Origin of the sequence: Sphingomonas pseudosanguinis, from assembly GCF_014196255.1 — a bacterium.
In the GTDB taxonomy this organism is placed as follows: Bacteria; Pseudomonadota; Alphaproteobacteria; order Sphingomonadales; family Sphingomonadaceae; genus Sphingomonas; species Sphingomonas pseudosanguinis.
The window spans coordinates 1-57,671 of sequence record NZ_JACIDH010000015.1 but is presented as its reverse complement, the minus strand read 5'-3'; the positions used below and the strand labels follow the sequence as shown (position 1 = coordinate 57,671).

Annotated in this window: 44 protein-coding genes and 2 tRNA genes (1 of these 46 running past the window's edge); 21 read left to right on the top strand and 25 right to left on the bottom strand. The window is 64.4% G+C overall.

Annotation, left to right across the window (positions count from 1 at the left end; genetic code table 11):
- Positions 1 to 575, bottom strand: partial view of a LacI family DNA-binding transcriptional regulator gene (locus GGR48_RS14060; protein WP_183952475.1) — the 5' portion only. 457 nt of this gene lie to the left of the window's left edge; 575 of the gene's 1,032 nt are visible here — the first part of the coding sequence; the start codon lies at positions 573 to 575; its stop codon lies beyond the left edge, outside the window.
- Positions 576 to 667: 92 nt separating this feature from the next.
- On the opposite strand from GGR48_RS14060, the gene GGR48_RS14055 reads away from it, so the two are divergent.
- Together GGR48_RS14055 and GGR48_RS14050 are read left to right on the top strand one after the other, a co-directional pair.
- Positions 668 to 1,957 carry an MFS transporter gene (locus tag GGR48_RS14055; protein ID WP_240455925.1) on the top strand — a complete coding sequence of 430 codons (1,290 nt, stop codon included), beginning with the start codon at positions 668 to 670 and terminating at the stop codon, positions 1,955 to 1,957.
- Positions 1,954 to 3,564 (top strand): glycoside hydrolase family 43 protein, encoded by a 1,611-nt coding sequence (locus GGR48_RS14050; protein ID WP_183952474.1) that lies wholly within the window; start codon positions 1,954 to 1,956, stop codon positions 3,562 to 3,564. Before GGR48_RS14055 ends, GGR48_RS14050 begins: the two co-directional genes overlap by 4 nt.
- 39 nt (positions 3,565 to 3,603) lie before the next feature.
- On the opposite strand, the gene GGR48_RS14045 is transcribed toward GGR48_RS14050, so the two are convergent.
- The 3 genes from GGR48_RS14045 to GGR48_RS14035 form a co-directional block, all read right to left on the bottom strand.
- A complete protein-coding gene (locus tag GGR48_RS14045; protein ID WP_183952473.1) occupies positions 3,604 to 5,481 on the bottom strand; it encodes a calcium-binding protein in 1,878 nt (625 codons plus the stop codon).
- Between the two features lie 316 nt (positions 5,482 to 5,797).
- On the bottom strand, positions 5,798 to 8,926 hold the full coding sequence (locus GGR48_RS14040) for a TonB-dependent receptor (RefSeq protein WP_206362437.1): 3,129 nt from the start codon (positions 8,924 to 8,926) through the stop codon (positions 5,798 to 5,800).
- Positions 8,927 to 9,348: 422 nt separating this feature from the next.
- Complete coding sequence (locus GGR48_RS14035) at positions 9,349 to 11,391, bottom strand: alpha-glucuronidase family glycosyl hydrolase (RefSeq protein ID WP_240455926.1); 2,043 nt, start codon at positions 11,389 to 11,391, stop codon at positions 9,349 to 9,351.
- 167 nt (positions 11,392 to 11,558) lie between these two features.
- Here GGR48_RS14035 and GGR48_RS17955 point away from each other — a divergent pair, with 167 nt between their 5' ends.
- The 7 genes from GGR48_RS17955 (at position 11,559) to GGR48_RS14005 (ending at position 21,945) form a co-directional block, all read left to right on the top strand.
- Complete coding sequence (locus GGR48_RS17955; RefSeq protein ID WP_206362438.1) at positions 11,559 to 11,708, top strand: hypothetical protein; 150 nt, start codon at positions 11,559 to 11,561, stop codon at positions 11,706 to 11,708.
- A 13-nt stretch (positions 11,709 to 11,721) separates the two neighbouring features.
- Positions 11,722 to 12,933 (top strand): D-mannonate dehydratase ManD, encoded by a 1,212-nt coding sequence (gene manD, locus GGR48_RS14030; RefSeq protein WP_183952471.1) that lies wholly within the window; start codon positions 11,722 to 11,724, stop codon positions 12,931 to 12,933.
- Position 12,934: 1 nt separating this feature from the next.
- The gene (locus tag GGR48_RS14025) at positions 12,935 to 14,254 is read left to right on the top strand and encodes an MFS transporter (protein WP_183952470.1); all 1,320 of its coding nucleotides are present in this window, start codon (positions 12,935 to 12,937) and stop codon (positions 14,252 to 14,254) included.
- A gap of 650 nt (positions 14,255 to 14,904) precedes the next feature.
- A complete protein-coding gene (gene hsdR, locus GGR48_RS14020; RefSeq protein WP_183952469.1) occupies positions 14,905 to 18,282 on the top strand; it encodes a type I restriction-modification system endonuclease in 3,378 nt (1,125 codons plus the stop codon).
- On the top strand, positions 18,283 to 19,749 hold the full coding sequence (locus tag GGR48_RS14015; protein ID WP_183952468.1) for a class I SAM-dependent DNA methyltransferase: 1,467 nt from the start codon (positions 18,283 to 18,285) through the stop codon (positions 19,747 to 19,749).
- Positions 19,746 to 21,014, top strand: a complete 1,269-nt coding sequence (locus GGR48_RS14010) for a restriction endonuclease subunit S (RefSeq protein WP_183952467.1) — start codon at positions 19,746 to 19,748, stop codon at positions 21,012 to 21,014. Before GGR48_RS14015 ends, GGR48_RS14010 begins: the two co-directional genes overlap by 4 nt.
- Before the next feature lie 4 nt (positions 21,015 to 21,018).
- Positions 21,019 to 21,945 carry a restriction endonuclease gene (locus GGR48_RS14005; protein ID WP_183952466.1) on the top strand — a complete coding sequence of 309 codons (927 nt, stop codon included), beginning with the start codon at positions 21,019 to 21,021 and terminating at the stop codon, positions 21,943 to 21,945.
- A gap of 414 nt (positions 21,946 to 22,359) precedes the next feature.
- Here GGR48_RS14005 and GGR48_RS14000 read toward each other — a convergent pair whose 3' ends face one another.
- The 4 genes from GGR48_RS14000 to GGR48_RS13985 all read right to left on the bottom strand — a co-directional run bounded on the left by GGR48_RS14000 (position 22,360) and on the right by GGR48_RS13985 (position 26,818).
- A complete protein-coding gene (locus tag GGR48_RS14000; protein WP_183952465.1) occupies positions 22,360 to 24,288 on the bottom strand; it encodes an ATP-binding protein in 1,929 nt (642 codons plus the stop codon).
- Between the two features lie 383 nt (positions 24,289 to 24,671).
- Positions 24,672 to 25,232: an alpha-ketoglutarate-dependent dioxygenase AlkB gene (locus GGR48_RS13995; protein WP_183952464.1), complete on the bottom strand. Its 561-nt coding sequence runs from the start codon at positions 25,230 to 25,232 to the stop codon at positions 24,672 to 24,674.
- A complete protein-coding gene (gene dinB, locus GGR48_RS13990; RefSeq protein WP_183952463.1) occupies positions 25,232 to 26,314 on the bottom strand; it encodes a DNA polymerase IV in 1,083 nt (360 codons plus the stop codon). Before dinB ends, GGR48_RS13995 begins: the two co-directional genes overlap by 1 nt.
- 156 nt (positions 26,315 to 26,470) lie before the next feature.
- Positions 26,471 to 26,818: a winged helix-turn-helix transcriptional regulator gene (locus GGR48_RS13985; protein ID WP_183952462.1), complete on the bottom strand. Its 348-nt coding sequence runs from the start codon at positions 26,816 to 26,818 to the stop codon at positions 26,471 to 26,473.
- Between the two features lie 100 nt (positions 26,819 to 26,918).
- On the opposite strand from GGR48_RS13985, the gene GGR48_RS13980 reads away from it, so the two are divergent.
- Entirely contained in the window at positions 26,919 to 27,950 is a 1,032-nt protein-coding gene (locus tag GGR48_RS13980; RefSeq protein WP_183952461.1) for a zinc-binding alcohol dehydrogenase family protein, read from the top strand.
- A gap of 39 nt (positions 27,951 to 27,989) precedes the next feature.
- Here GGR48_RS13980 and GGR48_RS13975 read toward each other — a convergent pair whose 3' ends face one another.
- The gene (locus GGR48_RS13975) at positions 27,990 to 28,595 is read right to left on the bottom strand and encodes a DJ-1/PfpI family protein (protein ID WP_183952460.1); all 606 of its coding nucleotides are present in this window, start codon (positions 28,593 to 28,595) and stop codon (positions 27,990 to 27,992) included.
- Positions 28,595 to 29,437: a PhzF family phenazine biosynthesis isomerase gene (locus tag GGR48_RS13970; RefSeq protein WP_183952459.1), complete on the bottom strand. Its 843-nt coding sequence runs from the start codon at positions 29,435 to 29,437 to the stop codon at positions 28,595 to 28,597. The genes GGR48_RS13975 and GGR48_RS13970 overlap by 1 nt, the downstream gene beginning before the upstream one ends.
- Positions 29,438 to 29,543: 106 nt before the next feature.
- Between GGR48_RS13970 and GGR48_RS13965 the strand changes: the two genes are divergently transcribed.
- From GGR48_RS13965 to GGR48_RS13955, 3 genes are all read left to right on the top strand, one after another.
- Entirely contained in the window at positions 29,544 to 30,929 is a 1,386-nt protein-coding gene (locus GGR48_RS13965; RefSeq protein ID WP_183952458.1) for an aminotransferase-like domain-containing protein, read from the top strand.
- 280 nt (positions 30,930 to 31,209) lie between these two features.
- The gene (locus GGR48_RS13960) at positions 31,210 to 33,741 is read left to right on the top strand and encodes a MobA/MobL family protein (protein ID WP_183952457.1); all 2,532 of its coding nucleotides are present in this window, start codon (positions 31,210 to 31,212) and stop codon (positions 33,739 to 33,741) included.
- Positions 33,742 to 33,876: 135 nt separating this feature from the next.
- Complete coding sequence (locus GGR48_RS13955; RefSeq protein WP_183952456.1) at positions 33,877 to 34,512, top strand: hypothetical protein; 636 nt, start codon at positions 33,877 to 33,879, stop codon at positions 34,510 to 34,512.
- 39 nt (positions 34,513 to 34,551) lie between these two features.
- Here GGR48_RS13955 and GGR48_RS13950 read toward each other — a convergent pair whose 3' ends face one another.
- Positions 34,552 to 35,217, bottom strand: coding sequence for an N-acetylmuramoyl-L-alanine amidase (locus GGR48_RS13950; protein WP_183952455.1), 666 nt, complete (start codon positions 35,215 to 35,217; stop codon positions 34,552 to 34,554).
- Between the two features lie 26 nt (positions 35,218 to 35,243).
- Complete coding sequence (locus GGR48_RS13945) at positions 35,244 to 37,265, bottom strand: S8 family serine peptidase (protein WP_183952454.1); 2,022 nt, start codon at positions 37,263 to 37,265, stop codon at positions 35,244 to 35,246.
- Positions 37,266 to 37,943: 678 nt separating this feature from the next.
- On the opposite strand from GGR48_RS13945, the gene GGR48_RS13940 reads away from it, so the two are divergent.
- From GGR48_RS13940 to GGR48_RS13930, 3 genes are all read left to right on the top strand, one after another.
- The gene (locus tag GGR48_RS13940) at positions 37,944 to 38,210 is read left to right on the top strand and encodes a hypothetical protein (RefSeq protein WP_206362439.1); all 267 of its coding nucleotides are present in this window, start codon (positions 37,944 to 37,946) and stop codon (positions 38,208 to 38,210) included.
- Positions 38,211 to 38,273: 63 nt separating this feature from the next.
- Positions 38,274 to 38,792: a hypothetical protein gene (locus GGR48_RS13935; protein ID WP_183952452.1), complete on the top strand. Its 519-nt coding sequence runs from the start codon at positions 38,274 to 38,276 to the stop codon at positions 38,790 to 38,792.
- 59 nt (positions 38,793 to 38,851) lie between these two features.
- The gene (locus tag GGR48_RS13930; protein ID WP_206362440.1) at positions 38,852 to 39,340 is read left to right on the top strand and encodes a hypothetical protein; all 489 of its coding nucleotides are present in this window, start codon (positions 38,852 to 38,854) and stop codon (positions 39,338 to 39,340) included.
- A gap of 113 nt (positions 39,341 to 39,453) precedes the next feature.
- On the opposite strand, the gene GGR48_RS13925 is transcribed toward GGR48_RS13930, so the two are convergent.
- The 4 genes from GGR48_RS13925 to GGR48_RS13910 form a co-directional block, all read right to left on the bottom strand.
- Complete coding sequence (locus GGR48_RS13925) at positions 39,454 to 41,316, bottom strand: site-specific integrase (RefSeq protein ID WP_183952450.1); 1,863 nt, start codon at positions 41,314 to 41,316, stop codon at positions 39,454 to 39,456.
- A 224-nt stretch (positions 41,317 to 41,540) separates the two neighbouring features.
- Positions 41,541 to 41,617 (bottom strand) — tRNA-Pro (locus tag GGR48_RS13920).
- 84 nt (positions 41,618 to 41,701) lie between these two features.
- Positions 41,702 to 41,872: a (2Fe-2S)-binding protein gene (locus GGR48_RS13915; protein ID WP_183952493.1), complete on the bottom strand. Its 171-nt coding sequence runs from the start codon at positions 41,870 to 41,872 to the stop codon at positions 41,702 to 41,704.
- Between the two features lie 76 nt (positions 41,873 to 41,948).
- Positions 41,949 to 43,193 (bottom strand): DUF418 domain-containing protein, encoded by a 1,245-nt coding sequence (locus tag GGR48_RS13910; RefSeq protein ID WP_338110485.1) that lies wholly within the window; start codon positions 43,191 to 43,193, stop codon positions 41,949 to 41,951.
- An 82-nt stretch (positions 43,194 to 43,275) separates the two neighbouring features.
- On the opposite strand from GGR48_RS13910, the gene nhaA reads away from it, so the two are divergent.
- On the top strand, positions 43,276 to 44,682 hold the full coding sequence (nhaA, locus tag GGR48_RS13905) for a Na+/H+ antiporter NhaA (protein ID WP_183952449.1): 1,407 nt from the start codon (positions 43,276 to 43,278) through the stop codon (positions 44,680 to 44,682).
- Here nhaA and purL read toward each other — a convergent pair.
- From purL to map, 3 genes are read right to left on the bottom strand one after another with little or no spacing between them, the layout of a single operon-like run.
- Positions 44,679 to 46,904, bottom strand: coding sequence for a phosphoribosylformylglycinamidine synthase subunit PurL (purL, locus tag GGR48_RS13900; protein ID WP_183952448.1), 2,226 nt, complete (start codon positions 46,902 to 46,904; stop codon positions 44,679 to 44,681). The genes nhaA and purL overlap by 4 nt on opposite strands.
- 57 nt (positions 46,905 to 46,961) lie before the next feature.
- On the bottom strand, positions 46,962 to 48,473 hold the full coding sequence (locus tag GGR48_RS13895; protein WP_183952447.1) for an ABC1 kinase family protein: 1,512 nt from the start codon (positions 48,471 to 48,473) through the stop codon (positions 46,962 to 46,964).
- 7 nt (positions 48,474 to 48,480) lie between these two features.
- Positions 48,481 to 49,308, bottom strand: coding sequence for a type I methionyl aminopeptidase (map, locus tag GGR48_RS13890; protein ID WP_183952446.1), 828 nt, complete (start codon positions 49,306 to 49,308; stop codon positions 48,481 to 48,483).
- A 50-nt stretch (positions 49,309 to 49,358) separates the two neighbouring features.
- Here map and GGR48_RS13885 point away from each other — a divergent pair, with 50 nt between their 5' ends.
- From GGR48_RS13885 to GGR48_RS13875, 3 genes are all read left to right on the top strand, one after another.
- Positions 49,359 to 50,129, top strand: a complete 771-nt coding sequence (locus GGR48_RS13885; protein ID WP_183952445.1) for a competence/damage-inducible protein A — start codon at positions 49,359 to 49,361, stop codon at positions 50,127 to 50,129.
- Positions 50,130 to 50,226: 97 nt separating this feature from the next.
- Positions 50,227 to 51,204 (top strand): NAD-dependent epimerase/dehydratase family protein, encoded by a 978-nt coding sequence (locus GGR48_RS13880; protein WP_183952444.1) that lies wholly within the window; start codon positions 50,227 to 50,229, stop codon positions 51,202 to 51,204.
- A 169-nt stretch (positions 51,205 to 51,373) separates the two neighbouring features.
- A tRNA-Gly gene (locus GGR48_RS13875) sits at positions 51,374 to 51,447 on the top strand.
- 33 nt (positions 51,448 to 51,480) lie between these two features.
- Here GGR48_RS13875 and GGR48_RS13870 read toward each other — a convergent pair.
- From GGR48_RS13870 to GGR48_RS13860, 3 genes are all read right to left on the bottom strand, one after another.
- Complete coding sequence (locus GGR48_RS13870) at positions 51,481 to 52,485, bottom strand: hypothetical protein (protein ID WP_183952443.1); 1,005 nt, start codon at positions 52,483 to 52,485, stop codon at positions 51,481 to 51,483.
- A gap of 89 nt (positions 52,486 to 52,574) precedes the next feature.
- Positions 52,575 to 52,886 (bottom strand): hypothetical protein, encoded by a 312-nt coding sequence (locus tag GGR48_RS13865; RefSeq protein ID WP_183952442.1) that lies wholly within the window; start codon positions 52,884 to 52,886, stop codon positions 52,575 to 52,577.
- Complete coding sequence (locus tag GGR48_RS13860) at positions 52,886 to 53,980, bottom strand: replication initiation factor domain-containing protein (RefSeq protein WP_183952441.1); 1,095 nt, start codon at positions 53,978 to 53,980, stop codon at positions 52,886 to 52,888. The genes GGR48_RS13865 and GGR48_RS13860 overlap by 1 nt, the downstream gene beginning before the upstream one ends.
- A gap of 819 nt (positions 53,981 to 54,799) precedes the next feature.
- Between GGR48_RS13860 and GGR48_RS13855 the strand changes: the two genes are divergently transcribed.
- Positions 54,800 to 55,960 carry a plasmid recombination protein gene (locus tag GGR48_RS13855; RefSeq protein WP_183952440.1) on the top strand — a complete coding sequence of 387 codons (1,161 nt, stop codon included), beginning with the start codon at positions 54,800 to 54,802 and terminating at the stop codon, positions 55,958 to 55,960.
- A gap of 25 nt (positions 55,961 to 55,985) precedes the next feature.
- Here the strand turns inward: GGR48_RS13855 and GGR48_RS13850 are convergent, their stop codons facing one another.
- From GGR48_RS13850 to GGR48_RS13840, 3 genes are all read right to left on the bottom strand, one after another.
- Positions 55,986 to 56,402: a hypothetical protein gene (locus tag GGR48_RS13850; RefSeq protein WP_183952439.1), complete on the bottom strand. Its 417-nt coding sequence runs from the start codon at positions 56,400 to 56,402 to the stop codon at positions 55,986 to 55,988.
- A gap of 273 nt (positions 56,403 to 56,675) precedes the next feature.
- Entirely contained in the window at positions 56,676 to 56,897 is a 222-nt protein-coding gene (locus tag GGR48_RS13845) for a hypothetical protein (protein ID WP_183952438.1), read from the bottom strand.
- A complete protein-coding gene (locus tag GGR48_RS13840; protein WP_183952437.1) occupies positions 56,894 to 57,574 on the bottom strand; it encodes a ParB N-terminal domain-containing protein in 681 nt (226 codons plus the stop codon). The genes GGR48_RS13845 and GGR48_RS13840 overlap by 4 nt, the downstream gene beginning before the upstream one ends.
- Positions 57,575 to 57,671: the final 97 nt, after the last annotated feature.

The window sequence follows — 57,671 nt, the reverse complement described above, 5'->3', positions numbered from 1 at the left end:
CCCAGCACGAAGCCCAGCCGCCGGTGGCCCAGCGCGATCAGGTGCCGGGTCATGTCGAAGGCGGCACGCTCATTGTCGATGCCGACGCACACCGCATCGGGTACGACGCCGCCGATCACCGCGACGGGCAGCCCCGCCTCCTGCAATATCGCGCGCACCGCTTTCGCCTCGCCCAGGGGCGGGGCGAGCAGCACGCCCGCGATCCGCTGCGCGATCAGCCCTTCGATGGCGTCGCGCGTCGGCGGGCGGCCTTGTTCGCCCTTCAGCAGGAACAGCTGAGCCGCGCGGGTCGAGGCTTCCTCGAACACGCCGACCAGCAGCTCGCTCATGAAGGCCGCGCTGGGATTGGAGTAGATGACGCCGATCCGGATCTCGCGCGAGGTCACCAGGCTGCGCGCCATCATGTTGGGGGTGTAGTTCAGCGTCGCGATCACCTCGCGGACATGCGCGCGCACCTCGTCGCGAACGCCGGCATCGCCGTTGATGACGCGCGACACGGTCATCGGCGACACGCCCGCCTGCTTGGCGACATCGATGATCGTGACGCCGCGCGGGCGTCTCTGTCTGCCGGTCAATCCCGTTCCGTCCTGTCGTCGGGCATCGGCCCGGTGGTCGCTTTACGCCCTGCCTCGCTCCGGCGGGGGGCGTCAATGCCGGTCGGCCAATCATGAAGGGAGACGCGGTGCGTCACGACGCAATCGACGGGGGCGGGCGGGGACGGCCGTTCCCCTATATCCGCTGGACCATCATCGCCTTGTTCGTCGTCGCGATGGTCATCAACTATCTGACGCGCAGCATCCTGGGCGTCGCGGCTCCGGCGATCATGGCCGAGCAGCATATCTCGTCTGCGCAATATAGCTGGATCACCGGTGCCTTTCAGTTCGGCATCATGTTCCAGCCGGTGGCGGGCTATCTGCTCGACCTGATCGGCTTGAAGATCGGGTTCAGCCTGTTCGTCGCGGTGTGGTCGCTGATCACACTGGGGCATGGTTTTGCCAATGGCTGGCTGGGTTTCGCCGGCTTGCGCGGCGCGCTGGGGCTGGTCGAGGGATCGGCACAGCCGGCGGGGATGAAGGTCGTCGCCGAATGGTTTCCGGCGCGCGAGCGCGGGGTGGCCGGCGGCATCTATCAGATCGGCGCATCCTTCGGCGCCGTCTTCGCGCCGCCGCTCGTCGCCTGGGCGGTCTTCTATCACAGCTGGCGGGCGGCGTTTTTCGTGGCAGGTGGTTTGGGGCTGCTCTGGGTGGTCGCCTGGCTGTTCTGGTATGCGACCCCGGCGCGCCACCCCAGACTATCGGCCCGCGAGCGCGCGCTGATCGTCGAGGGGCAGGAGGCGAGTCTCGCCAAGCACCGCCGCCGCCCACCGCTGGGCGAACTGCTGCGCCGGCGCAACCTCTGGGCGATCGCGGCCGCACGCTTCCTGGCCGATCCGGTCTGGGGCATGTTGTCGCTCTGGATGCCGCTCTATCTCGTCCAGGCGCGGCATTTCGACCTGACCCAGATCGCGCTGTTCGCCTGGTTGCCGTTCCTGGCCGCCGATCTGGGTTGCCTGTTCGGGCCGGCCGTGGTCGCCTTTCTCCAGCGGCGCGGGGTCAAACTGATCGATGCGCGGCGCGGCGCCTTCACGCTGGGCGCGGTGCTGATGACGAGCATGATGTTCGTCGGCAGCGTCGACAGCCCGGTCGCGGCGGTCGCGCTGCTTTGCCTCGGCGGGTTCGCGCATCAGACGCTGTCGGTGACCGTCATCACCCTGTGTTCGGACCTGTTCCCACAGGATCAGGTCGCGACCGCGACGGGCGTGTCGGGCACCGCCGCCAATCTGGGCGTGCTGCTGTTCACGCTGACCCTGGGATCGCTGGTCGATCAGGTCGGCTACCAACCCTTCTTCATCCTGCTCGGCCTGCTCGATCTGGCCGGTGCCATTCTCCTCTGGACCCTGGTGCGCAAACCCGCATGACCTCTGCCCCTATCAACCCGGTCAATCCTATCCTGCGCGGGTTCAATCCCGACCCCTCGATCGTGCGGGTCGGCGAGGATTATTACATCGCGACCTCGACCTTCGAATGGTATCCCGGCGTCCAGATCCACCATAGCCGGGACCTCACCAACTGGACGCTCGTCGCCCGGCCGCTGGCGCGGGCAGGCCAGCTGGACATGCGCGGCAATCCCGACTCTTGCGGGGTCTGGGCGCCTGACCTGAGCTATAAGGACGCGCGCTTCCATCTGATCTTCACCGATGTGAAGCGGTACGGCCGCACGACGGTGGACGGCGCGAAGGGCGCATCGCTGCGCGACTTCCACAATTACTGGGTATCGAGCGAGCGGATCGACGGCGACTGGTCCGACCCGGTGCATCTGAACAGCAGCGGCTTCGACCCTGCGCTGTTCCATGACGATGACGGGCGCAGCTGGCTGCTCAACATGCTATGGGACCATCGTCCCGACCGGCGGCGCTTCGCGGGTATCATCGCGCAGGAGATCGACCTGCGCAGCGGCCGGCTGCTGGGCCAGCGCCGGACGATCTTCGAGGGCACGGCGCTCGGCTTCACCGAGGGGCCGCATCTCTACAAGCGCGACGGCTGGTATCATCTGCTGGTCGCCGAAGGGGGGACCGAGCGCGGCCATGCCGTCGTCATGGCACGGTCGCGCAGCCTGTTCGGTCCCTATGAGCCGCATCCCGACGGCCCGGTGCTGACCGCGCGCCAATCCCCCGACGCCCCGCTGCAGCGGACCGGGCATGGCGATCTGGTCGAAACGCCCGAAGGCGAGACATGGATGGCCTATCTGTGCGGTCGTCCCTTGCCCGGCAGCGATCGCTGCGCGCTGGGCCGTGAGACGGCGATCCGGCGGATGCAATGGGGTGCGGACGGCTGGTTGCGCTGTGCCGAGGAACCGCCGGTCACCGACGATGCGACGCCGCCGGTCGTCGCACGCGATCTGTTCGACGGCCCGACCCTGCCGGACGCCTTCCAGTGGCTGCGCACGCCATACCCCGAACAGATATTCAGCCTGACCGCGCGGCCCGGTCATCTCCGCCTGTTCGGGCGGGAGACGATCGGCAGCCATTTCACGCAAGCGCTCGTCGCCCGTCGCCAGACCGGGTTCCGCTATGACGTGCAGACGCTCGTCGACTTCGCGCCCGAGCATTTCCAGCAGGCGGCCGGCCTGGTCTGCTATTACAACAGCAGCAAATATCTCTTCCTCCACCTGACGGCGGCGGATGACGGCACGCGCCAGATCCAGGTGCTATCGGTCCTGCCGATCGGCGAAGGGCAGAGCCTGTTGACCCCGGCCATACCCGTGCCGGAGGGGCCGATCGCGATGCGGGTGCAGGTCGATCACGAGGCGCTGCGCTTCGCCTTTCGCGGTGAGAGGGAAAGCGATTGGACCTGGCTGCCCGAGCGGTTCGACGCCAGCCTGTTGTCCGATGAGGCGACGTTGCCCGGGCTGCCCAACTTCACCGGCAGCTTCGTCGGCATCGCGTGTCAGGACATGGCGGGCACCGGCCGGGCGGCCGATTTCCGTCATTTCGATTATGTCGAGACGGGGGACGTCGTCGCCTGACCATGAGGATCGGCCGGCCGCCGATCCCCATGGCCCGCATCAGCCGAGGAACAGCCCATCGGCCGGCAGGCTCTCCCAGGTCGCATGTTCGATCAGCAGATCGGTCGCGCCCAGATGCAGCAACAGGCCATCGGCGGTCTGCTCGCCATGGGCGCGTAGCTCCGCCATGGTACGAATGCCACTGTTGGTGATCCGGATCGTATCGCGCTCGACATCGCTCAGGCGGAAATCCTCGATAGTGACATGGCCGGGCAGGCTGGCGTCGACGACGAACAGATCGTCACCCAGCCCGCCATTGAGGAGGTCGCGACCGCCACCACCGGTCAGCCGGTCGTCGCCTTCGCCGCCATAGATCCGGTCATTGCCGCCGCGCCCGTCGAGCCGGTCGTCCCCGCTGCCCCCATAGAGAAGATCGCTGCCGCTCGTGCCGGTCAGCGTGTCGTTGCCGCCCAGGCCGAACACCCGCGATCCGCTGAGCGTATCGGCACCGGCCGTGCCCTGCTTGGCGCCGGTATAGGCGATGTCCTGATCGAAGCGCTCGAACAGACCGCTGAAGGTCTGATCCTCCAGCCGATCGGCCTCGATCGTGTAGTGACGGCCGCCCCACAGGCCGGTGTCGAGGAAGGTCACTTTCTCGACGCCCGAGACGATGTTCAAGCCGAAGCTCTGCGAGAAGAAGGCGATGGTCCCGTCGGTCAGGCGCGTCACGCTCCAGTCGCGCATCGACCCGGACAACTCCAGCGTATCGCTGCCCAATCCGCCTTCGATGCGGTTCTGGCCCGTGCCGGGGCGGATGATGTCGTCGCCCGCCATGCCGTCGATATAGTCGTTGCCGACATTGCCGCGCAGCCGGTCGCCATATTGCGATCCGATCAGAAAGGCTGAGTCGCCGACATGGCCATGCCGGTCGGACGGGCGGTCGAGGTCCTCGACCCACACGGCATCGCGGGTCGCCCCGCTGAGGTTGGAGACGATCACCAGGCTGTCGCGCGAGGTCAGCTCGTAAAAGGCCGATTGGGTGATCCGCGTCACCGCGTCCGAACTCACGCCGGCGACATGCGCAGCCCAGCCTCCGGGGATGTTGTAGAGCGCGAAGGGGCCATAGGGCCAGGCGGGATTGGCATAGTCGTCGCCGAACAGGATGAGGTTGTCGGTCGACGACCCCAGCGCATAGTCCTGCCCGATCAGGCCGGGCGCGGCGGCCACCGCCTCACCGAGCGAGTCGAAATTGCCGGCCGCCTGGTGGACGACGTCGTTCTCGAACCCGATGTTCAGAACCCGGTCGTCGCCTTCATAGGTATAGGGGACCGCATGTGCGACATAGCTGCTGTCGGCGAAGAAACCGCCGGCCAGCGTGTCGGCATATTTGGCCATGATATTGGTATAGGCCGCCCCCAGCGAATAGCCGGTGACGATGACGTCGTCGGCACCCAGGCCGTGGCGGAGCGCATAGTCGCGGACCGCCGAGAGCAGCTGGTCCATCGCAGGGGCGATCTCGCCGCTGTTGAGCTGGGTGTAATCGGGGAGGTCGGCGGGCGAGTTGGTGCCGGCGAAGGTAACCGACAGTCGGGTGACATGGCCCCCGGCATCGCGCTCCTCATAGATCTTGGCCTGCGGCCCCGAATAGGTCCGCCCGGTCAGCGGGCTGGGAATGATGTTATAGCCGTCGCTGTCGACCGATTCCGGACCCAGCCCCAGCGCCGCCGGTCCGACATCGGACCAGCCGGGGGGCAAGGCGACGTGGATGCGATTGGCGGTGGCGCCGGGCGGCAGGATGTCGCCGAACGCATTGGCCAGCCGCGCGACCGGCAAACCGAAAATCCGGTCGAGCTGTCCATAGGTCGCCAGCTGCAACGAGGTGTTGGCCAATTCCGCGGATTCCGTAACGGAATATCGACGATAATCGAACATGCCCATCGCGATCTCTCCCTAGAGAATCAGTATAGTTTTGAAAAAACTATCATCATCGTTTGAAGGCGGCAAACATACGGATGTGAACGTATCTGAGGATGGCTTCGACGTTGCGCCAATAGGGCGTTTTTACTTATCGTGGTGAGCGCTATCCATGGGATCGTCGTGCCATTACCTTGCCGTCGCTCGACGGGGTGTCGGATTTGCGATAAAGTATTGAGGAGCATGGTGAAATGCCGGGGGTGCGCGCACCCTATCGCCGGCATAAAAAAAGGCCCCAGCTTGCGCCGGGGCCGGAGGGGGGAACGTTGAGGGAAGGGGCTTAGAAGGTGCCGCGCAGACCGATCAGGAACTGGCGACCCGGCTTGTACTGGGTGAAGGTCGCATTCTCGAACTGGAAGTAGGAGCGCAGCGTCGAATTGGTGAAGTTCGCGACGTTGATGGTCAGCTGCGGCGCGCCCGCGATTCCGAAGATCTTGTCGAGGTCGAAGGCCGACGAGAAGTCGTAGGTGGTATAGTCGGTGCCGAACAGCGCCGCCGCCGGGATGCCGTTCTGCGCCGCGCCGCTGTTCTGCGCGCCCTGACGCGAGGTGGTGGCGACACGCAGCATCACGCCGTTCTTTTCGTAATAGGCGGTGATGTTGTACGTGAATGGCGCCACGCCGAACGCGATGGCGGGGCCGTCGCTGCGCTGGTCGACGATCGTGGCGTTGGCATTGAAGCCGAAGCCGGTGATGCCGAGCGACCGGGTCAGGAAGTCGAGCGGCTGAACCCACTGGAATTCCAGGCCGTTGATGGTCAGCTTGTTGGGCACGTTGACCTGCGACGTCACCTGCACCTGCGCCGAGCCCGGACCGCCGCGTGCGTTGATCGCGATCTGCTGCGTCGGGTTCAGCGTGTCATAGGTGATGCCATATTGCGCCAGGTTCGAAAAGGGCACCGTCGAGATCGCGGTGGTGGTGAACCCTTCCAGCGACTTGCGGAACGCGTTGAAGCTGATCACGCCCTCGCGGCCGGTATAATATTCGAAACCGAGGTCGAGATTGGTCGACAGATAGGGTGCGAGCGCCGGATTGCCGATCGAGGCCTGGTCGGCCGATGGCGCGCCGAAGTTGATGCCCGGCAGCTGCGCCGAGGGGTCGGGTCGGGTCATGGTGCGCGAACCCGCGACGCGGACCACCGCATGTTCGCCGATGTCATAGGCGAAGGTCGCGGCGGGCAGCCATTCCGAATAGACGTTGCGCGTCTCGGCGATGTTGATGATGCTCGGATAGCGGCTGCCATCGGGCAGCGTTCCGCCGTTGGCGGTCGTGTTGCGCGGATCGGGAAGCGAGACGCGGCCCGAGATCGTCTGGATCGTGTTGACGTAACGCAGGCCGACATTGAAGCGCAGCGTGTTGCCGCCCAGTTCCTGCGCGCCGTTGACGGTCGCAAAGGCCGACTTCACGACCTCGCGGATGAAGCCCGCGCTGGCACCGGTGTTCGCGCCGCCATTCTCGGGCGCGTTGTCGTGGAAGAACTGGTAGTTGCTGGCCTTGGCAAAGGCGGGCCAGTTGACCGTCACGAAGCCGGCCGGCCCCGGCGACAAATAGCTCGGGGCCGCACTGTTGGGGATCAGCGAGCCGCCATAGCTGACCGGGCCGCTCATGCCCGAGCTGAAGCCGGTGCCATAGCCCGGATAGGTCGGATAGCCCGCAGGCGCCGCGCCCGGCGCGTTCCGGCCCTCGCAGGGCGGCTGCGAGTTGGGTGAGGGGACGGCGACGTTGGGATTGTTGCCGCAGACCGCATTCTGCCAATACTGGCTGTTGTCGAAGCCGCGAATACGGCGCGATGTGTCGTCATAGGCGCCGCCGACCTTCAGGTTCAGCGCGGTGTCGCCCCAGGTCAGGTCGCCGCGCAGGCCCTTGTTGATGTTCAGGCGACGCTCGTCCTGCAGGTTGACGCGGCTGCCGGCATACCAGCCGAAATTCTTCGGATCGTTCAGGTCCAGCGCGCTCTTGATCGTCGGGATGCCGCCATTGGTCGAGAAGGTGACGGTATTGCCGACGCCCAGCGGCGTGGTCATGCCGACGGTCGGGCTTTCGCGGTGGAAGGTCGACCGGGCGTAATTGCCCTGGAAGTTGAACTTCAGCTTGTCGTTGATCTCCCACTCGCCGCCGGGATTGACGCTCCAGAGGTGCGTCGTCTCGGTATAGGGGCGGAATTCGTTGAAGAACTGCGCGTTGGCGAAGGTGCCGCCGGTGACCGTGCAGCCCGCGCTGCAATCCGACTTGTCGAAGGTCAGGTTGGTCGGGATGATCGCGCCGTTGCGCACGATCCACGCCATGTTCTCACGCGTCAGCTCGTTCTGCTTATAGCCGTACAGGCCATCGACATAGAAATGCAGCGTGTCGGTCGGGCGATACTCGGCGCTGACGATCGCGTTCACGCGGTCGCGGGGGCCACGAATGCTGGTGACGCGGCCCAGGCGCGGCAACAGGCCGTTGTCGATCTGCTGGATGCTCGCGCCCGGATTGTTGGCGAGCAGGAAGGCGCGGTCGATCACCGTGCCCGGGACCAGCCCGCCGCCCGCGCCGACCGGCACCGTCGACGGAATCGTCCAATTGCCGCCGCCGGTGCTGTTGCAGCCGCTGGTCGCACCGCACTGGGCCGCAGTCAGCGCCGGATTGGTATAGCCGATCGTCTCGAAACCGCGCGTGTCGGTGAACAGGCGCTGCGCCGACACGCCGGCGAGGATGCCGACCGTATCGTTGCGCCAGCTGCCGATCAGCGAGCCGCGTGCGCCGATCCGGTCTTCGGGCGTCTGTCTGGACCCCTGGATATTATAGGCGAGGAACGGTCCGGTGCGATCGAAGGGCCGCGCCGAACGCAGGTCGATATTGCCGGCCGCGCCGCCCTCCAACAGGTCGGCAGTATAGCTCTTGTTGACGGTCAGCTTGGTGAACAGGTCGGTCGGGAAGAAGCTGAGATCGACCGAGCGGTCGGTGCCCTGCGCGTCGGTCGCACCCGAGGAGGCGACCGCGATCGGCGCGCCGTTCAGCGTGACGTTGGTGAAGTTCGACCCCAGGCCGCGAATGGCGACGTTGGTGCCTTCGCCGGTCACGTCGCGGGTGATGGTGACGCCCGGAATACGGTTGAACGACTCCGCGATGTTGGTGTCCGGGAACTTGCCGATGTCCTCGGCGAAGATCGAGTCGGTGAAGCCGGTCGACGCGCGCTTGGCGTTGGTCGACTTGGCCAGGCTCGAGCGATAGCCGGTGACGACGATGTCCTCGCTCGACGTGCCCTGGGTCGCATCGACCTGCGGGGCGGGGGGCGTCGCGGGGCCATTGTCCTGACCATCGGCGGGGACCTGCTCCTGCGGCGGCGGTACCGCCTGCGCCATGACGGTCGAGGCGCTCATCGCCCCGGCGGCCGTGGCACAGAGCAGGGCGATACGGCGGAGGCGCATATGGGGAAGGCGCGCAGGGGGCAGGGGCTTCATCTCAGGTCCTCTCTGTCGGTCCGCTGCCGTTCGTCGCGACATGCGGGAATATTCTTTTGACGGTAGAATCGGGTGGCCGGGTCGGATCAGGGCCGGATAGGGCAGGGGCCATGCACGCACGACGCGACTGTCGAAGCCATTCCGCTACCCCCCTTACCATGACCGCCTGACGCGGATCGTTGATAGCGGTATCGTTACGCTTATTGGTCAGGCGGTCAATAAAAATTGGTTAGGCCAACGTGAAAAACTGTATTGACTGGCTGTCGGGGCGGCATGTGTCTGAAATACCGGGCATCGATTTTAAGGTGACAGAAAGAATTGCAATCGATCCGTAAGCGAAGGGGGCGCGTCGGCGGCCCCGATCGGCCTCGACTCGCCCCCGTCATTGGTCAGTGCGCCTGCCCCGGCGCGTAAGGGAAATGCTGGGCCTTGTACCACGCCAGATCGTGCTCGGGCGGCCGAACGCCAGCGGGGAGCGGCCGGTGGTTCACCGACATCCAATAGGCCAGGCTGGCATCGCGCCACCAGCGCGCTTCGCGCTCCTGGATCGCGAGATAGGTCGCGGTCTTCTGCCAGATTTCGGCATCCACCTTGCCCTTCAGGCTGTCCCATTGCTGGCGCATCCGCCCGACATAGGCGACGCCGCGATCATAATGGCCGACCAGATCCTCCCACAGCGTCCGCCCATCCGCCATGCGGCGATCCCAGGGCAGGTGGTGGAACCATAGCAGCATCGACTCAGGCGTCGTCTCCGGCTTGGCGAAGGCCCGGGCAACCGGCCCGGCATATTGGCCGACCGCGTTGCTGCCGCTCGTGGTCCGGTCGAAACCGATCCCGGCGGCATCGGCGCGATGGTAATAGACGGGATTCCATTCGGGCCGGGCCAGATCGGCGACCCAGGGACCGGGTCCATAATGATGCCCCGTCGCCATCAGGTGCGCGAGGCCTAGCGCGCCGGTATAGTCCACCACCGCCTCGCGCGAGCCCATCATCATCGCGGTGACGGTATCGACGACCTGGCGGTCATTGCCGAACGTCTCCGCCGCCCAGGCCCGCGCGATCGCCTCGGCCGACAGGTCGGGGTCCCAGGCCAACCGGCCGAAGGCGTACCAATTGGCCTGGTTGAAGGTCGATCCGCTCCAGTCGCGGTCACGCCCGATATTGGCGACGCCCGCCATGCCCGACAATTTATGCCCCTCGGCTTGGCCATCGACGACGTCGGCGACGGTCTCGCCCCGCTTCTGTCCCGTTTTGGCGTCCAGCACCTCGGTGAAAAGTGGACCGAGATAGGCGAGGTGGGTCGCGAAGTCGAGATACTCCTTGGTGATCTGGAACTCGATCATCAGCGGCGTGCGTGGCATGGCGCCGAACAACGGGTGGAAAGGCTCGCGCGGCTGGAAATCGATCGCGCCGTTCTTCACCTGCACCAGCACATTGTCGGCGAATTTGCCGTCGAGCGGCTTGAACTCGGTATAGGCCTGCTTCGCGCGATCCTCGGGGTCCGTCTCGGCATAGACGAAGGCGCGCCACATCACGATGCCGTCATGGGGCTTGACCGCGGCGGCCAGCATGTTGGCGCCATCGGCATGGCTGGCGCCATAGTCGCGAGGGCCGGGCTGGCCCTCGCTGTTCGCCTTGACCAGAAAGCCACCGAAATCGGGGATGGCGCGGTAAATTTCGTCCGCCTTTGCCTTCCACCAGGCCGCCACCGCCGGATCGCGCGGATCGGCGGTCTTCAGCCCGCCCAACTCGATCGGCGCGGAGAAGCGGACCGAGAGATAGACCTTGATGCCCCAGGGACGGAACACGTCCGCCAGTGCCGCCGCCTTGGCGATATAGGGCGCGGTCAGGCTGTCTGCCTTGGCGTTGACGTTGTTGAGGACGGTGCCGTTGATTCCGATCGAGGCATTGGCGCGCGCATAATCGGTGTAGCGCGGATCGCGAAAATCGGGGAGCGTCCACCAGTCCCACAGCGACTGGCCGGCATAGCCACGCTCGATCGAGCCATCGAGATTGTCCCAATGGTTCAGCACACGCAACTTGACCCTGGGTGCCGAGCTCAGCGAGAGGGTGTCGGCGAACGGCGTGGTGGCCAAATGGCGGATCAGGGCGAACGCTCCGTACAGCGCGCCCTTGTCGCCATTGCCCGCGATCAGCAGCGTGGGCCGACCATTCAAGGTCACCGTTCGGACCAGATACCCTTCGGGCCCCAGTCCCTCGAACGGCAGGCGCAGTGCGGCGACGGACGGAGTCGCGGCCGTCGCCAGCAGGATCGGCGGCAGACCGGCCGGCAGCGCACGCTCCAATTCCGTCTGCGCCAGCACTAGGGTTGAAGAGTCTCCTGACCGAGAAATAGCGATCTGCCTGACCGATTTTTTAGGCGCCTTGAGCCAAAGGCCATAGCCATCGTCGGCAAATGCAGAAATAGGCATAAAAAACAGTGATATGGCCAAGCTGCTGGCCAATGATCGCCAAGCCTTCATTCCGCGCTCTCCCAAGGGGCCGGCGATTGACAAGCCGACATTCGCACATAATGGTAATGCTGTCAGACCAATTGGCAAGCCGGTTGAACGCCGCTGTCGCAACAGGAGGGGCCGGAATGTCCGTGCAGGCTGATCGCCTTGACCGCGCCGTGTCGCGGCCCGCCGCTCCCGTGCCATCTCCGTTTCCGAGCGCGGTATCGTCGCGGATCGTGTCCGACCGTCGGGTCGCGCGCGCCGTTGCGGGGCGCATCCCCGTCATCGTCTGAAGGACGTCCTTCCATGCCCAAGATCATCGCCGCCCGCCTGATCGTCACATCGCCGGGGCGCAACTTCGTCACGCTGAAGATCGAATGCGACGACGGCACCACCGGCCTGGGCGATGCGACGCTCAACGGCCGCGAACTGGCGGTCGCCAGCTATCTCCAGGATCATGTCATTCCGTGCCTGATCGGTCGCGATGCGCACCGGATCGAGGACATATGGCAATATCTCTACAAGGGTGCCTATTGGCGACGCGGGCCGGTGACGATGACTGCGATCGCGGCAGTCGACATGGCGCTGTGGGACATCAAGGGCAAGGTCGCCGGGCTGCCCATTTATCAGCTGCTGGGCGGCGCGGCGCGTGAGGGGTGCCTGGTCTATTGCCACGCCAATGGTACGATCATTGAGGATACGATCGAGACCGCGATCCGTCACCGCGACGAAGGCTATCGCGCGATCCGCCTGCAATGCGGCGTGCCGGGGCTGGCCTCCACCTATGGCGTAGCGAAGGCGGGCCAGCGTTACGAACCCGCCGATGCCGACCTGCCGAGCGAGAGCGTCTGGTCGACCGAGAAATATCTGCGCGTCGTCCCCGAACTGTTCGCGGCGGCGCGCGAGGCATTGGGCTGGGACGTCCACCTGCTCCACGACGTCCACCACCGCCTGACCCCGATCGAAGCGGCGCGGCTGGGCAAGGATCTGGAGCCCTATCGTCCTTTCTGGATCGAGGATGCGACGCCGGCGGAAAATCAGGACAGCTTCCGCCTGATCCGTCAGCACAGCACGACGCCGATCGCGGTGGGTGAGGTGTTCAACTCGATCTGGGATGCCAAGCATCTGATCGAGAACCAGCTGATCGACTATATCCGCGCGACCGTCGTCCATGCCGGTGGCTTGACCCATTTGCGGCGGATCGCCGCGCTCGCCGACCTGTATCAGGTGCGCACGGGCTGCCACGGCGCGACCGACCTGTCGCCGGTGACGATGGCGGCGGCGCTGCATTTCGGGCTGTCGGTCCCCAATTTCGGCATTCAGGAGCATATGCCGCATACCGAGGAGACCGACGCCGTCTTCCCGCATCATTACCGGTTCGAGGACGGGATGATGCACCCCGGCGACGCCCCCGGTCTGGGCGTGTCGATCGACGAGGAGCGCGCAGCGGCCCACCCCTATAAGCGCGCCTATCTGCCGGTGAACCGTCTGGAGGACGGCACTCTGTGGAGCTGGTGAGATGAGCGATTTGCAACAGGCCGCCGCCACCGGACCCGATACCGCCGTCCAGGCCGTGCCCGCGCCGCGCGGGCGGGTGCGATGGGTGATCTGCGGTCTGCTGTTCGCGGCGGTCGTGCTCAGCTATATCGACCGGCTGGTGCTGGGCGTTCTCAAGCCGCAGCTGACCGCACTCTACGGCTGGACCAATAGCGGCTATGGCGACATCACCGGCTATTTCCAGGTCGCCTACGGGGTCGGTTTCCTGCTGTTCGGGTGGCTGATCGACCGGATCGGGCCGCGTGCCGGCTATCTGCTGGCGATGGGCAGCTGGACCGTCGGGCATTTCGCCCAGACGCTGGTCACCTCGACCACCGGCTTCGTGATCGCGCGCATCCCGCTGGCCTTTGGTGAGGCGGGGACCTACCCCTCCGCACTTGCCGCCGCGTCGCAATGGTTTCCGAAGAAGGAGCGGGCACTCGCCATCGGCATCTTCAACGCCGGCGCCAATGTCGGCGCGGTGGTGACCCCGCTCCTGATCGGTTTCATCGTCGCCGATCTGGTGCTCGACTGGCGCTGGGCGTTCATCATCACCGGGTTGTTCAACCTGGTCTGGCTGGGCGCGTGGTGGCGGCTCTATCACCCGCCGCACGCGCATCCGCGCATCACGCCCGAGGAACGCGCCTGGATCGAGGCGGAGCCGGTCGCGACGACGGGCCGCGCGGGTTTCCGTACCGTGCTGCGTCACCGGGAAACCTGGTCCTATATGACCGGGCGCTTTCTGATCGATCCGGTCTGGTGGACCTTCCTGTTCTGGCTGCCGGATTTCTTCCATAGCCGTTATGGCTATGACCTGAAGAGCTTCGGCCCGCCGCTGGTCGCCATCTATATCATGGCCGATGTCGGCGCGATCCTGGGCGGCTGGTATTCGTCACGGCTTTTGAAGACCGGGGTCGAGACGGGCCGCGCCCGCAAGCGCGCGATGTTCGCCTGCGCGCTGTTCGCCCTGCCGGTGATGTTCGCCGCACAGGCGAGCAGTATCTGGATCGCGGTCGCGATGATCGGCCTGGCCTGCGCCGCGCATCAGGGTTTTTCGACCAACCTCTTCGCTTTGCCGGGCGACCAGTTCCCTCGCTATGCCCAAGGAACGCTGATCGGTCTGGGCGGCTTTGCAGGTGCGACGGGCGGGTTCATCGCCTCCAAGGCGCTGGGCGTGCTGCTCGACCGGGTGGGCAGCTACCAGCCCTTCTTCATCGCCTGCGGCATGGCCTATCTGGTCGCGCTGCTGGTCTTTCACATCCTCAACCCGCGCTATCGCGATGTGCGGATTGGTGCCGGCTGACCAGGTGGGCGGATGATGATGTGCGGATGGTCGGGGAGACAGGATTCCTGACCTATTTTTGCCGCGCGCTAAGTCATTGTTTTTACGTCGCCGCGCAACCCGTCTGCCAGCGAGTTGCACACTGAGGGGTACAAGAAGGGGTACAAAGAGGCAAGGACATTGAACGAGGTTTGGCACGTTGGCGATACGCCGCCACCGCGGCGCTTCCCAATCGCCGTGGATGCTGCGCGTCCTTCAGCCGCACAATATGTCCGAACGCGTCATGCCAGCTACCATGCTCGAGCAAACCGGCCGGAGGTCTCGACCATCGTGTCTATGCTGGCGGACCGACCCGCAACGCCGGGGCATTACGAAAGCCGTGCGCCGATGTTTTTCCGTGCTGGCGTAGATATGTCTGACGCTGGAACAATTCTGCCGTTCACCGGCGACGTGGCTAACGGCAGATCTTATCGGATGCCGACGTTCAGCCTTTGCTTACCTGTTCTCACAGACACAGGCAACTTAGATTCAGCGGATTTCAGACTGTCCGCATATATAGGGCGCGTAAAGCTGATATGCTGCCGGTCTGAGATATGATTTGATCTGATTGCCATATTTTGCGATCCCCGCCGGAAGCTAAGCCACCGGAGCATTGGTGAACAGGGGGAGCGATGGACTCGCTGAATTTCGGCTTTTTGGAAGCCCATGATGAACAGCTGGTAACGTTAGGAGGGCTGGCGGAACGCTATTTCTCAAGCGATCCTTCCACTGCCATCGTTAAGCTTCGCCAGTTTGCTGAATTGATGGCGAAGATGGTCGCTGCGCATCACGCCGTTTATCGTGATGAGCGCGAGACATTCGAAGAAACGCTGCGTCGCCTGTCATATGATCGCCTGATTCCCAAGGAAGCAGCCGATATTTTTCATGCTCTGCGGAAAGCAGGCAACAGCGCCGTGCATGAAGCAAAGGGCAATCATTCCACTGCTCTGACGGCGCTGAAATTCGCTTGGTCGCTGGGCATCTGGTTTCATCGGACCTATGGCCGCGCTGCCAATTTTCAGTCTGGTGCATTCGTGCCGCCGCGCCAGCCTGTTGATGCGACCGTTGCCTTGCGCGAAGAGATTGAAAAGCTCAGGCAGAAGGTGGCGGAAACAGAAGGCGATGCGGCTCGCGCTCGCCTTGAAGCAGAAGAACAGGCCCACGCACGCGAGGCCATAGAATCAAGATTGGCACGCGAGGCCGAGGAGCGAGCCGCCTGGGAGAAGATCGCCCAAGACATTGATGCCGAGAAGGCTGAAGTCACAAGCAAGCTCGCCGCCCTCCAAGCCGAAGCCGAAACTCTACCTCGCGCTGAGGCTGCTCAATTGGTCGAGCGTGGTGAAAAGGCTGCGGTCAAGATCGACCTCGACGAAGCGGAAACCCGTGCCCTTATCGATCAGCAATTGCGCGATCGTGGATGGGAGGTTGATACCCGCGACCTTCGATACAGCAACGGTGTTCGCCCCGCCAAGGGTCGCAATCTTGCAATAGCTGAATGGCCAACCGCAAATGGCCCCGCCGATTATGCCCTGTTCGCTGGTACAACTCTGATCGGCGTTGTGGAGGCAAAGCGACGCCGGAAGAATGTGTCAGCCGCGATCGACCAGGCTGAGCGCTATTCAACCGGCATAAAAGACAGCGCCGATTTCAACTATGCGGGTGGGCCATGGGGCGAACACAAGGTGCCATTTGTGTTCAGCGCGAATGGCCGATCCTATCTAAAGCAGATTGAGACAGAGAGCGGCATCTGGTTCCGCGATACCCGCCGCGCAGCAAACCATCGTCGCGCGTTGGTGGACTGGCCGACGCCGGAAGGCCTCGCCGGGCAGCTTGAAGTCGATCAGGACGCGGCTGATGCGGCGCTTAAGACGCAGCCATTCGAATTCGGCTTCCCGCTTCGCCATTATCAGGAAAGCGCGATTCGCTCGGTGGAAGCGGCATTGTCGTCTGAGCAGCGCGCCGTCCTGGTTGCGATGGCGACCGGCACAGGAAAGACCAAGCTCGCTATCGCCATGCTGTACCGCTTGCTGTCGGCCAAACGGTTCCGACGCATCTGCTTCGTGGTCGATCGCAGCGCTCTTGGCGACCAGACTGAGGGCGAGTTTTCGACCACCAAGGTTGTGTCCGGCAAGACGTTCGCTGAAATCTTCGGCCTCAAGGGCTTGGGCGACGTGACCCCGGACGTGGAAACCAAAGTCCACATCTGCACGATTCAGGGCTTGGTGAAGCGTGTCCTGTTCGCGGCCGATGCCGCATCCATGCCGCCCGTTGACCAATATGACCTAATGGTCATCGACGAATGTCATCGCGGCTACCTGCTCGATCGGGAGATGTCCGACGCAGAGCTGAGCTTCCGGGGGCAGGACGATTATATCTCGAAATATCGGCGCGTGCTGGACTATTTCGATGCGGTGAAGATCGGCCTGACGGCTACGCCCGCGCTGCACACCACCGACATTTTCGGTGATCCGGTTTTCATCTATTCCTACCGCGAGGCCGTGGTCGACGGCTTTTTGATCGACCATGAACCGCCGATCCGCATTGAAACCGCGCTGGCGCGAGCCGGCATCAAGTTCGAGAAGGATGAAGAGCTTGAACTGCTGAACACGCGGACCGGCGAAGTCGATCTGGCCCACGCGCCGGACGAAATCCGTTTCGAGGTCGAGGCATTCAACCGGCAGGTTATTACCCCGGAGTTCAATCGCGTCGTGGCGGAGGAGCTGGCGCGGCACATCGATCCGGCGCTACCCGGCAAAACGCTGATATTCGCCGCCACCGATGCCCATGCGGACATGGTGGTCAGCGCCATCAAGGCCGCTTTTGCCGAGCAATATGGCGAGATCGACGATGCAGCCGTGAAGAAAATCACGGGCAGCGTGGACAAGGTGAAGAACTGGATTCGCTCGTTCCGCAACGATGCCAACCCGCAAATCGTCGTCACCGTCGATCTGCTCACCACCGGCATCGACGTGCCCAAGATCACGAACCTTGTGTTTCTGCGCCGGGTGAACAGCCGCATCCTGTATGAACAGATGATCGGCCGTGCGACCCGCCAATGTCCGGAAATTGGCAAGGAGGTTTTCCGGATTTTCGACGCCGTCGATCTCTACCCCCACCTCCAGAACATGACCGACATGAAGCCTGTCGTTGTTAACCCGTCGATCAGCTTTGCTCAGCTCGTCCGCGAAATGACGGAAGCGCAGAACGATGAGCAGCGGGAGGCCATTCGCGAACAGCTCGCCGTGAAACTGCGCCGCCGGATCAAGAAGCTGACCGATGAGGCAAGGCAACAGTTCGAAGCCGCAGCGGGCGAAACGCCAGAGGCAATGCTGCAACGGGTAATGTCCGGCGATGCACCTGGGCTTGCCGCCTGGCTGAAGGACCGCGCCGCGATCGGCACCATCCTCGATTGGCAGGCCGATGGCGATACTCCCGGTTATGTTCCGATTTCCAAGCACGCGGATCAGGTCGTCGATGTGTCGCGCGGCTATGGCAGCGGCGCGAAGCCTGAGGATTTTTTGGACAGCTTCGCCGCCTTCGTCCGCGACAATATCAACACCATCGCCGCGCTGAAGCTCGTCGTTCAGCGTCCCCGCGATTTAACCCGGGCCGATCTGAAGGAACTGCGCCTGGCGCTGGATTCTAAGGGTTTTTCAGACGCCAATCTGCGCCGTGCGTGGGCCGATGCCCGCAATGAGGAAATCGCCGCCTCGGTCATCGGCTTCGTCCGTCAGGCCGCGCTGGGCGATGCCCTTATCCCCTATGAAGACCGTGTACGCGACGCCATGCGCGCTATAATGGCGAGCCGCGCATGGACCGACCCACAAAAGCGATGGCTTAAGCGGATCGGCGATCAGATTGAAAAAGAAATCGTGGTGGACCGCGCCGCCATCGACAAGGAGCCGTTCGTCGCCGATGGCGGCTTCAATCGCCTGAACAAGGTGTTTGGCGGGGAGCTGGAAAGCATCCTCGCCGGAATCAACGAAGAATTGTGGAAGAAGACCGCGTAAATGAGCACCACCACCGATATCGTCGCCAAGCTTTGGGGTCTGTGCAATGTCCTGCGCGACGACGGCGTCACCTATAATGAATATGTGACGGAGCTGACCTACCTGCTGTTCCTCAAGATGCTGAAGGAAACCGGCAAGGAGGAGCGGTTGCCCGAAGGGTGGCGCTGGGGCCTGCTCGCTAAGCGGGAAGGCATGGAGCAGCTCGATTATTACAAGGCAATGCTGCTCGAACTCGGCAAGGCGAAGGACGCGCTGGTCGGCGCGATATTCATTGATGCGCAAACCCGCCTGCGCAAGCCGACCAATCTGAAGGCGCTGACGTCCAACATCGATAAGCTCGACTGGTTCTCCGCCCGCGAAGAGGGGCTGGGCAACCTCTATGAAGGTCTGTTGGAGAAGAACGCGGCCGACAAGAAATCCGGTGCCGGGCAGTATTTCACGCCCCGCCCGTTGATCGACTGCATCGTGCGCCTGATGCAGCCGCAGCCGGGAGAAGTAATCCAGGACCCGGCAGGCGGAACGGCGGGTTTCCTCGTCGCCGCCGATCGCTACATCAAGGATCATACGGACGATCTCTACACGCTGACCGAGCAGCAGGCCTTCTTCCAGAGGCACAACGCCTTTTGCGGCGCGGAGCTGGTGCCGGATACCCATCGCCTTAGCTTGATGAACTTGCTGCTGCACGGCATCGAAGGTGGGATGGAAAATATCGATACGCTCTCGCCCGATGGTGAGGCGCTGCCCAAGGCCAATCTGATCCTGACCAATCCGCCCTTTGGCACCAAGAAAGGCGGAGGGCGACCGACCCGATCCGATTTCTCGATCACGGCCGATACCTCGAACAAGCAACTTGCCTTCGTCGAGCATATCGTGCGCGCATTGGCCCCCGGTGGCCGCGCCGCCGTGGTCATCCCCGATAACGTGCTGTTCGAGGATAATACGGGCCGTCGCCTGCGTACCTGGCTGATGGACCTGTGCGACCTGCACACCATCCTGCGCCTGCCGACCGGCATTTTCTATGCGCAGGGCGTGAAGACCAACGTGCTGTTCTTCCGACGCGGCAAGAGCGACAAGGGCAACACCAAGGCGGTCTGGGTCTATGACATGCGGGCGAATGCTCCTGCCTATGGCAAGACTCGCCCGCTGACAGTTGCCGACTTTGCTGATTTCGAGGCTGCCTATGGCGCTGATGCTAATGGCGAAGCTGCGCGGCAGGATCAGGGGGAGGACAGCCGGTGGCGCAAGTTCGAGCGCGCAGCCATCACCAACCGCGCTGACAACCTCGACATAAGCTGGCTTCGCGATACCGAAGCAGAGACGGAAGAGTCACTGACCGAACCGGAGGATATCGCTGCCGCCATCATCGGCCATCTGAAAGCAGCGCTGGAGGAGATCGAAACTCTTTCAGACGAATTGGAGCCGGATAGCGTTGAGGAGGCTGCTGCCGTGGCGGAGGCGGCGGAATGAGCAATATGCCGCAAGGATGGGAAGAAGCGACGATAGCCGATGTCACTACCGCATTCGTCAGCATCGACCCTACGAAAATTCCAGATCAAACCTTCCGTTACGTCGATATCGGCTCGATCGATAATAAAAGCCAGACGATTGCCGATCCCAAGTCCTTTACTGGAAAGGAGGCGCCGTCGCGGGCACGGCGAGTCATACAGGCCGACGACACCCTTTTTTCTACTGTGCGGACCTATCTGAAGAATATCGCGCTGGTCCCCGCCGAGTTAAGCGGCGAGCTGACTTCAACCGGCATAGCGGTTCTGCGGCCTAGCGGTGCCGTTGATGCAACCTATCTGTTCCGTTGGGTTTCCTCCGATCCGTTCGTAAATGAGCTGTCGGCCGCGCAGGACGGGACTATGTACCCCGCCGTTTCCGACAAGGACGTTGCTAGCGCGACCATTCCAGTGCCGCCGCTTGCCGAACAGCGACGGATCATGGCGAAGATCGACAGCCTCACCGGCAAATCCAGACGCGCCCGCGACCATCTCAACCACATCCCCCGCCTCGTCGAGAAATACAAACAGGCCATCCTCGCTGCCGCCTTCCGGGGCGATTTGACGTGCGAATGGCGTGCAAAACACCATCACAAAAGCGAATGGAAATCGGCAAATCCTTCCGCTTACTTCACTTGGTCGAGTGGTAAGAACTTGCCCAGTAAGCGCCAAGTCGCTGGCGACGTTCCCGTGATCGGTGGCAATGGAGTTGGTGGCTACCACAACGAAGCTCTGATCGATTTTCCTACGTTGGTTGTCGGTCGCGTTGGAGCACAGTGCGGCAATGTCCATTTTTCATCGGGGCCTGCATGGATCACCGATAATGCTATCTTTGCCCGCTCAGTGTCCGATCAGATTGATCTGTCATATGCTGTGCTATTTTTCAGGAATGCCAATTTAAATCAATTGGCAGGCGGTAGCGGTCAGCCCTACATAAATCAGACAACCCTGAATGCCCTGACGTTCCCGGTCCCGGCCATCGAGGAGCAACGTGAATTAGTTCGCTTGGTCGAAATGGCCCTCAATTGGGTTGACCGTATAGCCTCCGACGCGACTAGCGCTTGCAAGCTGATCGACCACCTCGATCAATCGGTGTTGGTCAAGGCCTTCAAGGGCGAGCTGGTGCCGCAAGACCCCGCTGACGAACCCGCCAGCGCCTTGCTCGACCGCATCCGGACAGAACGCGCTACTGCGCCAAAGGCCAAGCGCGGTCGTAAAAAGGCGGCCTGATCCCATGGCCATTCCTGATTACCAGACATTGATGCTGCCGGTCCTGCGCCTCGCCGCCACTGGCGAACAGCGCGTGGCCGATGCCGCCGAACGCATTGCCGATGATCTCGGCCTCAGCGCGGACGAGCGCGAAGAGATGCTGCCCAGCGGGCGGCAGCGCCTGCTACATAACCGCATCCATTGGGCAAAATTCTATATGTCCAAGGCAGGCCTTGTCGCCTCACCGAAGCGGGGCCGTTTCATCGCGACCGAAGCGGGGCGGGCATTGCTGGCGTCCAATCCCGCGCGCATCGGCGTGAACGAACTGAAGGACTATGAGGGCTTTCGCGAATTTTACAGCGGTCAGAAGTCCGTTGACGATGATGTCGCGCCCGCTGCCATCGCCCCGTTAGCCGAAACTGGCACACCGGAGGAGCAGATTGAAGCGGCCTATCAAGCGGTGCAATCGGCCCTACGCGCGGAACTGCTGGAACGCACCGTCCAGAACACGCCAGCCTTTTTCGAGCAACTGATCGTCGATCTGCTGATCGCAATGGGCTATGGCGGATCGCAAAAGAACGCAGCCACCCAACTCGGCCGTTCGGGCGACGGCGGCGTGGACGGCGTTATCAACGAAGACAGGCTGGGGTTGGACCGGGTCTATGTGCAGGCCAAACGCTATGCCGACACGACGGTCGGCCGTCCCGATGTTCAGGCCTTCGTCGGCAGTCTGGTCGGCCATGGTGCCACCAAGGGCGTGTTCGTCACCACCTCCACTTTCAGCAGCCAGGCGCGTGATTATGTCAAACACCTCGCCCAGCGCGTCATCCTGATCGATGGGGATCGGCTGACTGACCTAATGATAGAATATGGCGTGGGCGTCCGCGTAAGCCGTAAGATCGAGTTCAAGCGGCTCGACGAGGATTTCTTCGCGGAGGATATCGCTTTGTAGGTCTTGCTCAGAAGAGCCATTGATCGTTGTACGCCGCGAATGGACGGTTAACATATACCCGGTCCTTCGGGGCGGTAGGCGCCAAAGTTCCGGGGATGGTAGGGTCTAAAATGGGACCTGTTCAAAGGAGCGGCCAGCATGGGGCGCGCTGCTGCCGATCTGCTCAATGAAGCGGTAATGGCAGGTTTCGGCAGGAGCAGACGTTCTGGCGCGGATACCGGAACGGCTTAATTTGGTCGACTGCTGCCGGAAGCGAACGCCGGATCGTGGGACAATGACCCCGCTACTACTGGCTCAGCTAAACAGTTTTACTTGATCGAAGCGGGTGTCGCGGAGCAATGCTCACGACCATCGAAGGTAGCCCGCTATTAAGACGTTCCCTTTCTATTTATACGGCACGGCTTTCCGCCAGTGTCACGCCGACAGTCCGAGCCCCGGTTGGCGCGTGATGGGATCCGCGACGAATGCTGCGGCGTCAACGCCAGCCTCCCGAAGAAACGGGGCCTCCGAAAGACGCGCGTAGAGGTTCAACATGCGCGTTTCGGCCCGGCGGATAAACGTCTCGTAAGCCATGGGTATGATCTTCGTGCGGCCTTCCTCGCGAACGCCTTCGCGCGGGGTGAGCTTCGAACCCATCACAAAGCAAGTCACCCGCGTTGCATCATCGATGAGCCCGTGGGACTGCAACTCAACGACATATTTCCACGCCTGGTTCTTCTGATCCATCCCGATCGGAATTCCCGGCCGCTTCAATTCGACCACCACCAGATGCGCCACGCCAATAACCTCATGCTGGTCGTCAAAGGCAGGCCGCGCGAACAGGCCGACGCTCCCGTCAGGCAAGATAACGAAGTCGGGGCGGTTGAGGCTGCCCTGCGCGGAGCCGCCGAGCAGGGTCTTTATCACGGTGGACATGCCTCGGTTGGATGTGAATTCAATGCTTTCGAACTCGGGACCGAACACCCAAAGGCTCCGCTCGATGAGCGGCTGCAGTTCGCGCACCTCGTCGGCCCGCTCGTCGCGGAGCTTATCGTGCAGCTCATGAATAAGTTTGAGCCGGCTCTGAATCTCATCAAGCGCGAGCTTCGCGGTCGCGACGCTCCAATCGGAGAGAATACCGTCGAGTTGATCGAGTTCCCCAGGCTGAAGGGAATGCAGCTTCGCAAGTAAGCTATATTGCGATGACGACGCTTCTAGATTGGCGAGGATGCCAGCAACCTGCTCGATCTGATCGGATGAAATTCCTGGACAACTGTCGGTGACTTGGTCGACGAAGCTGTTCCAGCGCTCGCGCGCGATCGGCGTGATCTGAGTAACGGTAGAGGCATAGCGCTCACGGACCGCGTCCTTAACCTCTCGGCGCCGTTCCGAATGAAATGCGGAGATTTCCTCGCGGATCTTGTCCTGGACAGCAATCTGGGTCTGTTGCCAGGCGGGATGGCTTTGCTGGAATCCGGACCAGTCGGGCAGAACCGCATCGGTGTCAGCGAGAAAGTCGGCGAAGACTATGAAGGTGAACCGCTTCGCCTCACTGGATCGACCGTCGAGCACGCGTTCATAATCGGTGCTGCGCCAGCCGCAAATGCCGACCAGCCGATTGTTCACGTGCCAGGCAATGCCATGCTGGCGGGTGCTGCGATCAGCGCGCTGGGACTCAATCATCAGTATGGTCGCACGGCCGACGTCGGGGATATCCACGAAGCTCTCGCGCAGAAAATCGCGCGGAATATCGTCGAAGGTCACGGCCTGACCATCGACGAAGACCCGGAAGTTTGGATCGGTGAGGAAGCGGGTGCCGAGCACCTCGCGAATATCAGCGGCGCTGAGCCGCAACCGGGTCGACTCAACGGCCTTGATCTCGACCCCGTGCCCGGGGCTCGGTTCGCGCTTGACTAGCTCCCAATCAAACGGGCGCAGCCCGCCGCGTGACACACGATAGGTTACCTGCTCGCCGCCCGCTTCGACGGTGATCTCGTAGGGGTTGGAGAAGGCGAAGCCGCCATGGCGTCCGCGTCCGTTGCGGCCATAGGCTCGACGCGGTGCAAGCGTCTCCAACTCGGGCGGGGGCGAGACATATTCGCCCTCGGCCGCCACGCGATTATAGTCGAACACCCCCCAACGCTGTTCAAATTGCGCGGCAGTCATGCCACGGCCGTTGTCCTTAATAGCAAACCTGCGCTCGCCGTCGGCGGTTGGCCAGGTGATATCGACTGTGGTGGCATAGGCATCCCAGGCGTTCGCCACCAACTCGACAATGGCGACTGAGAGATCGGAGATGATGGGACCGGCATGGCGATCGAGAAAGCGCCGGTCGAACGCGTATAAAGTTTCCTGTGACGTCATGACCGATCCCCCGTTTCACCGTTCATAGCGAGGTCGATAACCGTTGCGCCATCACGAACTGCCATTTTGGCGTCTGGCAAGCCTTTCTCAGTTATCTGGACCCGAGTCATAAGTTGGCATTGGCCTGGATCGATCCCGAGTGAGCGTGCGCGACCAAGGATCTCCCACCCCTACATCGACTGGCAACCGATCGCGCCATCGGCCTTGATCCGGTGTGTTGCCTCGGACGGGAGTGTCCGGTTAACCATATGCCGGAGAACGGCTTAAGTTGGTCGACACCTGCCGCACGCGGATACCAAGAGCTCCACGGCGCCCCCACGGGAGTCAACAACGCCCTTGATCGTCGATCATGAAGATGGCGGCAGTAAACTCCTTGCCGTCGATCACCGATGCTCCGCCAGACTGCGGAAGGTGATTGACCAGCGCAGATGTTCCATCGGCGCGATGCTGTGCTCCCAGTCGTGGCGGGCTGGTCCGCTCATATGATAGCCGCCCCGCGGGTCGAGCGGCAACGACGCGCGGTCGAAGCCGTCAGCGCGCCGCCGCCGGAAGCGCATCGTCGCCGGTTCGCCGAGGGAGATGCCGAGGACATGGCCGTAGATGGGCCGATCGCGATGCCAGCCGATCCCTGCACCGGGGTCGTAGCGGATGAGCAGCGCCTGGATCAGCGTCTCGGGCGCGAGCCCGGCGAAATCGGCGGCCCTATCGCGGATGGGGAGAAGCCAATCCGGCATCGGTGGCGCATCCTTCGGGCGCCCGACCTCGAAGTCGTAACTCCATCCGAAGGACGTCGTCAGGCGTTTGCCCGTCCAGCCTTGGAAGCGGAAGGGTTCGAGGCCGGTCGCATCGATCCGGTCGATCAGCATGTGCTCCTCGTCCGCGGTGATCAGGTTCGCTCGCGTGGCGAGCCCCGGCAGGAGCGGCGCGTCAAAGAGCTCAAGCATCACGCCGCCGCCTCCGCGAAGATCGGCAATTCGGTCGGTGCCGCTGCCCCGGCCTCGACGAAGTTCGATACCGTTACGCCGACCAGTCGTATACCCTTGTGGGTCGGCAGAACCGACCGGATCAGGTCGAGCACCGCGCGGCGCAGGCCTTCGCGATTGGTGACCGCCACGGGCTGGCTGCGGCGTCGGGTGATCTGATGGAAGTCGGCGTATTTGACCTTCACCGTGACGGTGCGACCGAAGGCTTGCCGTCCCTCGCACCAGTCCCAGACGTCGTCGGCCATGCGAAGCGCGCCCGCCTCGATCTCCCCCGGTTCGGTCAGGTCGCGGTTGAACGTGGTTTCAGACCCCGACGACTTGCGCACGCGGTTCGGATTGACGGGACGGTCATCTTCCCCGCGCGCGATGGCGTAATACCATTCGGCGGAACTGCCGAAATGCTGCTGCAAGAACGCCAGCGACTTAGCGCGTAGATCAGCCCCGGTCTCGATCCCCAGCCGCTTCATCTTCTCCGCCGTCACCGGCCCGACGCCGTGGAAGCGGCTGACGGGCAGCGTCTCGACCCAGGCGGCGCCCATGTCCGGCGTAACCGCGAACTGGCCGTTGGGCTTGCGGTGATCGGACGCAAGCTTGGCCAGGAACTTGTTGTACGAGATGCCTGCCGACGCGGTCAGGCCGGTCTCCGCAAGAATGTCGGCGCGGATCGCCTTGGCAGTCAGCCATGCGGTTTCCAGGCAGCGCTTGTTCGCGGTGACGTCGAGATAGGCCTCATCGAGAGACAGGGGCTGGATCAGGTCGGTATAGCGCGCGAACACGTCATGGATCTGGCGCGAGACGTCGCGATACACTTCAAAGCGGGGCGGCACGAAGATCAGGTCTGGACAGCGGCGCAGCGCGGTGACCGAGGGCAACGCGGAGCGAACACCGAACGTACGCGCCTCGTAGCTGGCCGCCGCCACCACGCCCCGTGCGGCGGCATGACCGACCGCAACCGGCTTGCCGCGCAGCGACGGATCGTCACGCTGCTCTACCGACGCGAAGAAGGCGTCCATGTCGACGTGAATGATCTTACGCACCGCCATGCGCACCTTTTAACGCATGCAGAACAGGATGTGAACATATTGTGCGAAAACGTCGGAAACCCGTCGCTTATCCCACATGCCCATCTCTTGGCTTACATCCGAGCACGACGCCGTTCGAGCAATGCCGCGAACGTCGCCGACGCATCAGTCGGATGATCATCGCCGCGCGAAGAGGTCCATATTCGCATCGCCCCAAGCCTTGAGCGCCGCGATGATCGGCGACAGGGATCGGCCGCGATCGGACAGGCTATATTCTACCCGCGGCGGCACCTGAGCGAAGACCTCGCGCTCGATCAGGCCATCGGCCTCCAGCTCGCGCAGCTGGTTGGTCAGCATGCGCGGCGTCACGTCCCCGGCACGGCGACGCAACTCGTTGAAGCGCGTGGTTCCGTCCTGCAGATGGTAGAGGATCACCGCCTTCCACTTGCCGTCGATCAGGCTCACCGCCGCCTCGACGGCGCAGCCCGGGGTACAATCGAGGCGGGAGTGGCGGGCTTTCGCCATCGGGACGGTATCCTTTTAGACACTATGAGCGTTTTTTGTGCCTACGACATAAGCTGACACCGTCCCTATCTCGCGTGTGTCAGCAGAAGGAGCAAGACCCATGCGCGCCATAGCCTATCGCCAGCCCGGCCCGATTGACCGGGACGAAGCCCTGATCGACATAGAGCTGCCACGGCCCGTTCCAACGGGGCGTGACATCCTGATTGCAGTTCGTGCCATCTCGGTGAACCCGGTTGATGCGAAGGTTCGTACCGGCGCCGCGCCGTTCGACGGGCGCGAGGAGCGCATTCTTGGCTGGGATGCGGCGGGCTTGGTCGAAGCGGTCGGCCCGGAAGCCACCCGCTTCAAGGTCGGTGACGAGGTCTTCTATGCCGGTGACCTGATGCGCGACGGCAGCAATGCGGAATATCAGCTCGTCGACGAACGCATCGCGGGCCATCGCCCCCGCAGCATCGGCTTCGCGGAGACGGCGGCGCTGCCGCTAACGGCGATCACGGCCTGGGAAACCCTGTTCGACCGGTTGAAGGTCGACGACCAGCCGGCTGGCGGTGCCCGCGCCATCCTGATCATCGGCGGCGCGGGTGGTGTCGGTTCCGCGGCGATCCAGATCGCGCGGGCCCGGACCGACCTGACCGTGATCGCCACCGCCTCGCGCGCTGAGACGCAGAACTGGGTGAGCGACCTCGGCGCACATCATGTCATCGATCATTCCCGGCCGATGGCACCGCAGATCGCCACGCTGGAGATCGGCGCGCCCGCCTTCGTCTTCTCGACCACCCATACCGATCGCCATCTGGCCGATATCGCCGAGCTGATCGCGCCGCAGGGGCGCTTCGCGCTGATCGACGATCCCGCCAGCCTCGACATCGTCGCCTTCAAGCGCAAGGCGGTGTCGGTCCATTGGGAATTAATGTTCACCCGGTCACTCTTCGACACACCGGACGTCGGCGAGCAGGGTCGACTGTTGGACGCGGTGGCCGAACTGGTGGATGAGGGGCACATTCGCACCACGGCCACCGAAACGCTGTCACCGATCAATGCCGCCAACCTGATCGAGGCGCACCGCTGCATCGAGAGCGCCACCACGCGGGGCAAGATCGTCCTGGAAGGCTGGGACAGCCCGCAGGCGTGAGCTCGACGCGGGTTCCTACGAAATGCGCGCGCGGGCGGGTCAGGCGAATGCCAACTCGCCCGCGACGACCGCCATGGCATGATCGACGAAGCGCGCCTTCTCGCCGACCGGTGCGGCGTAACGAAGTGCCTCGCGCGCCAGTTCGGGCTCGCCTCCGCGCGCGATCAGCCATGCGGCGAGATAGGGCGCGGCCAGACATCCGCCTGCCGTCGCGACATTGCCATGAGTGGCGAACGGTGCGTCGATGACCGTAACACCAACCTCCACCACCCATGGCTTGGTGGTGAGGTCGGTGCAGGCTGGCAAATCGCCGATCAGGCCGAGCTTGGCCAGCAGCAGCGTCCCTGAACATTGCGCCGCGATCAACTGCCGCGTTGGATCGAGGCGAAGCCGGGCCAGCATCGCCGGATCGGTGGCAATCTCCCGCGTGCGGACACCACTGCCGATCAGCACCGCATCCGCCTCCTCGAGAAATGCGAGCGGCCGCTGGCGGTGGACCACGACACCGTTCATCGACGTCAGCGTTTCAGTCGGGGCGGTGATATGTGCAGCCCAGCCATGCGGGCGCAGCCGGTTGATGATCGCGGCGGCGACGAACGAATCCAGTTCGTTGAAGCCGTCGAAGGTCAGGACCGCGACCTGCATCACGCTTGCGTCCGGCCGGAGAACAAAGTCCGCGTCGCGCCGGCGACCCAGACCTGCCCGGCCTCGTCCTGCGAGACATGGATGCGCCCGCTCCGCCCGAGGCGCGTGCCCTGCGCCGCGACATAGCGGCCGCTTGCCCGACCGCTGGCGAACAGCCACTGGCCGACCGAGGCGTTGAGGCTGCCGGTCACTGGGTCCTCGATCAGCCCGCCATGCGCGTCTGTGAAGAGCGCGCGTAGTTCGAACGCGACCTCGCTGCCGGGGGCGTGCGGGCCGACGATGCCGATGTCGATATGCTCGGAGTGGTGCCGCGCCGGCTCGACCGCCAGCACCGCCTCGGCGGATTCCAGCATGACCGCGATCCAGCCGGGGCCATTGTCCGCCCAGGCGGCATCGACGATCGCCGCGCGGTCGATCCGCAGCAACTCGGCGACCTGAGCGATCTCGGCCTCGGTCGGCGTGCCGCCGCGCAGCAGCGGTGGGGCGGCAAAAGCAAGCTGATCGCCATCGCGCCGGATCGTCACCAGCCCGACGCCGCATTCCTGCATGATCACGCCGTCCTGCTTCGGCTGCCCGCCAGCTTCCGCCCACGCATGGGCGCTGCCCAAGGTCGGGTGCCCGGCGAACGGCAGTTCGTGCGCCATGGTGAAGATGCGGACGCGATAGTCGGCCGCCGGATCGGTCGGCGGCAGCAGGAAGGTCGTCTCCGAAAAATTCAGCCAGCTCGCGATCGCCTGCATCTCGTCCGTCGTCAGGCCATCGGCATCGGCGATGACGGCCAGCGGGTTGCCGGTCAGCGGATCGGTGCCGAATACGTCGACGAGGCGAAAGGGGCGGGTCACGGGCATCTCCTATTGATGATGGCTGGTCCTATCGCGGTGCGACTGGCGCTAACAGATACACATCGGTACGATCATACCGAACTGTATTGGTGATAATGGTAGTACGATGGCAAGCGCGTCCGACGAAACCCGCACCGGCATGGTGGTCCGCGCGATCCGCGACCGGATCGATGCCCGCGCGCTGACGCCGGGCGCCCGGCTGCCGTCGATCCGCGCCATGGCCGAGATGAGCCGCGTCGCACGCTCGACGGTGGTCGAGGCCTATGATCGCCTCGCCGCCGAGGGCGTCATTCGCTCGCGACCGGGATCAGGGTTCTATGTCGCGGCACCCTTGGCCCCGCTGACGCTGGATCGGCTGGCCAGTGCGAAGGAGCGCGAGGTCGACCCGCTCTGGATGCTGCGCCAGTCGCTGGGTGAGCGGCGCCACGAACTGATGCCGGGATGCGGCTGGCTGCCCGATGATTGGCTGGCGGGCGATGCCCTCCGCAAGGCAATGCGCGGGGCGGCGCGATCCGACGCGAACGGCACGCTGGCGGGCTATGCTTCCCCCTTGGGTTCGCCTCCGCTGAGGGTATTGTTGGCGCGGCGGATGGCGGATCAGGGGATCGAAGCCGGCCCCGAACAGATCCTGCTGACCGACAGCGGCACCCATGCGCTCGATCTGGTGTGCCGCTTTCTGCTCCAACCGGGCGATACCGTGCTGGTCGACGACCCATGCTATTTCAACTTTCTGGCGCTGCTGCGGGCGCACCGCGCCAAGGTCGTCGGCGTTCCGATGACACCCACCGGGCCGGACGTCGCCAACTTCGCCGAGGCCGCCGCGACGCATCGGCCGCGCTTCTACCTGACGAACTCGGGCGTTCATAACCCGACCGGCGCAACGCTCGCCGCCGCCACCGCGCATCGGTTGCTCAAGATCACCGAGGCGCAGGACATGGTCGTCGTCGAGGACGATATCTTCGCCGACTTCGAGCACACGCCTTGGCCACGGCTGGCGGCGTTCGACGGGCTCGACCGGACGATCCGTATCGGCAGCTTCTCCAAGTCGCTGTCGGCGGCGGTGCGCTGTGGCCATATCGCGGCCCGACCCGACTGGATCGAAGGGCTGGCCGACCTGCGCATCGCGACGTCGATGGCGGGCAGTCCACTCGCCGCCAACCTGCTGCACGCGGTGCTGACCGATGGCAGCTATCGGCGTCACGTTGACGGTGTCCGGACCCGGCTCGGCCGGGCCACGGCGCGGGTGGCGAAACGCCTGCGGGCCATCGGGATCGAGCCGTGGACCGACCCGGCGGCGGGCATCTTCCTCTGGGCGCGACTGCCGGACGGCGTCGATGCCGTCGAACTCGCCCGGCGGGCGATCACGGAAGGTGTCGTGCTCGCACCGGGGCCGGTGTTCAGTCCCAACGGCGGCTGGCGCGATCACATGCGCTTCAACGTCGCGATGAGTGACGACGATCGCCTGTACGATTTCTTGAAACGCGCGCTGTGAAGACTGATAACCCGATTGCGTTCGCCAATAGGCGAGCTTGACCACTTGATGAGGTCAGCAGCTGGATTAGGGAAGCAAGAGCCAGAGGAAAGCGGTTCCATTGTGACCGGAGATGAGGAAATTGAGGCGCAACAACGCAAATCGGCGGCTGGGCCGCCAATTTGCCGGTGCGCGCGCTCGATCAGGAGCGATCGAGCGCGGTGTCCTCCAGCCGCAGGCGGCTTCCGGAAGGCGGGAGGGGTACTTGTCGGCGCCGTGCCGATGCCGGACACTATGAGGCATGACCGCTCATGGCCTGCCTGATGAACAGCCCGTCTTCGCGCATCATGTGCGGGCGCTCCTGGCGCGTCAGGCGCAGGCTGACCGGGATCTGGTGGGAGCGTCGTACCGGCGTGGACGCAATCACCAGATGGAGGCGGAGCCGGGACAATCGCCAGCCGGTCGCAAGGCGGATGCGCTCGCCGCAGCGGTCGGCATCGACTTCCACCGACCGAGCCCGATCCGGCGGGGTAGCCGCCAGACCGGTGGCGGCCGGGTGCCGCACTTCGACATGAAGCCGATGGGCATGGCTCACGTACCGACGAGCGGAGACGGAAAGGTTCACCACCGCTTCAAGACCAAGGCCAAAGAGGGCGAGCATTTCGACTATCTGCGGGACGGCGCGAAGGTCACGATCATCAGCCATCTCGACTATATCCGGCGCGATCAGGCGGTCTCCGATCTGGCGGAGGACCTCGTCATCGACATGATCGACGAGCAGGTGATCCGGGGCGGTATGAACGCCCGGGCCATCGTATCCAACGTCCCCGGCAGCCCTGAGCGTCAGCGGTCGTTGTTCGTGGCGGCCGAGCAGAGCGAAAGCCAGCCCAGGGTCCACCAGCTCACCGCCTCGACCGCCGAGGTCGGACGATATGATCGGGTGGCGGGATTCGCGACGAGTCCGGACTGGCTGCGCGACATGAGCCGCAGACTGAAGGCGGCGCGACGGGAAGCTGAAGCCGAGGCGGCGGCTAAGGGACGCCCCTTCAAGGACCGGCAGGTCGTCGTCGCGGATGTCACGTCCAGGCAAGCGTTCGACCGGCTGACCTGGTTCGATAAGCATCCCAGCTTCCCCGCGCCGCAATGGCGGCAGGGACGGACGGGGCGCAGTCACTATCGCTTCGTGCAGGAGTTGCCCGCCGACGCCAAGCCAGAGCAGCATGGCCAGATCCTGCGCAACATCGTCGCGATGCTGGCGGCGGATGGCTGGATGGCGGTGGGGGTGATCCACCAGCCGGACCAGCATGGCGACAAGCGCAACTTCCACATCCATATCGATGCCTATGACCGCCCGGCGAAGTGGATGAACGAGGAGGGCAAGTGGGATTTCGAGGTGGTCGAGCGCAGGAATGGCAAGAACACCCGGCCCTACCGTCAGAACAAGGTCAGCTACCGCGCGGAGCCGGGCAACAACGGCAAGCGTGCCAAGGTCGACACCGCCGAGCTCATGCGCGGGCGCTTCATCGACATCGTCAACGCGGTGATGGGTGAGGAGCGCTACCTCCACGGCACCTATGAGGAAAACGGCATCGCCCTGACCCCGCTCGAGCATATGGGCAATCGCGCGACCGGTCACGAGCGGCGTGGGGTCGCGACGGAGGTCGGCACCCGCAACGCGCGGCAGATCGTGAGCGATGAGCTTGCCGCCTGCGAGAAGAAGGCGGCTGCTGCGACCGACGTGCTGGCAAGGGACATGACGCTGATCCTGCCGTTGATCGGTGACCAGCCTGACGCGGTTGCCGCCGCCCGGCGGTATGAGCGATTGTCCCGCCGACTGATCCAGCGCCGCCATGACATGGACGTCGCCGATGTCGTGGTGGCGGCATCGCGATCAAGGGCGGAAGCGGTGATCGCAACGCTGGAGCCGGAGCCCGGCCGCAGGACCAAGTCGCGCGCTGGCGATCGTGCGCTGTTGGAGGCATCCCGCGCGCATCTAGACTGGGTGGAGCAGCATTCGCCCTCCGACGACGAGCGTGCGGCGGAACGGCAGCGGATCGCCAGGATCGAAGCGCAGGCCAGTGCCACATGGGACGAGGTTGCGGCGGCGATTGCGACGAAGGGTCAACGCACTCCTGCGATCACCTATGTTTCCACACGGACGGCGTCCGCCGCGACGATGCACCATCCGGTTTATCGGGAGCAGGTGCGTGGACGCCTTCGCCAATGGCTGACGCGGCATGGACGAGATGAGGGGCGGCTGATCTTTGAAGGCGGCACCGTGCGCCTGGCACCGGACCAGCCGAAAGCGATCGACCGGCTGATGCGGCTGTTCGCTGGCGAGGAGGAATTTCAAAATTGGCTTATCGGCGAACGGGAGCGGCGCACCAATCAAGCCGCGGCTGATGCCAAGCGGCAGCGCGACAAGCAGGCAGCGCTGCAACGCGCCGAGGCGGGCCGTCGCGAGCAAGAGGCCGCGAAGGCGGAAGCGGGCAAGGTTGTCAGAACGATAGCGCCGCCGGAGGACCGTGCGCGGCCAGCAGCTGGCGCTGCCGACATGCCCGCCGCCCAGCCTCCCGGCAGGCCGCCCGTACCGGAAGTGAAATCGCCACCCAAACCTGTTCCCCCCGCTGCCCAGCCCGTTGATCGACGACCGCCTGATCCACCCGTTGTGACTAGGGGCGATCCGCAGCGAGAGGAGAAACGCGAGCGGCAGGTGCCATCCAGGCCCGCCCCGCAGGACAGGCCGAACGGCCCACCGCCGGGTATCCGGAGCAAGGGGCCGGACGACGTAGCGGCGCGCCAGCGCCCAATAGATCGCGGTTCAGAAAGATAAGGACGGTTTTCGGGCCGCCCCGATCGATGCGATCGGCCAGAAGGAAGGAGGGGGATAGCCTGGCGGCTGCACCATGATGGTGAAATGGACCTGAAGGCGACGCGAGCAGCCCCGCGCCGCCGGACTGGAAATGATATGAAGACCAAGACGAACGTGGTGCCCGGCTGGCTGAGCCCGGCGCAAGTGATGGATACGCTGTACGATGTGCGCGAGCCCGGGTGCGAGGATTTGGGCTATGCCCTGCTACGCCCCCGCGCGAAGCAGAGGGCGAACAGCGCGGCGACGCTGATCCGCGCGAAGATGGCACCCGTCGAGCCGACCAGCGCCGCGCACACGACCGCCTGCGGCATCCCGGTGACCGCCCGTCAGCACCGTCTCGTGCTCGCCCGAGGTGTCGGGGACATGGCGTTGGCGCCGCTGCTCGACGAGTACGACCAAGCGGTTCGCCCGCACCAGCGCTTGCTCGCCGGCGTGCTGACGGTACGTGGCACTATCAACACACCGATCCATGACCTGTTCGACATGGCGACGAGCTATGCCGCGATCCATCTCGCCTGCGGCCGCTCGCTGACCAGCGTGGTGGTGGCGCATGCCCCCGGCGATGAACTCAGCCGCGCGCTGCCGCACGTTCATATTTGCATGCTGGCGCGCCAGCACACGCCGAGCGGCTGGGCCGCGGAGCACCCCGATCTCGCCGACACGACGCACCGCATGTGGGCGGAAGAATGGGGCGCTTTCCGTGACGGATGGGAGCAAATGGTCGCCGCTTGAGCAGGTGGACGGGGCGGCGACGGCCGCCCCTTTCAAGCATCAGAACGCGGCCCGGTCGGTCTTGGGCGCCCGCGCCAGCACGGCGGCCTCGAACGCCTGTTTGAGGCGGCGATCGGCATCGGTGCCCGCTTCCAGGATGATGGAATTGCTGCCCATGCCGGTGCTGCCCCGTAGCGTCGGCCACACCGTATCGAGCTCGCCGCCGGTATAGGTCATACCGCAGATCTTCACCGCTTGCGGTGCACACCAATGCCAGGTAAGCCCCTGATCCTTGACCGCATCGGGCTTGCCGTATCTGGCGGTGAGCTGTGCCTTCATTGCGGCATCGCCCATCACGGTGCCTGGGATGGTGACCTCGACGCGCGACACGCTGTCTCCGCCGGCGATTTGGGCGAACTGGATGTCGGCGCGCTCCTGGTGTGGTCCCATGGCAATGATTTCGGCGATCCCGGCATAGGTTGGATTGGGTGGCGCTGCGCCCTTGCGGTTCGCGACCTCGACCGCGACGCGCTGGGCGAAGGATTCGGTCTTGCGCGTCTCGGTCACCTTGTACCCGGCCTGCTGCAGGGCTGCCTTCACCTGCTGCGGCGTGTCGTCTAGATGAATGCCTGCCACGTCCATGGTGGCCGGATCGGCGGCATAGGCGGGCGCGGCGAAGGTGAGCAGTCCGGTTGCAACCGCTGCGAATATCATTCTGTCGTACATGGTTATGTCCTTGTGGTGATGCTGGATCAGCGGAGGGTCAGGCTGAGAAAGCCGGCGGTGTCCTGCGCGCCGGCGACGTGCCCGGCATCGAAGGCGTGGGCGACGCCTAGCCGCAGCGAGGAGGTGGGCGACAGCGCGGCCGACCATCCAAACTCGACGTCCATCTCGCGCGCGCTCGGTGTCAGGTCGACGCTGGCCAGACGGGTGGCGAGCACGCCGGTCATCAGGTCATAGGCGACGGGTGCCTCGACCACTGCGTGGGCGCGCTCGAGCCGGAGCGGCGAGGACAGCCCGAGCGTCATCGTACCGCCGCCAAGACGATACGCCGCGTCGAGCGCGAAGGCGGTGCCGGTCATCGCGCCGGTGAAGCGCAACAGGTCCGATCCGCCATCGACCCGAGTGGTGGCGGCCGTTGCCGTTGCCGATAGCAGCACCCCAGCAACGGGTCGGCTGGCGGTCAGTGTAGCCAGCGTCGTCCGGCTGCCGGATAGGGCAAAGCCAGCCGGCCCACGCAGGCCCAGCACCTGACCGCGCTCGGTCAGATCTGACAGCTCGACACCAAGCCCCAGCGATGTTGCGAAACTGACACTGCGCAAAGCAGAGCGGCCGTCGCGCGACGCGCCTGATGCAAAGCCTGCCGACCAGCCGCCGCCGCTCCACGACGATGACGTACCGACCGGCGCGGCGACGACACCGCGCAGGGCAGAACCCGCGATGCCTGCGCCTTGCCCGATCGCGGCATTCGCGCTGAAGCTGATCGTCTGTCCCGCAGCGGGCGAGAAGGCGAAGGTGGCCGGGCGGCCGGAACGCGCCGCGGCCCATGGTCCCGTGGCGGGGGAGGCGAGCCCCAATTTTACGTCGCTGGCCGTAGTGGCCAGCCACGGCGGATCGATCGTCCCCAGCATCGCACCCGCCAGCAATCCCGAACTCCGAACCCGTGGGGCGGCGGTGCCGGTCATGGTGAAGTCGCGGCCATAGCGGTCGAAGACCGTCATTCGGGTGACGGTATCGGCTAGTTGGCCACCGCCACCGTATGGGCCGGAGAGGCTGAGCGAGGAATAGCGCGCCAGCACCATGTCGGCAGCGGCAAAGGCGCTGGCGGGCGCCTGCGCCTTCATCGCCGCCTCGACGTTGAGCAAGCCAACGCCGAAGATTTGGTCGGCACCCTTGTCGCCGAGGTCGGTGGCGGTATCGAGCAGGATGCGCGAGATCGCCTTGCCGCCGAGTTGCGGCCAATACTGCTTGAGCAGCGCGGCGGCCCCGGCGATCGCGGGGGCGGCGAAGCTGTTGCCAGTGACCGTGGTCAGTTGCCCGTCCTTGCCGACGACGCTGACGTCCGTCGCGACCACCGCCAGCGTCCGGTCGGCAAGCTCGCCGGGAAGGCCATTGCCGCTGGGCGGGCGCAGCGCACTGTCAACGCGGATGCCGAACAGGAAGTTGTTCTTATTTTCCAGATTGTTACCGACGAGGTTGTGGGTGAGCGTGCCGGGTGCGGCGCTCTTGTCGTCGATGAAGTTGGACACGGATTGCACGAGCAGCCGGTCGGCTTTGACGACGCTGTCCATGGCGGCACGTTCGTCGGCGGCGATCTGGCCGCCATGTTCGCCATTCAGGCTCATCGAGATGACGAACGCCCCTTTTTCAACGGCATAGGTGATGGCGGGGGCGATACTGGCGGCGTTCGCGCCGTTGCCTTCCTTGATGACCGATGTCGCGGTGACCCCGTCGAGATCGGGGGCTACCACCTTCAGTGCGAGCGGCGTTGCGTCATAGGCGACGCCATGCACGCCCGAGCCATTTTTCGCGGCCAGCGCGACTGAGGCGACCTCGGTGCCGTGGCCCTGCACATCGTCGAGCGGGAAGGTCACCGTCTCGGGCGCGCAGGTTGCACAGCGCGCAATCCGGCTTTCGAACGTCTGGCTGTCGGGCGAAATGCGGCCGGCGAACTCGGCGCTGCTGGTGGCGATGCCGGTGTCGATGACGGCGATGGTCACGCCCTTGCCGGTGATGCCCTTGTCATAGGCATAGGCGGCCTTCGCGCCGACCACGGCGGCGGAAGCCTTATACTCTGCGCTATCCGCAGTGCTGGGCGGCGGGGTCGGTGTGGGGGATGGCGACGGTGTTGGGCTGGGTGTCGGCGTGGGTGCAGGCGTCGGGATCGACCCTGACGAAGCGACGCCACCGCCTCCGCCGCCACAGGCGGCAAGCAGCATCGCTGCTGATATCACCGACGTCGTTTGAAACGCTTTCCGCCACTGGCGGCTGTGTCCCGCAACCATACGCACCCCCGTGTCGGGCGATGCTCGGCTTCCCCAGCCGGCGGCACCGCCCCGTGAAACGAGGCGGCGCCGGCCCGTGAGCCGGAAGTTGATAACTCGCTCTTAGACGAGCGCGCACGCCTTTAGGCGCCCGAAAGCGCCCTGGACATACGCGTGCGCCTCCCGGCCGAAACTGGTTCGGGCCGGGCCACGGCTACTAAGAGCGAGGTTATCACGCCTCGGTCCGCCTGATGGCGAACGGCATAGGTGTAGGCGGAACCCGTTAACGAACCAAGTCCCACCGTGCAGGAATGACGTCCGGGTTGCTGCAACATGCGGCAAGCCGGGCGGCTTCTGACTGAACAATCTGACGTATTTTGAGATGCTTACCCTCTCCAGCAGCGACAATCTGTTGGAGGAAAGAAAATGAAGCGACGCCGCTTGCCCATGGTTTTCCGCGTGAGCGCCATGCTGCTGCTGACCGCCCTGACCGCCGGGCAATGGTGGCAGCGCCAGCCCGCCGGCAGCATCGCCGGCTGGGTGCCCGCCATGGCCGAAGTCTATTGCCCGGCCGCTGCGATCCATCGCGCGGGCACCATCGCGGATAGCGCGCGAACCATTGATGGCTGGGCCTATGCCGTCATCGGCAACGCTGTCTTTCGCGATGGCCGCGACCGCTGCCGCGCAAAGAGGGGAAGATCGGCCGGGGCCGAGCGAAGCCCTGACGAGAAATGAAAATCGAAGGGGCCTGATCCGGACCAGCCGGTCCGGGGATCAAGCTGCTGCGCAGGTACCCCCATGCATTCGACCCTCCATGACACGCTGCCGACGACCTCGGTCGCGCTCCTCAACTATGTTCTGACCGCACTCGCTCCCGACGAGCCGTACCCCTACGCGGGCAACACCGGCCTGCCAGGCGGCGTGGAGTCGCTCGAAAACAACCTCATCATCGTGGCGACCCCGGTCGCCGAGCGTCTTTATGACGACGCGGTGATGCGCTGTGCCGCGACCCGCAAGCGTGACGTGGTGCTGATCCGGCACGGTTTCCACCCCGAAATCCTCGAGCCGGTGCGGGCCGATGTCGCGCTTCACTCGGTCACCGGACCGATCCTGGTGCAGGATTTGAGCTTCTACCGCGATGCCGATGGCGGCCTGCACCTCGTGCCGGCACGTCCGGACCTCTTCGTCGGGATCACACGGCACGGGTTGGAGGTGTCGATGCCCGCTCCCTGGAACAGCGGGTGGGAGCGGGTGACCGGGCTCGAGCGAGCCGCCGCCGAGATAGTCCGCGCCTGCCGGCGGACAGAACAGGGTTGAGATCAGCGAACACGAGAATGTGCCCCCGGAAATGGGGGATGAAACAAGGAGAAATCGAGATGAACACCCCGGCCTTCGAAGCCGCCGTCACCCGCGCCGTCGTGAAGCTGCTGCTCGGTACCCGCAAGCTCAAGCCCGGCGTTGCCATCACCGGTGGCGATCCGCTCGAGATCGAGGACCAGATCAAGATGGGCCGTCACGCGGTCGAGACCGACGCCGACGTCCTGCACCTCGAATATCGCACCGGACCGACCCCGGCGCTGACCGGGATCACGATGTTCCTGCCGCGCGATGGCCGTTGCCACATCCAGAGCGGCTGCCGCCTGTGGCAGTCGAAGTCGGGCAACCGGGGGCTGATCCTGCCGCAGGCTCATGTGCGCGGGCATTTCCGGCTCGCTCCGCGGGAGATCGTGCACATCGACGGCAAGCCCGCCGACGATCTGAGCGACGGCATCGAACGCGCCAGCACGTGGCTGACCCGGCAGGTCATGCGGCCGGGCGTCCAGTACGACGACGCGCAGTGCACGCTCTGGGCAAAGGCCGCCTGACGGATCGCGTCGAGGTCTATCACCCTATACGGACGAGCCAGCCTATTCGGACACCCGCTCGAAAATAATAGCGGTCTTGCCCGAATATGGCAGCTCGTCCGATATGCCGACACTCACTTTAACCGCACCTTCGCGGCTCGCGTACGATGCTGCCGTCGCTCGGGCGGCCTTAGCCGAATGGGGAGCGTCGCAGGGATGTGCGCGGTCAGCGGCGTCAGCAACTTCAGGGCATCAAGCTTGAGAGAAAGCTCGGCTTCCTCGTCATAGGTCCTTGCGGTCTCCGTCTCGCCCTCGTGGCCGAAGATGTCGCACCGCACTTCGCTGGGAACACGCCCTTTCATGGTCGTCGTTGCCAAGCCGCGGAAGCTGTGGACGTCCTTGTCCTTCCATGCCCCGCCGACGCGATGCCGCCATGACGTGCCTTCGGGGAAAGCCCAATCCCGCAACGGCCTGAACACGGACTTGTAGAACGTCCCGGCGAATGTCGTGGAGTTCGGCGACTGCATCTCTGGAAACAGCATGGTCGATCCTGCGGCGCGCATCGCCTTCACATAGTCGATAAAGCCCAAGCGGATCAGTTCGGGATGGATCGGCAGCCGTCGAATCGACTGGATGTTCTCGAGCGACCGATCCTCGGTATATTGGATCAGAAAATAGGGGATCGGGTCTTGTTCGAACACCTCGGCCAAGCCCAGCCCGGCAAGCTCTGAACTGCGACCGCCATAAAGTGGGAGCATCAACGGCAGCCAGTACCAGGCGTCGTGGAAGATTTCGGTTCCGGGTTTGAAACGTCCGCCGATATCGGCGCACCCGGTCCAGATCGGCGCGGACAACAGCGTGGCGACTTCCTGCTTGGTCCAATTGGCGCGCTTGTCCCGGTCACGCTTGCGCTGCTTGCGATCGGATTTGCCAATGCCGGCCCGCGCAACCTTGAAGGACAGCGGCTTGGCCGGTCGATGCGCCTCGGGGTCATCCTCTTCGCCCGCCGCATGGGCCAGGACGGCAGCGACCCACGTCAGATGCTTGTTGATGGTGACCTGACTGATGCCGATCTGCGCGGGGTCCATGCCCTTCGCCCGCTTCAGGCTGGCGGCGATGCCACCCGCCTGTTCCTCGCGGGTACGGCCCCAGCGGTTCGGCAATGCCCGACATAGGGTCGTGAAGGCGCGAACATGGGATTGGTCCAGATCCTCGATGAAGGCGTCGCCGCCGCAAGCGTGATCGAACAGGCGGATGGCGGTCCGCACCTGCTTGATCGAATCCCTGTCCCAGCCGCCCTCCTTGCTGTACGCGGCGATGCAGTCCTCAGCCGCATCGACGATGCGTTGTTTCGGTCGCTCGGGCTTTGGCGGCGGCGCCGGGGGCTGAGCCGGCGTGACGATGTCATCCGCGAGCGGTTCTGTAGGCGCAGAGCGCGCCCCTTGTGGTTCGATCTGTTCGAAGGCGAATGGCGCGTCGTCCGCCAACGCGTCGTCGACCCATGCGGCCGTCTCGTCTTCGGTGTCGGGCAGCAGCGCCGTCGCTTCTCGGCAGGCGGCTGCCCGCGCGGCGCAGATCGTCTTGCCCATACGGGCGACATTGTCCCGCGTCGGCATGATGCCGAACGCGGTGGTGTAGCTGTCGATCTGGGCCTTGGAGACGGGGTCGTTGTTCTGGAATTCGAACACCAGATCGGCGACCTGCCTCGCGCGCGCCGGCGACCAGCCGGCCGCGATCAGGCGGTCATGCTCGTCCAGCGTCCATTGCGCGCCGACCCCGCGGCGGCCCAGAAAGCCCCAGGCCTCGGAATAGAGGGTGTTGATCGACGCGTGATCATCAGACGGCGCGGTGGTGCCTGCCTGATCTTCCAGGATGCGCTGCAACTGCCAGCGGAGCGCATCGCTGAACACCTTCTTCAGTTGATCCGGCCTCATCCCCGTCGATTGGCCATAGGCCATGCGTACCCCCTCGACCGCCACGTTCAGGCGATCGGCCATACACCGTGCATGTTTATAATTTCCCGTCCGAAGGGAAAAGCACAGGGGCACGTGGGTGCCCGCCACCGTGATCTTGCGCCGCCAATGATAGCTGCCGCCGCGCAGCCGCAGGTTCCGTAATCCCATTCCGTCACCCTCAATGGGTACAGCGATGGGTACAGCCGTGGGTACAACGGTCCCCGATCGCCAGTTAGGCGACGTGAAATCAACGACTTAGATGCGGATGGTCGGGGAGACAGGATTCGAACCTGCGACATCCTGCTCCCAAAGCAGGCGCGCTACCAGACTGCGCCACTCCCCGACAGGGGGTTGCCCTTAGGGGCAGGGGGGTGGTCGGCGCAAGGGGAATTTCACGCTTGCGCCATGCATCCCGTCAAACTGGGCCTCAGGCGGCGGCGCGCTCTTCATCGATGATGGCGCGGGCGACGGTGGCGCATTGGCCGCATTTGGGCTGGCGACCCAGCGCGCGGTACATTTGGCAGGGCGTGACCGATCCGGCGCGGGCGGCTTCCCGGACCTGGCACTCGCGGATGGCATTGCAGACGCAGACGACCAAGACGCTCTCCTCAGCAGCGACTTCCAATTACCGCTAATGAGAGTGGATCGCAAGCCTATTGCAAGGCATTTGCAGATTATTGTCGCGTGCCGCCGACCTGCCCCCGCGCGGCCAGCCGCCAAAGTCGTTCGAGCGGCCCCTGACCGAAATGGTCGAGCCATGACCTGGACCAGAGCAGCATGCCCGCCCAGACGAGCGGCACCAGCAGATAGATGCTCGCCCGATCCCAGCGGGCGAACTGGCCGAGGCCATGGCCGTAAAAGACGAAGGTCATGACGATGCTGGTCGCGATATAGATGGTGAAGGCCATCCGCCCGGCCGCGGCGATGCGGGTGGTCCACCAGCCGCCGGGGTGGAGCATTAATAGGATCAGCGCGGCGTAACCGACCGTGCCGATCAGTCGGACCGGTGCCTGCAACAGCAGCTGGCTGAGCGCGACCGCGCGCACGTCATAGCCGCTCGCCATGACGAAGGCCGCCATGCTGGCATAAGCCGGGATGGAAATGCCGAGGCAGAGGATGGCGATACGCCGATATCGGGCGCGGGGCCATTCGCCGCTCAGAAAGCCGGACCGGAGCGCCGCCATGCCCAGGAACATGGCGCTCAGCGTCTCGGGGCCGATGCTGATCAGGTCGAACAACGGGTTGCCGTTGTTGGCCAGGCGAAAGCGGGTGGCGTCGATCCACGATCCGCGCATGGCGGTGATTTCGGGTTGGAGTATCTTGACGCCCGGCGTGCCGAACGCCGCCTGATAGGCATCCCACAAAGCGACGGCTTGCGGGGTATTGCGGGCCGATGCCGCGAACAGGCCGAAGCATTCGAGCCCCGCCATCGCCATCGACAGCACGACCATCGCGACGGCGGTGACCATCAACGTCCGGGCCTTGAGGCCGACAAAGCCCAGTGCGATCACGCCCGCCAGCGCGTAATGCGCCAGGATGTCGCCGGTCCAGATGAAGCTGAGATGGATCATCCCCAGGACGAACAGGACGGCCATCCGGCGAAGGTGAAGCGCGGCGCCATTCTCTCCCGCATCGTCGGCGCGGTGCAGGATCAGCAGCATCGACGCGCCGAACAGCATCGAGAACAGCCCGCGCATCCGGCCGTTGATGAAGGTCTCCGTCAACAGCCACGCCGCGATGTCGGCCGGGCGCTCGCCACCCCAGGCGAGCGGGTTGGAATAGGCCGGGTCGGGCAGAGCGAAGCCCGGCATGTTGGCGAGCAGGATCGCCATCACCGCCACGCCGCGCAACGCATCGAGCGTCAGCAGTCGCCCGCGATCGATGAAAGCGGCCGGCGGGGTAGGGGGGTGATCGATCACATCATGGCTCCGGATAGCGCGATCGGCTTACCGCGACCTTCCCCGGATGCAACCGCCGGTCCGCGTGAAGCATTGGCTTGCCATGGGATTATCACCTCGCCTGACGGGCCGCGTCGCCGCGCGGGCGCATCATTCGCCGGCAGCCTCGGCCTTTCTGCACAAGATCGAACCCTTTTTCGCGGGCAGCGAGGTGACCGGCGGCCCCTTGCTGCTGGCGACGATCCTGGCCCTGATCCTGACGAACAGCGTCTGGTCGGCGGGGTTCGAGGGCTTTTGGGATACGTCCCTGACCATCGGCTTCGGTGCGCAGTCGGTATCGCATCGGCTGGCGGAGTGGATCGACCATGCGCTGCTGCCGCTGTTCTTCGTGATCGTCGGTGCCGATGTGAAGCGCGAACTGGTCCTGGGACCACTGGCGCGCTGGCGGACGGCGGCCTTTCCACTGGCGGGGGCGATCGGGGGCATGGTGGTGCCGGTGGGGCTGTATCTGGCGGTGGCGGGCGGTACGCCGGCGGCACCGGGCTGGGGGAGCGTCATCACGACCGACACGGCCTTCGGCTTGGCGTTGATCGCATTGTTCGCGACGCGTCTGCCGGTCGGCTTGCGCGCGTTGATGCTGGCCTTTGCGGCCGTCGACGATGTCGGAGGCCTGCTGGTCATCGCCTTCGCCTATAGCGGTTCGATCGATCCCTGGGGGCTGGTGACGGCGGGTATCGCCCTGGGCGGCATCGCCGGGTTGCGCCGGCTCGGCTGGATTTCGAGCGTACCCTATGTCCTGCTCGCGCTGATCGTCTGGGGCGGCGTCCTGGAGTCGGGCGTCCACGCGACCATCGCGGGCGTCCTGATCGGCTTGACGGTGCCGGTCGCGCCCCGGCTCGACCAAGGACGGTTCGCCGAGCGGGTGCAGCAGCGTGTCGACGAGTTTCAGGATGCGCATGGCGCCGCCGAGGAGGCGGACGACGAGGAAGAGGAACTGCGCCAGCGCGAGCGCGCCGAGGATCGTCTGGGCTATCTCCACGAAATGGCCTCGGCCACGCGGGAGGCGAGCAGCCGCCTGATCGAGATACTGACCCCCTGGATCAATTATGTCGTCCTGCCCCTGTTCACCCTATCGAATGTCCGCATCCATTTCTCCGCCGATCTGATCGGGACGATCGGCAGTCCGCTGGTGCTGGGCGTGGTGGCGGGGCTGGTGGTCGGCAAGCCGCTGGGCTTCCTGGCCTTTACGTGGCTGGCCAGCCTGTTGGGCGTGGCGGAGCGGCCGGATCAGGTGACGTGGCGCATGGTGATCGGCGTCGGTGCGCTGGCCGGGATCGGCTTTACGATCTCGCTGTTCATCGCCAGCCTGGCGTTCGGCGATGGGGAAATGCGTGAGACGGCGTCGCTGGGGGTGCTGATCGCGTCGCTGCTGGCCGCCGGGATCGGCTATGCGATCCTGTCATCCTGCGCGGAGCCCCGGCGCGCGGCCGAGGCTCCGCCACAGGGTTAGGCGAGAGCCGCGTCCGCGCCCATCAGCGCGGGGAAGAAGCCCTCATGCGCGCGACGCAGATCGTCGAGCGCGACGACGAAATCGCCATCCTCGCGCTCGAAGATCAGGCGCGTGCCGGCGGTGCGGCCGATCCGCTCGACCTCGACGCCCGCCTGATGCGCATTGGCGAGGAAGTCGACCAGCGCGGTGTCCTCGACCGTGGCGACGTACAGGCCCTGATCTTCCGCAAAGAGCTGGCGGCAGGCCTCGCCCGTTTCCGGGAACTGGATCAGCGCGCCGATATTGCCGGCCAGCGCCATTTCGGCGAGCGTCACCGCAATGCCGCCGTCCGAGACGTCGTGCACGGCGGTCAGATGGCCGGCGGTGATCGACTCGCGGACCAGATCGCCGGTGCGACGCTCGGCATCCAGATCGATCGACGGGGGCGGACCCGCATCGCGGCCCTCGATCCCATGGACTTCGCGCAGCCACAGCGACTGGCCGATCTCGCCCTTGGGCGTACCGATCAGGACGATGACGTCGCCGGTACCCTTGAAGGCGATGGTCGCCGACTTGGACCAGTCCGCCATCAGGCCGACACCACCGATCGCAGGCGTCGGCAGGATCGCCGAGCCGCCGCCGGTCGCCTTCGACTCGTTGTAGAGCGAGACGTTGCCCGACACGATCGGATAGTCGAGTGCGCGGCACGCCTGGCTCATGCCCTCGAGACAGCCGACGATCTGTCCCATGATCTCGGGCCGCTGCGGATTGGCGAAGTTGAGGCAGTTGGTGATGGCGAGCGGCTTGGCGCCGACCGCCGTGATGTTGCGCCACGTCTCGACCACCGCCTGCATGCCACCCGTAACCGGATCGGCATAGCAATAGCGCGGCGTGCAGTCGGTGCTCATCGCGAGCCCCTTTTGCGTGCCGTGGACGCGGACGACGGCGGCATCGCCACCGGGGCGCTGCACCGTGTCGCCGCCGACCATATGGTCATACTGCTCCCAGATCCACCGACGCGAGGCGATGTCGGGCGAGCCCATCAGCTTCAAAAGGTCCGCCGCCGGGTCCTGACAACCGGGCGAGGTGATCGCGGTCGGAACCTCGGTCGGAACATGAGGACGGTCGTAAAGCGGCGCGTCGTCGGCCAGCGGCGCGAGCGGGATGTCGCACACCACTTCGCCCTTGTGGCGCAGGACCATACGCCCGGTCTCGGTGACGTGACCGATGACGGCGAAATCCAGTTCCCACTTGCGGAAGATGCCTTCCGCGAATTCCTCGCGGCCGGGCTTCAGCACCATGAGCATCCGCTCCTGGCTTTCCGACAGCATCATTTCATACGGCGTCATGCCCTCTTCACGCTGGGGCACGTCGTCCATGATCAGCTCGATGCCGACGCCGCCCTTGGACGCCATCTCGACCGACGACGAGGTCAGGCCAGCCGCGCCCATGTCCTGGATCGCGACGATCGCGTCCGACGCCATGAGTTCGAGGCACGCCTCGATCAGCAGCTTTTCGGTGAAGGGGTCGCCGACCTGCACGGTCGGGCGCTTGGCCTCTGCATCCTCGCCGAAATCGGCCGACGCCATGGTCGCGCCGTGGATGCCGTCGCGGCCGGTCTTGGAGCCGACATAGACGATCGGATTGCCGACGCCGCTGGCCGCCGAATAGAAGATCTTGTCCTGATCGGCGACGCCGACCGTCATCGCGTTGACCAGGATGTTGCCGTCATAGGCGGGGTGGAAGTTCACCTCGCCGCCGACGGTCGGCACGCCGACGCAATTGCCATAGCCGCCGATGCCGTGGACCACGCCCGAGATCAGGTGGCGCATCTTGGGGTGATCGGGCCGCCCGAAGCGCAGCGCGTTCAGGTTCGCGACCGGCCGCGCGCCCATGGTGAACACGTCGCGCAGGATACCGCCGACACCCGTCGCCGCACCTTGATAGGGCTCGATATAGGACGGGTGATTATGGCTCTCCATCTTGAAGATGGCGGCCTGGCCGTCGCCGATGTCGATCACGCCCGCATTCTCGCCGGGACCGCAAATGACCTGAGGCCCTTCGGTGGGCAGCTTCTTCAGGTGGATGCGGCTGGACTTGTAGCTGCAATGCTCGGACCACATGACCGAGAAGATGCCGAGCTCCACGAGATTGGGCTCGCGGCCCAGCGCGGTCAGCACGCGCTGATATTCTTCTTCGGACAGGCCGTGGTCGGCGACGATCTGGGGCGTGATCTCGGTCATGGCCCGCGCCTTTAGCGAGGTGTCGCGGGTTCGTCACTATCGCTCTTTGCGAAGCCGTTACCCCAACCGCATCGCCACCGCGATCGCGATGCCCGACAGCGCCAGCGCGGCTGCGATCCAGCCGGCGCCGATACGGATTGCCGCCTCGATGCCGGCGGTCGAAACCATGGCCTGTTCGCTCTCCAGCTTGCGCGTCGTCGCGCGGATCAGGCGAGGCAAATCGTCCCCCAGCCGGTCGAGTTCCAGTGCCAGCGCGGCGGCGCGCTTGCCCCAGCGTTCGGGGGAGAGGCGCGCCTCGACGATCCGGGCGGCGGCCCGGCGCAGCGCGTCCGACAGGTTGAAGTCAGGCTGGATACCGCTCAGCACGCCGTCGATCGTGATCAGCGCCTTGAACAGGAGCAGCAGGTCCGGCTGAAGGACGATGCGTTCCTCGCGCAGGATCGGGAAGATGTCCGCCAGGATCGCCGCCAGCCGCAGCGATCCGCCGCCATGCCGGGCGATCAGCCGGTCGGCGACCGCCGCGAACCGATCGGGCGCGATGTCGTCGGTCTGCGACCATTGCCGCATCGTTTCCGCCAGCAGCGCGGGGTCGCTGTTCATGATCGCCTGGGTGAAGGCGATGACCTCTTCGCGGCGGCGCGGGGACACATGGCCGATAAGCCCCAGGTCAAGCAGCGCGATCCGGTTGCCGGGCAGGCAGAGCAGATTGCCGGGGTGCGGATCGCCATGGAAACGCCCATTGATCAGCGTCATGTCGAGCACGATGTCGGCACCGCACGCGGCGATGGCCGCCGGGTCGATGCCCGCCCGCTCCAGGATTGCGGCGTTTCGGGGTGGGACGCCGTCGATATAGTCCATGACCAGCAAGGTCTCGGACGAGTGATCCCAATGGATGGTCGGCACCACGACACGCGGCTCGCGCGCGAAATCCTCGCGGAGCCGATCGGCGTTGCGGCCTTCGTTGGTGAAGTCCAGCTCCTCCAATATGTCACGGCTGAGTTCGCGGACCATCCGCGCCGCGCCATAGCGGCGTGCCTCGGCATTGGCCGCTTCGACCATCGCGGCGAATTGGGTCAGCAGGCGAAGGTCGGCCTCCATGATCGGGCGGATGCCGGGGCGGCGGATCTTCAGCACGACCTCGGTCCCGTCGGTCAGCGCCGCGCGGTGGACCTGCGCGATCGAGGCGGCGGCGAGCGGCTCGGCATCGAAGCGGGCGAAGGCGGTTTCGGGCGGCTCGCCCAAGGCAGCCTCGACCTGTTCGCGCAATTGCTCGAAGTGCAGGCGCGGGGCCGCGCTGTGCAGATGCTCCAGCTCCGCGATCCATTCGGGTGGCAGCAGATCGGAGCGGGTGGCGAGGATCTGTCCCAGCTTCACCCAGACGGGGCCCAAGGCCTCCATCGCCTGCCGCGTCCGGGCGGGCAGGTCGAAGGGCAGGGCATCGGGATCGCGGCGCGCCGGATCGAGGCCCAACCGGGCGAGCAGCACGTCCAGTCCGAAGCGCGACGCCGTCGCGATCACCTCGGCCAGTCGGGCGCGATCCCGCGCCGCGACGCGAATCGCCCCGATCATCGTCATCTCAGAGGTAAGGCGGCTGGGTGTGGCCGGCGGGGCTGAGCGTGAAGATTTCGCAGCCTTCCTCGGTGATGCCGATCGAATGCTCGAACTGCGCCGACAGCGATCGGTCGCGCGTCACCGCCGTCCAGCCATCGTCGAGCAGCTTCACGTCCGGGCGGCCGATATTGATCATCGGTTCGATGGTGAAGATCATGCCTGGCTTCAGTTCCGGACCGGTGCCGGGGCGGCCAGCATGGACCACCTCGGGCGCGTCATGAAACAGCAGGCCCAGACCATGGCCGCAGAAATCGCGGACCACGCCATAGCGATGCTTTTCGGCATGCCGCTGAATGGCGTTGGCGACGTCGCCCATATGATTGCCGGGCTTGGCCTGCTCGATACCCAGCATCAGGCATTCATAGGTCACCTCGACCAGTTTGCGCGCCTTCAGCGGAACGTCGCCGATCAGGTACATGCGGCTGGTGTCGCCGTGCCAGCCATCGACGATCGGCGTGACGTCGACATTGACGATGTCGCCCGACTTCAGCGCCTTGTCGGACGGGATGCCATGACACACGACATGGTTGATCGACACGCAGGTCGAATGGGCATAGCCGCGATAGCCCAAAGTCGCGGGCACGCCGCCGCGTTCGACGATGAAGTCATGGACCAGCCGGTTGATCTCGGCGGTGGTGACGCCCGGCACCATGTGCGGGACCAGCATGTCCAGCGTCTCGGCGGCCAGGCGGCCAGCCTTGTGCATGCCCTCGAACGCCTCGCGGCCCCATAGCTTGATCGCGCCGTCCCGCCCCTGAGGCGCATCGGCGGAAACGGTCACATAATCGGTCATTGCGCGGATATAGCGTGGCGCGTGGCGTTTTGCGAGGCTATGTCACGGCGATGCAAGCTGCCCCTCGCTCAGAGCGCATCTGGACCGCCGCGCTGGTCGTCATCGGTGATGAAATCCTGTCCGGACGGACGCAGGACCGCAACATCGCCCAGCTTGCCGCATGGCTCAACGTTCAAGGCATCCGACTGGCCGAAGTGCGCGTCGTTGCCGACCAGGCGGACGCGATCGGCGAGGCGGTGAACACGCTGCGGGTGCGCAACGACTATTTGTTCACCACCGGCGGCATCGGTCCGACCCATGACGACATTACCGTCGATGCGATCGCCGCAGCCCTGGATTTGCCGGTGATCGAGCATCCCGAGGCGCGTGCGATCCTGGAGGACTATTATACGACGCGGGGCGGGGTGACGCCGGCGCGGGCGCGCATGGCGCGGACGCCCGAGGGGGCTTCGCTGATCCCCAACCGCGTCTCGGGCGCACCGGGCATCCGGATCGGCAATATCTTCATCATGGCCGGCGTGCCGCATATCACCGCGGGCATGCTCGATGCGCTGACCGGCACGCTGGAGGGCGGACAGCCGGTCGTCTCCGGCACGATCGGCTGCTGGGTCGGCGAAAGCGAGGTCGCCGACCTGCTGCGCCAGGCGGAAAAAGCGCATGAGGGCGTCGCGATCGGCAGCTATCCCTTCTTCCGCGAGGGGCGGACGGGTGCGAATTTCGTGGTGCGCAGTCCCGATGCGGCGATGGTCGCGACCTGCATCGCCGACCTGACCGCCGCCCTGGAAGCGCAGGGCCACCGGGTCATCGCCGACGGCATCTGATCTTAGCGGTCCTTTAACCGCCGGTTTCGCATGGCGGAGGTCCGGGACGAGGATGGGATTTCAAGACGTATGGCGGTGATGGCATGAGAAAGCGGGCATGACGTCGCCGATCCTGGTGACCGGCGCGGCGGGCTTTATCGGCCATGCCGTCGTCCATCGCCTGCTCGAACGCGGTGAGACGGTGGTGGGAGTCGACATCGTCAACGACTATTATGATCCGGCGCTGAAGGCGGCGCGGCTCTCGACCTTCAACGGCCGCCGGGCCTTTAGCTTTCATCGCCTCGACATCGCCGATGCCGACGCCATCGCGCGGCTGGTGCGCGAACAGGGCAGCACCCGCGTCATCCACCTGGCGGCACAGGCGGGCGTGCGCCACAGCATCGCCAATCCCTTCGCCTATGAGCGCTCGAACATGGCCGGCCATTTGTCGGTGCTGGAGGCCTGTCGTCACCAACCCGGCTTCGAGCATCTCGTCTACGCTTCCTCCAGCTCGGTCTATGGCGACCGCCCGATGGGCGGGCAGGGGTTCAGCGAGGATGAGCCGTCGGTCGCCCCGGTATCGCTTTATGCCGCAACCAAGCGCTCTTGCGAGCTGATGAGCCAGTCCTATGCTGCGCTCTACGGCTTTCCGCAGACGGGGTTGCGCTTCTTCACCGTCTATGGCCCCTGGGGGCGGCCGGACATGGCCTATTTCTCGTTCACCGACCGGATCATGGCCGGCCAGCCGATCGAAGTCTTCGGCGAGGGCCGCATGGCGCGCGACTTCACCTATATCGACGACATCGTCGACGGCATCATCGGCGCGCTCGATCACCCGCCCGAACGAGGCGACCACCGCATCCTCAATATCGGCGATAGCCAGCCTGTGCCGCTGATGGACATGATCGCCACCCTGGAACAGGCCCTGGGCCGCGAGGCGGTGAAGGTCATGCGCCCGATGCAGCCGGGCGATGTCACCGCAACCTATGCCGACATATCGAAGCTGCACGCCCTGACGGGTTATGCCCCGAAGGTCCGGCTGGCGGAAGGGCTAGGGCGGTTCGCGGCGTGGTATCGGGATTATTACCGGGTCTGACCGCGTCAGCAAGGCGACCTGCACTTTTACCTGCCCGCAAGCATGGCATACGCTTGCACAGTGCCCGCCGTTCGCTTATTGGCTCTCCACCGCTTGTTGAAATTCCAACAGATCAAAAGTTGGAATGAGACTGGCGGATGCTGGGAAAACCAAGGTTTTCTAGGGTTTTGCGGGTGTAGCTCAATGGTAGAGCAGAAGCTTCCCAAGCTTACGACGAGGGTTCGATTCCCTTCACCCGCTCCATGATTTTCCCACGTATCTTGAATGAGTTAGGGGCTAAGCCGCGACGGTCAGCGTCCCAGCCGCTGCGGTAAATTCGCGGTAAAATGCTCCGGGAGCGAGCGATTCGACCTCTTCGATGATGGATTCAGTCGCTGCGAGGGCCAGTCCCAAGTTGGCCGTGTCCCGGATAGCGTAGATGTCTGAGATGTCGGCGCGGACGTGTCCGAGCATCATCTTGCCCTGCTGCCACTGTGCCTCGCCGATCCGTCCGCGCGCGATCGTGGCCATGCTACGACGAATGAGCTTCTCGCCCGCCTCTCCATGCTCGGGCAGCCCGATCGTGGTCGCCATGCGGTCCCACGCTGCGCGGATCGACGCCACCGGCAGCCAGACATCGCCCATGTCATCCAGGTGCGGAGCGAACTGCCGTGCGACTGGCACCTTGGGTCGATGCTTCCGGGTCTGTCGCCGGTTGGGCGGGTTGAGGTCGAGGACGCCCGACGCCGAGTGCCACTGCCGCTTGCGGAGGTCGTAGAGTGCATCAGGACGCGCCCATGTGGCGACGGCCGCGCGGAGGTAGCGCAACAGGTTCGCGCGCTCCTCGACGCGTCGAGCGACGAGGTTAGCGTTGATCTCGTCGGGGTTCCGCCAGTGCCGAACCGACTTGTCGTCGGGCCGGAGGCAGTAGTTGAACATCGCGGCAATCGTCGGCACGTCGGCACGATACTGCGGCGATGCTGAAACCTCCTTCTGCTGGACGACCGTGAATCCGGCCTTCTGCCCCGGCGTGGCGTTGATGGCCGCCGCAAGCTGCATCAACGCTCCCTCGATCGAGGACAATGCGCGCAGCCGTTCCTCCCCGCCCCGCGAACCCCCGGTGATCTTCTCCGCACCCAGCCACTTGCGGAAGGCGGTCGCGAACTTCTCGTCCGCCTGGGCGGCGGTCATCGCTGGGTTCTTCGTGTTGACGTAGCGCACGACGTGACCAAGCCGGGTCTTGGCGGACTTCTCGCCAGCCTTGCCCGCCGACAGCAGGAGGTAGTCGGCGATGAGCGACAACAGCAGCGGACTGCCGGACGCCTCCCATGCCCGACCACAGGTCGGACAATGGTGCGCGCCCTCGGATTCGAGGAACTTCCGATCGACGGCTAGCCGCCCGGCTTCAGGATCACGCGTAGCCGCGCTTGCGCTTCGCTCACGCTGTCGCTCGTGGTCATACCAGACGATCTCGAGGTTGCGCCCTGGCCGTTCGTAGAGAGCGAATTGGCCGCGCTGGTAGATCGGCTTCGGGCGTTTCGTTGCTGGCATTGGGTCCTCTGGTATTCTGCGACGGCCTGGCGGAACACGTCATAGGCTCCGGTCGATACGAAGAGGTCAAGGTCATCCGCCGAAAGCTGGATGCCCTTGCCTGCTTCGATCTTCCGAGAGAAGCGGCGGTCGAGGTCGGGGAGCGACGCCATCACGACGCCTCCCATCCCAGGATCGCCGGTCCCTGCACGTCGTAGGCGTCACGATCGTTCGGGGTCCAATCGCCAGCCTTGATCCGCTCGCGGATGATGGCCGCGACATCCTCTTCCATCTCCGCGAAGAAGAGGCGCAGTCCTTCACGCCAGCTCGCCGCGCGTCCGGGCACGATGAGGTTGTCGCGGGCGAGTTTGCCCCCCTCGAACATGTGCCGCGCATACTGGCCGGTCATGAAGCGGTGGGTGCGTTCCCACTCGGTTTCGGTGCGCGGAGCCACCCGGATGCCCTCCGGCTGCCACTCCCCCTGCGAGAACACTGCGATCAGGTGGCGCGACCACTTCGTCGCGCCCCACGCCTCCTGCGCGGTCTTGGTCGCGAAGATGGTCTTGGCGTCCTTCTGCGGCCGCACCTGCAACTCCAGGCGGACCCATTCTGGGTCCGCGCCGCAGTCGGGGAACCTGCCGAGCTGCTCGTAACCCTTCTGATACAGGCGGGCCATGACCGGCGAATTGCGGCTCCCCATGTAGTAGGTCGCACCCTTCTGGGGATTGTCGGGCTGCATCAGCAGCCCGGAATCCATGCCGCGCACATCCATCACCAACTGGCAGGTCTTCAGCGCCGCGCCCCACACGTCGGGGCCAGCGAAATCGACGGCTGCGTCGATCCTGGTGACGCGATGATTCGGCTGGAGGCGGCGCAGCAACTCGGCGAACGGCGCGGCGTGTCGAGATGTGGCTTTCACGTTCGGCTTCGGATTGCCACCGTGCAGGATGGTCAATTCGACGCCGCCGCGATTGTCCACGAACTCGGTGCGCTTCTCATAGCCGGACATGCCGCGATCGACATGGCGCAGCTGGAACGGCTTGAGGTGATCGGCCAGCATCTCGGAGACGTTCCGGAAATACTGCGGGCCGGTCTGACGGTCATCGCCCGGTAACGTGGCCTGATACCAGTCGAAGGTGCAGGAGGTGACCTGACGGTCATCCTTCTGGTCCTCTTTGGCCTTCCAGGGGGACGGGACGCGCGAAGTGACCCCCATGTTATAGGATGGGGGTCCTTGGTCGTTGCGACCGGGGCGGCGCTGGGTCATCGGCTGCCCTCCCGATCGGGATGCCGCCTGGAATCCGTGTTCGCGTAGGAGACGATGGTGATGGTCGCGGACGTGGCTTTGAACGCCGCGATCTGGCTGCGGAGGATGTCGCGTAGTGAGGACCGACGAACGCCGCTGTCGTGCGTCGTCGGTTCACCTTGGGGTGCTTCGGCAATTGGAGACATGTTCGTCACCGAGAAGAGGCGACGTCATCCCGAACTTTGGCCCACGCAGCCAACAAGCAGGAGACGTCAAATGCCCCCAAACTTTTCTTCTCGGTCGCAAGCGCCGCAGAGCCGATCCGCCTTTGATCCTCGACCCGTGCCGCGATGCGGTCGTTCTTCGGGAGGCCCCACGGTTACGTGTTGCGAGCGCGACGTGATTTCCGCAGGCTGCTGGTGCCTGGGGTCAATGACCGCTCTACAAGATACGCCTCGCGACATACCAGGTCCGGGAACAATGCCCCTCGGCGGCAACGATCAATATAGGCGCGATCCCGGAACATATCAACAACGATTTCGGGCCTTCGTCAGAGCATCGTTGCGGGCCTTGATGATTGGGGCGTAGCGGCCGTCCTTGCGCCTTGCCCGGGGACGCCGCCCCGCATGGCTGGGCGTCGGAGGGCAAGGGGCTCGCCCGCAAGGGCGATTGGCGGGGGTCCAGGGGGGTGCAGCCACCTTGGCGAAGGGGAATTGGGCTCGCCTAATTCCGTCCTGAGTGACGGAGTTACTTCGCAACTCCGCATCGCAAAATCACTGAGGGGGTGATTCCCATAACAGCCCGCAACGGGTATTATGATACCCGCTATTGGAGTGGGTCATGAAGGCGTTCGCGATTATCCGACATCAGAAGATCAAGGCGGGCCGGCACCTCGTCGCGACGGGCTTGCACAACGCGCGCGGGATTCAAACCCCGAACGCGGACAAGAGCGCGCCGCCTGTCGAGATCATGGTCGGAACGAACAAGCCGTGGCGGGACGTGACGAACGTCATGGACCGGCTGGGCATCGCCAAGGTCCGCAAGAACGGCAACGTAGCCGTCGAAGTCTTCCTCGGCGCGTCGCCGGAATGGTGGGCGTCGCAAGGGTGGCGTCCTGGGGTCATGCCGATGGGCGACACTCTTGCCGTGATCCAGGCATGGAAGGCAGAGCAACTCGCCTATCTGGAAGCGCGGTTCGGCAAACACCTGATCGCGTCCGTGGTGCTCCACCAGGACGAGGCATCGCCTCATGTCCATGCACTGATCGTCCCCGCGCAGTTCCGGCGAGATGGGCGGGAGAAGGGACCGGATGCCGGTCGTGCCGCTTGGCGTCTCTCGACCGAGAAAGTGCTGCCGGGACCGAGCGCCATGAAGTCGATCGTGACAGCCTATGCAGACCGCATGGGTGCCTTTGGCCTAGTGCGCGGACAGGACCGCCCGGCTGGCACGACGCAGCACAAGCCGCTCAAACAATGGCAGGAGGAACAGGCCTTCTTGTCCGAGAAACTGGGGAGTGAGTTCATGAGGCAGATCGACGTGACGCAACAGGCCACCGTGGAAGCCGAACGCATCAGACGCGAGGCGCACGACTACGCCGCCAAGGTGAAGGCGATGGCGGACAAGGAGGCCAGGGAAGCGCGCGAGCTGGTCGTGATGCGGGAAGAGATCCTGCGGCGGAAGGAGGACGCGACCAATGCTGCCCGACTGGAGGTTCAGGCGGAGCATCGGCGGGCGGCGGATATGGTCCACGCGGTCGAAGAGGAACGTGCATCGCTCAGGAAGCTGCGAGATCGGCTTGATGGCATGATTGCTCAAGTCGAAAAGATGCTCGAACCGATCCGCGATTATGCATCGAAGTGGCTACATGCGTCGCCGCTCGTGCGGCAGGCGATCGGGGCAAAGGGTCCGGAGGCGGTAAAGATCGCCGCGAGCGAACATGCCCGCGAATTGGAGGCTATGAAAGCGTTCCTCTCCAATCGCGGGCGTGGATCTAGAGGATAGGCAAACAGTATAATCCGTCATTCTATTATTGACGGCAATTCACATAGATCCCTGCCTTGATGCACTTCACTGTGTTACTTGGCTGCGATGGGTTCATGACAGGAGGAGGCGTGTATGATTGCCCCTGCTGCTGGATAGCCTGTCCCGCCTGCCGAAATGTTTCGCCCGTTTGCTGAACCTGCTGAGTAAGCGCGTTCACCTGCTGACTTTGATATGCTTGTTGCGCCTGAAACATCTGCATCTGCGCGACATTCATCGCGTCACGATAGCCGGTGAAATTGTGCTTAGAGTCGTAGCATCTAACCCGTGTGTCGGTGAAGGCATCGACTGACTTACAGTTTGCGTCGCCGGCCATGTAGTAGTTGCCGTTAAAGAAGTTGGGTGCTGGGCCCGTCGAACATGATACTGTCGCCAGTGGCAACAAGAGCAGCAATCGCTTCATCGTCATTCCCCCTTCATGCAAACCTCATTGACTAAGGGCATCGGGCCTTACCGACAAGCCGCAGCAAAGCCATCAAACGGGTGCGGTAAAGCTGCGGTAAAAGCACGCGAGGTTCTCGGGATGTTCACACTTTTTCGGCGTCGCGACAATCAGAAAACGGCGGTTTTGCGCCGCTGTTCTCACTCTACGTTGCCTTCCCAAGCTTACGACGAGGGTTCGATTCCCTTCACCCGCTCCATCCCTGACGGTGTAAGGCACACGCAGCTGCTACGGTTATTCTGATCGGTCGATTTGTTTTTCCGACGCTTCCTTCTGGTGGCGTGCCGCTTCCAATACCGCAAGTGGTCCCAGCGCCCGACCAAGGCGAAACAATGCTATGACGGCTTCGCTCTTGTTGATGTCGCCCATCTCTCGGACAGCATCGAGAAACGCGTGGTCCGGGTCACTCAAGCGTACGCTCAAGTTCGGGTGCCATTTTGATTTACGTTGGCTCATGCGGCTGTCGGTAGCGGTTCGCGGCCCGCGCCTCGGCTTCGCCATACCAGTAATTGCATCGGCCGATCTGCTCGAAAGGTGTTCCAAGCCTTGATGCACAAGGCCACGCGTTCTGCTTCGGCCATTCGAGCACGGTTGGATGATTTCGTGCGAAGCAGACGTTCTCGCAAATGCAGGATCGGGCTGTCAGACGATAATTGGACCCCATCCCCCAATCTGGCGAAAAAATGATCGGCGCGTTCGGCATCCTTGTCGGCAAAGGTGCGATGCAAAGCGGCAGCCATCCCGCCACCCATAATTTCTCGGATCGTAGAAATTTGCTTGAGGCTATTCCTGATCGATGGACGTCTATCGAGGAGGTCTAGCAGTTCGCCACTTGATGGTGATGAATTTGCGGCCAGCACAACGTTGTTTTCGAGCATCCAGAGCCAACGTAAGGCGGACGCAAAAACGATAGTGTTGCTCTCGCCTCGCTCGCGGAGGACATCGCTCATCGCGCGGCGCCGGCCAATGTCCAAAGTGCTGATGACGTCATTTTCTAGGCCCTCAACGATGATGGCTGGAAAGCTCGTTTTCGCCTTCTTGGCAGCTTCCAATCGGTGTTGCCCATCGATCAGCCTTCCGTCACGACTGATCTTTATGGTTTGACCATTAAGGCGCCACCGTCCGGCGGCCATGTCGTGTCAATCGGCGTCCAAAAAGGACCCCCTATCGGCGTCCAAAAGGGACCCCCTTCGTCGAGCAGCGTGACGGGTATGACGGGTGCACCGTTCG

Coding starts and splice junctions, on each gene's coding strand:
- GGR48_RS14055 (WP_240455925.1), top strand. CDS start 668: ATGAAGGGAGACGCGGTGCGTCACGACGCAATCGACGGGGGCGGGCGG.
- GGR48_RS14050 (WP_183952474.1), top strand. CDS start 1,954: ATGACCTCTGCCCCTATCAACCCGGTCAATCCTATCCTGCGCGGGTTC.
- GGR48_RS14045 (WP_183952473.1), bottom strand. CDS start 5,481: ATGGGCATGTTCGATTATCGTCGATATTCCGTTACGGAATCCGCGGAA.
- GGR48_RS14040 (WP_206362437.1), bottom strand. CDS start 8,926: ATGCGCCTCCGCCGTATCGCCCTGCTCTGTGCCACGGCCGCCGGGGCG.
- GGR48_RS14035 (WP_240455926.1), bottom strand. CDS start 11,391: ATGCCTATTTCTGCATTTGCCGACGATGGCTATGGCCTTTGGCTCAAG.
- GGR48_RS17955 (WP_206362438.1), top strand. CDS start 11,559: ATGTCCGTGCAGGCTGATCGCCTTGACCGCGCCGTGTCGCGGCCCGCC.
- manD (WP_183952471.1), top strand. CDS start 11,722: ATGCCCAAGATCATCGCCGCCCGCCTGATCGTCACATCGCCGGGGCGC.
- GGR48_RS14025 (WP_183952470.1), top strand. CDS start 12,935: ATGAGCGATTTGCAACAGGCCGCCGCCACCGGACCCGATACCGCCGTC.
- hsdR (WP_183952469.1), top strand. CDS start 14,905: ATGGACTCGCTGAATTTCGGCTTTTTGGAAGCCCATGATGAACAGCTG.
- GGR48_RS14015 (WP_183952468.1), top strand. CDS start 18,283: ATGAGCACCACCACCGATATCGTCGCCAAGCTTTGGGGTCTGTGCAAT.
- GGR48_RS14010 (WP_183952467.1), top strand. CDS start 19,746: ATGAGCAATATGCCGCAAGGATGGGAAGAAGCGACGATAGCCGATGTC.
- GGR48_RS14005 (WP_183952466.1), top strand. CDS start 21,019: ATGGCCATTCCTGATTACCAGACATTGATGCTGCCGGTCCTGCGCCTC.
- GGR48_RS14000 (WP_183952465.1), bottom strand. CDS start 24,288: ATGACGTCACAGGAAACTTTATACGCGTTCGACCGGCGCTTTCTCGAT.
- GGR48_RS13995 (WP_183952464.1), bottom strand. CDS start 25,232: ATGCTTGAGCTCTTTGACGCGCCGCTCCTGCCGGGGCTCGCCACGCGA.
- dinB (WP_183952463.1), bottom strand. CDS start 26,314: ATGGCGGTGCGTAAGATCATTCACGTCGACATGGACGCCTTCTTCGCG.
- GGR48_RS13985 (WP_183952462.1), bottom strand. CDS start 26,818: ATGGCGAAAGCCCGCCACTCCCGCCTCGATTGTACCCCGGGCTGCGCC.
- GGR48_RS13980 (WP_183952461.1), top strand. CDS start 26,919: ATGCGCGCCATAGCCTATCGCCAGCCCGGCCCGATTGACCGGGACGAA.
- GGR48_RS13975 (WP_183952460.1), bottom strand. CDS start 28,595: ATGCAGGTCGCGGTCCTGACCTTCGACGGCTTCAACGAACTGGATTCG.
- GGR48_RS13965 (WP_183952458.1), top strand. CDS start 29,544: ATGGCAAGCGCGTCCGACGAAACCCGCACCGGCATGGTGGTCCGCGCG.
- GGR48_RS13960 (WP_183952457.1), top strand. CDS start 31,210: ATGACCGCTCATGGCCTGCCTGATGAACAGCCCGTCTTCGCGCATCAT.
- GGR48_RS13955 (WP_183952456.1), top strand. CDS start 33,877: ATGAAGACCAAGACGAACGTGGTGCCCGGCTGGCTGAGCCCGGCGCAA.
- GGR48_RS13950 (WP_183952455.1), bottom strand. CDS start 35,217: ATGTACGACAGAATGATATTCGCAGCGGTTGCAACCGGACTGCTCACC.
- GGR48_RS13940 (WP_206362439.1), top strand. CDS start 37,944: ATGCTGCTGCTGACCGCCCTGACCGCCGGGCAATGGTGGCAGCGCCAG.
- GGR48_RS13935 (WP_183952452.1), top strand. CDS start 38,274: ATGCATTCGACCCTCCATGACACGCTGCCGACGACCTCGGTCGCGCTC.
- GGR48_RS13930 (WP_206362440.1), top strand. CDS start 38,852: ATGAACACCCCGGCCTTCGAAGCCGCCGTCACCCGCGCCGTCGTGAAG.
- GGR48_RS13925 (WP_183952450.1), bottom strand. CDS start 41,316: ATGGCCGATCGCCTGAACGTGGCGGTCGAGGGGGTACGCATGGCCTAT.
- nhaA (WP_183952449.1), top strand. CDS start 43,276: ATGGGATTATCACCTCGCCTGACGGGCCGCGTCGCCGCGCGGGCGCAT.
- purL (WP_183952448.1), bottom strand. CDS start 46,904: ATGACCGAGATCACGCCCCAGATCGTCGCCGACCACGGCCTGTCCGAA.
- GGR48_RS13895 (WP_183952447.1), bottom strand. CDS start 48,473: ATGATCGGGGCGATTCGCGTCGCGGCGCGGGATCGCGCCCGACTGGCC.
- map (WP_183952446.1), bottom strand. CDS start 49,308: ATGACCGATTATGTGACCGTTTCCGCCGATGCGCCTCAGGGGCGGGAC.
- GGR48_RS13885 (WP_183952445.1), top strand. CDS start 49,359: ATGCAAGCTGCCCCTCGCTCAGAGCGCATCTGGACCGCCGCGCTGGTC.
- GGR48_RS13880 (WP_183952444.1), top strand. CDS start 50,227: ATGACGTCGCCGATCCTGGTGACCGGCGCGGCGGGCTTTATCGGCCAT.
- GGR48_RS13865 (WP_183952442.1), bottom strand. CDS start 52,886: ATGGCGTCGCTCCCCGACCTCGACCGCCGCTTCTCTCGGAAGATCGAA.
- GGR48_RS13860 (WP_183952441.1), bottom strand. CDS start 53,980: ATGACCCAGCGCCGCCCCGGTCGCAACGACCAAGGACCCCCATCCTAT.
- GGR48_RS13855 (WP_183952440.1), top strand. CDS start 54,800: ATGAAGGCGTTCGCGATTATCCGACATCAGAAGATCAAGGCGGGCCGG.
- GGR48_RS13850 (WP_183952439.1), bottom strand. CDS start 56,402: ATGAAGCGATTGCTGCTCTTGTTGCCACTGGCGACAGTATCATGTTCG.
- GGR48_RS13845 (WP_183952438.1), bottom strand. CDS start 56,897: ATGAGCCAACGTAAATCAAAATGGCACCCGAACTTGAGCGTACGCTTG.
- GGR48_RS13840 (WP_183952437.1), bottom strand. CDS start 57,574: ATGGCCGCCGGACGGTGGCGCCTTAATGGTCAAACCATAAAGATCAGT.